Source organism: Proteus sp. G2674 (genome assembly GCF_009915195.1).
GTDB classification, from domain to species: Bacteria; Pseudomonadota; Gammaproteobacteria; order Enterobacterales; family Enterobacteriaceae; genus Proteus; species Proteus mirabilis.
In genome coordinates this window covers 173,014-228,627 of sequence record NZ_JAABLS010000010.1, presented here as the reverse complement: position 1 = coordinate 228,627, position 55,614 = coordinate 173,014, and the positions used below count along the sequence as shown (strand labels likewise).

Sequence of the window (55,614 nt, the reverse complement as noted above, 5' to 3'; positions counted from 1 at the left end):
GCTGAAGCCAGTCGAAGATACCAGCTGGCTGCAACTGTTTATTAAAAACACAGCACTGTGCAAACACGAAAGTGGACGTATACGGTGTGACGCCTGCCCGGTGCTGGAAGGTTAATTGATGGGGTTAGCCGTAAGGCGAAGCTCCTGATCGAAGCCCCAGTAAACGGCGGCCGTAACTATAACGGTCCTAAGGTAGCGAAATTCCTTGTCGGGTAAGTTCCGACCTGCACGAATGGCGTAATGATGGCCAGGCTGTCTCCACCCGAGACTCAGTGAAATTGAACTCGCTGTGAAGATGCAGTGTACCCGCGGCAAGACGGAAAGACCCCGTGAACCTTTACTATAGCTTGACACTGAACATTGAGCCTTGATGTGTAGGATAGGTGGGAGGCTTTGAAGTGTGGACGCCAGTCTGCATGGAGCCAACCTTGAAATACCACCCTTTAACGTTTGATGTTCTAACCTAGGCCCATAAACTGGGTCGGGGACCGTGTCTGGTGGGTAGTTTGACTGGGGCGGTCTCCTCCTAAAGAGTAACGGAGGAGCACGAAGGTTGGCTAAGCATGGTCGGACATCATGCGGTTAGTGCAAAGGCATAAGCCAGCTTGACTGCGAGAGTGACGGCTCGAGCAGGTACGAAAGTAGGTCTTAGTGATCCGGTGGTTCTGAATGGAAGGGCCATCGCTCAACGGATAAAAGGTACTCCGGGGATAACAGGCTGATACCGCCCAAGAGTTCATATCGACGGCGGTGTTTGGCACCTCGATGTCGGCTCATCACATCCTGGGGCTGAAGTAGGTCCCAAGGGTATGGCTGTTCGCCATTTAAAGTGGTACGCGAGCTGGGTTTAGAACGTCGTGAGACAGTTCGGTCCCTATCTGCCGTGGGCGTTGGAAGATTGAGAGGGGTTGCTCCTAGTACGAGAGGACCGGAGTGAACGCACCACTGGTGTTCGGGTTGTCATGCCAATGGCATTGCCCGGTAGCTAAGTGCGGAAGAGATAACCGCTGAAAGCATCTAAGCGGGAAACTTGCCTCGAGATGAGTCTTCCCTGTCGCTTTAAGCGACCTAAAGGAACGTTTAAGACTAAGACGTTGATAGGCTGGGTGTGTAAGCGTAGCGATACGTTGAGCTAACCAGTACTAATGAACCGTGAGGCTTAACCTGACAACACCGAAAGTGTTTTGTCAGAGAGACGAAACGATGAAGTCAGCTTGTTCAAGATTGAATTACTGGTTATAGACTGTGATAACAGAAGATAACGGGTAATTAAAACCGAATTTGCTTGGCGGCCATAGCGCGGTGGTCCCACCTGATCCCATGCCGAACTCAGAAGTGAAACGCCGTAGCGCCGATGGTAGTGTGGGGTCTCCCCATGTGAGAGTAGGGAACTGCCAAGCATTAAATTAAAGCCTTAATGTAAAAAGACATTAAGTGCGTAAAGAATAAGCGGAGCGGTAGTTCAGTTGGTTAGAATACCTGCCTGTCACGCAGGGGGTCGCGGGTTCGAGTCCCGTCCGTTCCGCCAACTATTTAGGGGCGTAGTTCAATTGGTAGAGCACCGGTCTCCAAAACCGGGTGTTGGGAGTTCGAGCCTCTCCGCCCCTGCCAGTTACCAATTAAGTAATAACAAAATTTATACTACTTTGTAGCCCAGTTAATTAACTGGGCTTTTTGTTATATAAAAACCACTATATTTTTCTCCAATCCTTCCAATCCTTCCAATCCTTCCAACTCTTCCAATCCTAAATCGTATTTATAACTCTATGTATCATCCAAATGATTAATCTAACATTATTCACATAATATTTTTCTGGGTATTGAATCTGTTATTAGTAATAACATGTGCTTCAATCATCAATTTTATTACTGATATATCAATTTGACTGAAGCACAATGCTACTGATGGTTGGAGACAGGTTGAGAAAGAAGTTGCTGAATTAACACTTGTTGATCACTGGTATTGAGCCATACAGCAAATAGCGGTTTTTGGATGATCTCTACTGCTGCTGGTGAGAGATCGGGATATAAATCGAGCCAATGAGTAGGTAAAAAAGCAACGGCATTTGTTGTTTTCATTAACTGATAAGCAATCATAGCTGAATTTGTTGTCAAAATAGGTTCTGTTTTTGGTGCAGAGCTATTTTGTGAAAGTGGTGACAAATCAGCACTCCACTCAATTTTGATAAATTGTGCGCTTTGCTGGTTCAGGTGTGATGCTCTTTTCATTAGTTGAAATGTGATATTGCCAATTACTTTACTTTCCAACTCATCCATTTTGGGTGCTTCTGTAGTAAAAAGCAGATCTAGCTCACGAGCATGAAGTTGCTTTACTAGAGATTGCCTTGTAGAGACTCTAGATTCAATTCTAAGCTCATTTCTTTTTAAGTAAGCCTCTTGTAGCCAAGAGGTTAGATAAGCGTCCCAGAGCGATGCTGTCGCACCAATTGAAAGTTCTGAGTGTTGGGAGGCGTGGCTAATTTCTTTTTTTGCCTGTAACCAGGTATTCATTAATGACTCAGCATAAGGGATAAGCCTTTCTCCAGCGAGTGTTAAGCGAATATTGTTACGATGGCGAGTAAACAAATTTGTCCCAAGTTGGGTTTCTAATTGGCGTATTCTAAAACTGACCGCAGACTGTGTTAAATAAAGAGATTCAGCGGCTCGGCCAAAGTGTCTTGTCTTACTGACTTCCAAAAAGGTTTTCAGTAATTCGGTATCCACATCTATCTCCAAAAAAATTTGTCGTTACGATTTAAATATTTTGTTTTACAGAACCGCATGACTCCCTAATACTCCGCGCCATAAGTATGACGATAGAGAATTAGGAGTGTGTCAGATGGCAGAAAGTTTTATCACGACTAATCGTTTTTTTGACAATAAACATTATCCGCGTGGTTTTTCTCGTCATGGCGATTTCACTATCAAGGAAGCCCAGATATTGGAACGTCATGGTCAAGCTTTCAATGAACTTGATTTAGGCAAACGAGAGCCTGCAACTGAAGCGGAAAAATTATTTGTTGCCATGTGTCGTGGCGAACGAGAAGCAGCTACTGTTGAAGAAAAAATTTGGAAGAAATATACCAGTCGTATAAGTCGTCCAAAACGTTTTCATACCTTATCGGGTGGAAAGCCACAGCTCGATCCATCTGATGACTATACCGATTCTGATGATTAATATCATTAGTTTTAATTTAAAAGGGGCGTATTTCGCTCCTTTTTTACTTACCCTTCTAACTGTTTTTGTAAATAGATCATCAGTCTATCCATGGCGCGAAAACTCAACGCTTCAATAAGATGATTTCGTTGTATTTTTTGCTCATTCTCAAGATCGGCAATAGTTCTCGAAACTCTTAAAATTTTATGCCATGCACGAATAGATAAGCCTAATTTATTCAATGTCTCTTCAAGAAAGAGTGCATCTTCGGTATGTAATTGACAAAAATGTTCAATCTCTTTACTTGATAAATAAGTATTAAGCTTGCCACTTCGCTGGAACTGACGTTCCCTGGCTTGTAAAACTCGAGATCGTATGATGCTACTCGATTCATTTGTATGGGTCGATTGTAGTAATGCACCTTGAGGTAATAATGGCATTTCAACGGATAAGTCAAACCTATCTAAAAAAGGTCCCGATACTTTGCTTAAATAACGTAATACTTGTTTTACGGGCGTTCGATTATGAGTACCTTGATAGTGCCCTGTAGGACTTGGATTTAATGCACCGACAAGTAACACATTTGCGGGATAGCTAATTTTGGCTTTAGCACGTGAAATGGTAATTTTGCGCGCATCAAGAGGCTCTCTAAGTGCATCTAACACACGTCTATCAAATTCCGGCAATTCATCTAAAAATAAAATGCCATGGTGTGCAAGTGTAATTTCACCGGGTTTAGGAATAGATCCACCTCCGGTTAAAGCAACGGCAGATGCCGTATGATGAGGTGCTCTAAAAGGACGTAAAGGCCATTTACCATCATGATGTATCGTATTTGATAGGCTACTGATAATTAATACATCAAGGGCTTCTTTAGCTGTAAGTGGAGGTAAGAGAGTATTAATGCGTTGTGCCAACATTGTTTTTCCTGTGCCAGGAGGGCCAAGAAATAAAATGTTGTGATTTCCTGCTGCAGTGATTTCTGCAGCTCTTTTTGCGTTATTTTGTCCAATAATATCACTAATATCTTTATTATTTTGGTTTTCAATTGTTTTGTGATTAATATTGTTTTTAGCTTCAATTAATGGAGTGTTATTTTCTAAATGATGACAAATATCCAAAAGATGGCTCGCTAATAACGCGGATTTATTAGGTAAGAGCGAAACTTCTGATTGATGTTCAATAGAAATGATAGATATTCTATTATCTTTGTTGGCGCTTAAAATTGAGGGAATAACCGCATTCACTTTTTGTAATTTACCGGAAAGTGCAAGCTCACCGATAAATTCATAACTATTTAATTTATCAGAGATTAATTGCTCTGAGGCAATTAAGATAGCTAACGCAATGGGTAAATCATAGCGGGCTCCTTCTTTAGGTAAATCAGCGGGTGAAAGATTAATTGTAATTCTTTTTGCTGGATAACTATATCCACTATTTATTAATGCGCTTCTTACCCTATCTTTCGCTTCTTTTACGACAGTTTCAGGTAAACCAACTAAAGTGAGTCCTGGTAATCCCTGACTAATATGAGCCTCAATAGTAATAAGTGGTGCAGAGATCCCTAATGAGGCTCGCGTATATATTACTGCTAATGCCATTTTTTTATTCTCCATTATTTTCTCTCTTTTTAATTTATTTTTATTGAGGTGTTAAATAAGAAGTTAATTAAATGAGAGATATCTCGTAAATATTTAATTTATTGAAAAATATAGAAAATAAATAAAGTTAAAAAATAATTATTTGATAAAAAATTATTATTTATACGAAACTTTTTATTTTTGAATTTAATTATTTCTATTAACAGAATAAATAGTAAATTAATGGTTTTTCTTTCAGTATTAACCACTGCAATATAATTATTAAGCAGTGTTATATTCTGATGCGTTATGGAGAGATAAAAATAGCTATATGTTTCATGTGGTTAGGATTATTTTAAAAATAATCATTGTCAACATGAAAATATCATGGTAACTCTAAAAGGACAGAGTGAAAGAGAACACAACACAGACTATTTTTTACTACAGAAAAAGAATTTTAATATTATGAATACTATCGTCCTAGTGATTAGCCTAATTATTGTCAGCGTGGTGGTGATTATTAACCCACTGTGCGGGGCTGCACTAGGACGAAGAAAGGCTAACTAAACTAGCCGGATCTCAGAAAAACCCCCGCACCGAAAGGCGCGGGGGTTTTTTTTGAGCCAAGGTTTTTAAAGAGAATAAAAAAGAAAATAAATTAATATTAAACAAGAAGTTAAGACGCAGGGTGAAAGAATGAATGGAGCACAGTGGTTAGTTCAAGCATTACGAAAACAGCGAGTGGAAACGGTCTTTGGTTATCCTGGCGGTGCGATTATGCCTGTGTATGACGCACTCTATGATGGCGGTGTCGAACATGTTTTGTGTCGTCATGAACAGGGAGCCGCTATCGCTGCTATCGGATTTGCTCGTTCTAGCGGTACAACTGGTGTCTGTATCGCGACATCAGGCCCAGGCGCTACTAATGTCATCACAGGTCTTGCTGATGCATTGTTAGATTCTGTGCCTGTTGTTGCTATCACAGGGCAAGTTGCTTCAAATTTAATCGGGACAGATGCTTTTCAAGAGGTGGATGTACTTGGGCTCTCTTTAGCATGCACCAAACATAGTTTTCTGGTTTCTGATGTGAATGAACTGCCAAGAGTCGTATCAGAAGCATTTTCGATCGCTAAGCAAGGGCGTCCAGGCCCTGTGTTAATTGATATTACTAAAGATGTGCAATTAGCAGATGCTTCACATTTAGCTGATTATCCATTGCCACAAGAGCAAGAGTTTCCCTATCCCGAACATGAAATCGCGCAGGCTCTGCAGATGTTAGCACAAGCGGAAAAGCCGATTTTGTATGTTGGGGGCGGTGTAGCAATGAGCCAAGGTGTTGAGGCGCTAAGATCTTTTGTAAAACAGACGCAAATCCCCGTTGTTTCGACATTGAAAGGGTTAGGTTGTGCTAATGCATTTGATGTCAATTATTTAGGTATGTTGGGTATGCATGGTACAAAAGCTGCTAATTATGCCGTTCAACGTAGTGACTTATTAATTGCTGTAGGTGCTCGTTTTGATGATCGCGTAACGGGTCGTTTAAATACTTTTGCACCCAATGCAAAAGTGATCCATATCGATATCGATTACGCAGAGCTTAATAAATTAAAACAAGCCCATATTGCTTTGTTAGGTGATGCCAAAGTGTTATTACCTAAGTTATCTCAACCGTTAGCTATTGAGGCATGGCAAGAAGAGGTACAGCAATTAATCGCTGAATATGCTTGGCGCTATGATCATCCCGGTGAAGCAATTTATGCTCCTTTATTGTTAAAACAGTTATCTGATGCTAAGCCTGAAAATAGCATTGTGACAACAGATGTTGGACAGCACCAAATGTGGTCAGCACAGCATATGACATTTGATGCGCCAGAAAATTTTATTACTTCTAGTGGGTTAGGCACGATGGGATTTGGTATCCCCGCGGCTATTGGTGCGCAAATAGCTAGACCTGATGCGTGTGTTATCTGTGTCTCTGGTGACGGCTCTTTTATGATGAATGTGCAGGAGTTAGGCACCATTAAGCGTAAGCAATTACCTATTAAATTGGTGTTATTGGATAACCAGCGGCTTGGTATGGTGCGCCAATGGCAAGAGCTGTTTTTTGAGCAACGTTATAGTGAAACCATTTTAACGGACAACCCTGATTTTGTTGCTTTGGCAAAAGCTTTTGATATTCCGGGGCAGCGTATTACAGAAAAAGCACAGGTTGCTGAAGCAATTAAATGTTTATTAACCAGTGATGGCCCTTATTTATTACAGGTATCTATCGATGATGCAGAGAATGTCTGGCCTTTAGTCCCGCCGGGCGCAAGCAATGATGAGATGATGGAGAAATCAAAATGAACCAACACAATATCACAATTGAAGCCCGTTTTTGTCCAGAGATCTTAGAACGTATCTTGAGAGTTATCCGCCACCGTGGTTTTCATATATGCTCAATGAATATGAATATCACAGAAAGTAACTATATTAATTTAGCTCTGACTGTGAGCAGTCAACGACCTGTTGATCTTTTATGTAGCCAGTTAACAAAGTTAGCTGATGTTGCAGGTATTCAGGTCTTACATCAACAACAAAAAGAAAAATTACAATTCATAAGTGCACTTAGTGCCATGTAAGGATAGAAGAATGACAAAGCAAGCTGATTATATTTGGTTCAACGGTGAAATGGTTCCATGGGCTGAGGCAAAAGTACATGTCATGTCTCACGCACTACATTATGGAACGTCTGTATTTGAAGGAGTACGTTGCTACGATTCCCATAAAGGGCCTGTCGTTTTTCGCCATCGTGAGCATATGCAACGATTGCATGATTCTGCCAAAATTTATCGTATGCCTGTCGCGCAAAGTGTTGATGAGTTAATGGAAGCTTGTCGCGAAACATTGCGCAAAAACCAGTTAGTCAGCGCTTATATTCGTCCTTTAGTTTTTATTGGTGATGTCGGAATGGGGGTTAATCCACCAGAAGGTTATAAAACCGATATCATTATTGCTGCATTCCCATGGGGGGCATATTTAGGTGAAGAGGCGTTAGATAAAGGGATTGATGCGATGGTCTCTTCTTGGCATCGAGCAGCACCTAATACTATTCCTACGGCTGCCAAAGCAGGAGGTAATTATCTCTCTTCATTGTTAGTGGGCAGTGAAGCTCGTCGCCATGGTTATCAAGAAGGGATTGCATTAGATGTTCATGGTTATCTTTCTGAAGGGGCTGGTGAGAACTTATTTGAAGTAAAAGATGGCGTTATTTTTACTCCTCCATTTACCTCATCTGCGCTACCGGGGATCACTCGCGACGCAATTATTAAATTAGCGAAAGATCTCGGTTATGAAATTCGTGAACAAGTACTGTCTCGAGAATCTCTCTATCTTGCTGATGAAGTGTTTATGTCTGGTACCGCTGCAGAAATTACACCAGTTCGTAGCGTTGATGGTATTCAAGTTGGTATTGGTCGCTGTGGTCCAGTAACAAAAGCTATTCAGAAAGCTTTCTTTGGTTTGTTTACGGGTGAAACCGAAGACAAATACGGCTGGTTAGATCCTGTCAATCCATAATCATAATTAAATACATTTATTGAGCGAGTAGTTCGTTCCCTACTCGCTGTTATTATCGCAGGAGTGTGAAAAATGCCTAAATACCGTTCAGCAACAACGACACATGGTCGCAACATGGCTGGCGCCCGCGCATTATGGCGTGCAACAGGAATGACTGACGCTGATTTTGGTAAACCTATTATCGCAGTTGTAAATTCATTTACTCAATTTGTACCCGGTCATGTGCATTTGCGGGATTTAGGAAAACTGGTTGCAGAGCAAATTGAAGCTGCGGGTGGTGTGGCTAAAGAATTTAATACTATTGCGGTGGATGACGGTATCGCGATGGGACATGGTGGCATGCTTTATTCGTTACCTTCCCGTGAGTTAATTGCTGATTCTGTGGAATATATGGTCAATGCACATTGTGCAGATGCCATGGTATGTATTTCTAACTGCGACAAAATCACACCGGGTATGCTGATGGCGTCTTTGCGCTTAAATATCCCAGTCATTTTTGTTTCTGGTGGACCGATGGAAGCGGGTAAAACCAAGCTTTCTGATCAATTGATCAAGTTAGATCTGGTTGATGCGATGATCCAAGGGGCTAATCCTAATGTCAGTGATGCTGATAGTGAACAAATTGAGCGTTCTGCTTGCCCTACATGTGGATCATGCTCTGGTATGTTTACGGCAAACTCAATGAATTGTTTGACTGAAGCGTTAGGATTATCGCAGCCGGGTAATGGTTCATTATTAGCAACCCATGCTGATCGTAAAACATTATTTATTAATGCGGGTAAGCGTATTGTTGAATTAACGAAACGTTATTACGAACAAGATGATCTATCTGCATTACCACGTAATATCGCTAAAAAAGAAGCATTTGAAAATGCGATGATCTTAGATATCGCCATGGGGGGATCAACAAATACCGTTTTACATCTATTAGCTGCCGCGCAAGAAGGTGATGTTGATTTTAAGATGGAAGATATCGACAGACTTTCTCGCCAAGTTCCTCATTTATGTAAGGTGGCACCAAGTACCCAAAAATATCATATGGAAGATGTGCATCGAGCAGGTGGGGTGATGGGGATTTTAGGTGAATTAGACAGAGCAGGATTACTTAATCGCAATGTTAATAATATCTTAGGCTTAAGTTTGCCTGAAACATTAGCACAATATGATGTGATGCTAAGCCAAGATGAGCAAGTGAAATCAATGTACCAAGCCGGTCCCGCAGGTATTCGTACCACAAAAGCTTTTTCACAAGATTGCCGTTGGCCGACTTTAGATACCGATCGTGAACAGGGGTGTATCCGCAGTAAAGCGCATGCTTATAGCCAAGATGGTGGTTTGGCCGTGTTATCAGGTAATTTAGCGCAAGATGGCTGCATTGTTAAAACCGCGGGTGTGGATGAAGATAATTTAGTGTTTAGTGGCCCTGCTAAAGTATACGAAAGCCAAGATGATGCGGTAGAGGCAATTTTAGGTGGCAAGGTCGTTGCGGGTGATGTGGTCATTATCCGTTATGAAGGCCCTAAAGGGGGGCCCGGCATGCAAGAAATGCTCTATCCAACCTCATATTTAAAATCAATGGGATTAGGCAAAGCGTGCGCATTAATCACGGATGGACGTTTTTCTGGTGGAACCTCGGGGTTATCTATCGGACACGTTTCACCGGAAGCGGCAAATGGTGGGATCATTGGTTTAGTGGAAGAAGGGGATATTGTTGATATCAATATTCCAAATCGCGAAATTAACTTACGGGTAGATGAGAAAACACTAGCAGCCCGTCGTGAAGCACAACTTGCTCGTGGAGATAAAGCGTGGACACCTAAAGATAGGCAGCGCCAAGTCTCTTTTGCTTTACGTGCCTACGCGTCTTTAGCAACCAGTGCAGACAAAGGTGCTGTACGTGACAAATCTAAACTAGGGGGCTAACTCATGGCAGCCTTTAGACCTTTAACTTCAGCACCAAGTAGTGCTGAATATTTAAAAGCCGCATTAAGTGCGCCTGTTTATGAAGCTGCTGTCGTGACACCTTTGCAAGAGATGGCAAAAATTTCTCAGCGTCTAGAAAATACCATTTTAGTTAAACGAGAAGACCGACAACCGGTACATAGCTTTAAACTGCGTGGCGCTTATAACATGATTGCAGGGTTAACGCCGGAGCAAAAGGCAAAAGGGGTGGTTACTGCATCAGCGGGAAATCATGCCCAAGGGGTGGCGTTATCAGCTAATCGAATGGGTGTAAAAGCATTAATTGTAATGCCTATTGCAACGGCGGATATCAAAGTGGATGCCGTACGCCAGTTTGGTGGTGAAGCGTTGTTGTATGGGGCTAACTTTGATGAAGCAAAAGCAAAAGCCATCGCTTTGGCAAAAGAGATGGGATATACCTTTGTGCCTCCTTTTGATCATCCCGCCGTGATTGCCGGGCAAGCAACATTAGCAATGGAGCTGTTACAACAGGACGTCCATCTTGATCGTATTTTTGTACCTGTTGGCGGCGGCGGTTTAATTGCTGGGGTTGCTGTATTAATTAAACAACTGATGCCTGAAATAAAGATCATTGGTGTTGAGGCAGAAGATGCTGCTTGTTTAAAAGCAGCGTTAGAAGCAGGACATCCTGTTGAGTTACCTCGCGTTGGATTATTTGCCGAAGGTGTCGCTGTCAAACGTATTGGCGATGAAACCTTCCGTTTATGCCAAAAGTATGTTGATGATGTGATAACCGTTGATAGTGATGCAATTTGTGCCGCTGTAAAAGATCTGTTTGAGGACGTACGCGCTATTGCAGAGCCTTCTGGTGCTTTAGCATTAGCAGGGCTAAAAAAATATGTTGAGGAGCATCAGATCAAAGGGGAACGTTTAGCCCACGTACTTTCTGGCGCTAATGTCAATTTCCATGGCTTACGTTATGTTTCGGAACGTTGTGAACTAGGTGAAAAACGAGAAGCGCTATTTGCCGTTACAATTCCCGAACAAAAGGGTAGTTTTTTGCGTTTTTGCCAAATTTTAGGGCAACGTGTTGTTACTGAATTTAACTATCGTTATAGCGATGCCGATCCAGAAAATGCACGTATTTTTGTCGGTGTGCGTTTAAGCCAAGGGCTACAAGAGCGTAAGGAAATCGTGCAACAGCTAACGGAGGCGGGTTATCAAGTCTCCGATCTCTCCGATGATGAGATGGCAAAATTGCATGTGCGTTATATGGTCGGTGGTCGCCCTAACCAGCCATTAAAAGAGCGTCTGTTTAGCTTTGAGTTTCCAGAAGCACCGGGTGCATTAATGAAGTTTCTTAAGACATTAGGGACTTACTGGAATATTACGCTATTTCATTACCGAAGCCATGGTACTGATTATGGCCGTGTGCTGGTGGCGTTTGAGTTACCTGAAACGGAAGGGCGTTTTGAACGGCATTTAGATGCGTTAGGTTATGAATATCATGATGAGACAGGAAATCCGTCTTTTCAGTTATTTCTTTCACCACAAACAGCCAGCTTAGTGGTGGAGTAGGCGCCAAAACGCACTGATCACAGGCTCTTGAAGGCGTTTGTGTAAACCACAAACGCCAAGTTCAAAGGGTTCTACCAGTGATATATTATCGAGCAAAGAGATACGGTTTCGTACCGGCTCAGGGCAGTTATCGACGACAACTTGCGGAATAAGTGCGATACCACAACCAAGAGCAACCATTGAAACAATCGCTTCATGCCCTGAAACAGTGGCATAAATAAGAGGATTTTGAATTCGATGGCGTTTAAACCATAAAGCAATGCGCTGTCGTGATGGGCCGTGTTCAGGAATGATAAAGGGAATATTGAGCCAATCCGGTTTTTCTTGTGTAGCAAGGTGTCGAACATTACCCGGTAGAGCAGGGGCAATAAGAACTAAGGGGATCTCGCCTATTTTCTCAAAGCAGATATTTTCAGGCAACTTCTCTGGTTTTCCTGCAATACCTAAATCGGCTTCATCTGAGATAACTTTATCCACAGCATCTGCGGCATCACCGGTAGTCAATTTTATCTCGACTAAGGGATTTTCCGCACGAAAACGGTCAAGGATCGGCGGAAGGTGACTATAAGCTGCAGTGACTGAACAAAATAGACGTAGCTCTCCAGACAAGCTGGGACTGTTCTGGTTTAGCGTATGTTTGAGTTGCTTATATTGCAATAAGGTGTGTTGAGCATAACGTTTAAGTTGCTCCCCTGCATCAGTCAGTGTGACTTGGCGGTTATCACGCAAAAAAAGTGGATGCCCTAGTTGTTCTTCAAGACGCTGGATCTGACGTGAAAGCGTGGATGGACTGACGTGCATGGCTTGCGCAGTCTTGGTGAAATGGCAACTTTCAGCAAGATGTAAGAAGAGTTTGAGATCGCGAATATCCATGGTCAGCCGCCTAGGTAAATAGTAAAAATAACGTTGCATTTATTGCAACATCATCTTGTAAATATATCAATTTAAGCAATGGCTTTCATCCCCTATAGTAAAGTCATGCAATACCTCACCGAGAGTGGGGATAACAATAGCAAACATATACACAACGATTTGGGAGTCGCTCATGGCCAATTATTTTAATACATTGAATCTGCGTCAGCAGTTGTCGCAACTGGGTAAATGTCGCTTTATGTCTCGTGACGAATTTGCCGATGAGGCTAATTATCTAAAAGGTAAAAAAGTCGTTATTGTTGGCTGTGGTGCACAAGGTTTAAACCAAGGTTTAAATATGCGTGATTCAGGACTGGATATCGCCTACGCATTACGTCAAGAGGCTATTGATGAAAAGCGTGCTTCATGGCGTCGTGCCACTGAAAATGGTTTTGAAGTAGGAACCTATGAAGCATTGATCCCGCAAGCCGATTTAGTGGTTAACTTAACGCCGGATAAACAGCACTCCGCCGTTGTTCAAGCCGTTCAACCACTGATGAAGTCAGGCGCCGCTTTGGGGTATTCTCATGGGTTTAATATCGTTGAAGTGGGTGAAAAAATTCGTGACGATATTACCGTTGTGATGGTTGCGCCAAAATGTCCAGGTACTGAGGTGCGCGAAGAGTATAAGCGTGGTTTTGGTGTACCTACCCTAATTGCTGTTCACCCAGAAAATGATGCTAAAGGTGAAGGTATGGCCATTGCGAAAGCATGGGCGGCAGCCACAGGTGGACATCGTGCGGGAGTGTTGGAATCATCTTTTGTTGCGGAAGTAAAATCAGACCTGATGGGCGAACAAACTATCCTGTGTGGTATGTTACAAGCCGGCTCTCTGCTGTGTTATGACAAAATGGTTGCTGAAGGTGTTGAACCGGGCTATGCAGGTAAGCTTATCCAGTTTGGTTGGGAAACGATTACAGAAGCCCTGAAGCAAGGTGGTATTACCTTGATGATGGATAGATTATCTAATCCTGCCAAAATGCGTGCTTATGCTTTATCAGAGCAATTAAAAGAGATTATGGCACCACTGTTTGCTAAACATATGGATGATATTATTTCAGGTAAATTCTCTGAAACCATGATGGCAGATTGGGCAAATGATGATAAAAACTTGCTGACATGGCGTGAAGAAACGGGTGCAAGCGCATTTGAAAATTATCCTGAATATGAAGGTAAAATCAGCGAGCAAGAGTATTTTGATCATGGCGTATTGATGGTTGCGATGGTTAAAACGGGTGTTGAGCTGGCGTTTGATACGATGATTGAAGCGGGCATTATCGCTGAATCTGCCTATTATGAGTCACTGCATGAATTGCCATTAATCGCGAATACGATTGCGCGTAAACGTCTGTATGAAATGAATGTGGTTATTTCAGATACCGCGGAGTACGGTAACTATCTGTTCTCTTTTGCCGCCGTGCCGATGTTAAAAGAGTTTATGACGACGTTGCAAAGTGGCGATTTAGCGAAGCATGTTCCAGATAGTGGGACAGATAATGCTCAATTGCGTGATATCAATGAAGCCATTCGTCAGCACCCTATTGAGATTGTCGGTAAGAAATTAAGAGGGTATATGACGGATATGAAAAAGATTGCTGTTGCCAACTAATTTTTCGTCGCTCTTTACGCGATAAGTGCGTTGGCTGCACTCGGTTACCCAAGTTACATACTAATGTATGCTCCTTGGGATAACCTCCTTTGCCGCCTTCTTCTCACGCAAATAGCTTAGAAAAATAAGTACTAATATATTTTAAAAGATAAAACAGAATATAAGTTTATTATCTTGAAATAGATAGTTTAGAAAAATAAGTGCTAAATATATTTTAAAAAGATAAAACCACATATCTATCAATTTGATATGTGGTTTTTATTTAAATAAATCAGAATGTGAGCCAGTTCTGTCAAAATGAACAGTATCATTGTCTATTTTATAAATAAGTAGCCAATCAGGTTCGATATGAAGATCTCGACGAGGCTTCCAGTTTCCTGTTAATGGATGATCTTTCAATTGAGCAGGTAGTCGTTTTCCTTGCACTAATAGTAATATAATCTCTTTTAGTTTATTAATATCCTTTCCTCGCTTTTCTGCGAGTTTTAAGTCTTTTTTAAATTGTCCTGAATAACTCACTTTTCGCATTTAGATATCCAATTTTTTGAATAAATCATGGGCATCTTCAGCATAAAAAACATCATCACCTTTATCTGTTTTTGCAAAAGTATTTAATGTTTTTTCATTTGGTTGTGTTTGATTACTTTCCACATAAACTCGAATGAGATCTCTTAAGATTTGAGAGGCTGGTCTGTGTTTATTTCGAGCTATTGCAACAAAAGCCTCTTTGAGCTCTATATCAACTTTAGTGGCTATTAATTCGCTTTTTATACTCATAATACACACCTCCATATTTGTTTGAATATTATACAAAGTAAAACTTTATTAAACAAGGTTAAACTTCCTTTAACTAGAGAAATAAAGCTCAAAAAACTGAACCATTTTCCTATGCGCTTTCTGCTACAATGACTCCCCGTGATATTCTTGGTTAATGAAGTTTGGAAAAAGTATGCGATTAAATCCCGGTCAGCAAAAAGCAGTTGAATATGTGTCAGGTCCTTGTCTGGTCTTGGCGGGAGCCGGCTCGGGTAAAACACGGGTGATAACCAATAAAATTGCTTACCTTATTCGTCAATGCCGTTATTCTGCTAAGCAGATTGCTGCGGTGACTTTTACCAATAAAGCGGCGCGTGAAATGAAAGAGCGTGTTGCTCAAACATTGGGAAAACAAGAGGCGAAAGGATTAATGATCTCGACCTTCCATACATTAGGATTGGAGATTATTAAGCGAGAATACAAAGCATTAGGCATAAAATCCAACTTTTCTTTGTTTGATGATCAAGACCAATCCGCATTATTAAAAGAATTAACGGTAGATTTATTAGAAGAAGATAAAGATTTGCTATCACAGTTAAAGAGTCAAATCTCTAACTGGAAAAATGACATGCTTACACCTGAGCAAGTGATTGGTAGAGCACAATCGCAACAAGATCATACTTTTGCCGAGTGCTTTCGACGTTATGAGCAACATTTACTAAGCTGTAATGTATTGGATTTTGATGACTTAATCAGTAAGCCTACCTTGCTATTACGTACTAATGAAGAAGTAAGGGCGCGCTGGCAACAGCGTATTCGTTATCTGCTGGTGGATGAATATCAAGATACCAATACAAGCCAATATGAGTTGGTGAAATGGTTAGTGGGCGAAAGAGCCCGTTTCACTGTGGTGGGGGATGATGATCAGTCTATTTATTCATGGCGTGGTGCGCGTCCCCAAAATCTGGTGCTATTGCAAAAAGATTTCCCACAGCTAAATGTGATCAAACTGGAACAAAACTATCGCTCATCAGGGCGTATTTTAAAATCAGCTAATATTTTAATTGAAAATAATCCCCATGTATTTGAAAAACGGCTGTTTTCAGAATTAGGTTATGGGGATGAGCTACGAGTATTAACCGCTAATAATGAAGAGCATGAAGCTGAGCGTGTAGCGGGGGAACTGATTGCCCATCATTTTATTAATAAAACTAATTATAAAGATTACGCAATACTCTATCGAGGTAATCACCAGTCGCGTATTTTTGAAAAGTATTTGATGCAAAATCGCATTCCTTATCGCATTTCGGGTGAAACCTCGTTTTTTTCCCGTGAAGAGATCAAGGATATTTTGGCTTACTTAAGAGTGATCACTAATCCGGATGATGATGCTGCATTCTTACGTATCGTCAATAAGCCTCGTCGTGAAATAGGCCCGATGACTATCCAAAAGTTGGGGGAGTGGGCTAAAGTCCGTGATAAAAGCTTATTTAATGCCTGTTTTGACTTGGGATTAAGCCAAACGTTAACAGGGCGAGGTTTAAGTGCATTACAGGCTTTTTCACAGTGGATGGCGCGAATTGTACAACAATCAGAGCGTGAGCCTTTGCTCGCTGTACGTGATTTGCTTCATGAAATGGATTATGAAAGTTGGTTATATGAAACCTCTAGTAGCGCGAAAGCGGCTGAAATGAGAATGAAAAATATTAACCAGCTTTTTTCTTGGATGAGTGAAATGCTTGAGGGGGATGAGTTACATGAACCCATGACGCTCTCTCAAGTGGTCAACCGTTTTACTCTGCGCGATATGATGGAGCGTGGCGAAACCGATGAAGAGTTAGATCAAGTGCAATTAATGACACTTCACGCCTCAAAAGGACTGGAATTTCCACATGTTTTTCTGGTTGGCATGGAAGAGGGGATCTTGCCTCATCAAAGTAGTATCGATGAAGATAACGTTGAAGAAGAGCGGCGTTTAGCTTATGTCGGTATTACTCGAGCACAAAAGACATTAACTTTCACATTATGTAAAGAGCGGCGTCAATACGGTGAATTAATTCGTCCAGAGCCCAGTCGTTTTCTATATGAATTGCCTCAAGACGATCTCCATTGGGATACCAATAAAAAGAAAGTGTTAAGTGCTCAAGAAAAGCAAGAAAAAGGGCAAAAAGGGGTCGCTGGGCTTAAAGCGATGCTGGCGAGACATAAACCTTAGCTGTCTGTCAGTAAAAAATAAAATCCCTTACTTGCATGATAAGTAAGGGATTATTTTGAATCTGGTTAGACGTTTTAACCTATGCGTGAGTTATTTTGCTCTTCAAGCATTAATGGCCAATGAACGTAGCTTTGTAACTGTATCTCTTCATGAAGATTTTCTGCACGTAAAGGATGTTCAGCGATCCATTGATGTGGCAAGGTAATGATTAATTTTTCATCTTCAGTACGTAAACGCAGTGCAGGTAAAGTATCATCTCGACGACGACTGGCAAAAATAATTGCTAGGCGAAGTAAACGTACCAAGCGGTATGCTTGATTTATCGGTAGCGCATTTTGCTGATTCAAAGGTGCGAGATCGATAATTCCCTTCTGATTTCTTAAAAATGAGGCGATTAAACGTCGTTGCGCGGGTGTATAACCAGGTAAATCAAGGTGAGAAACTAAATAACTGGCATGTGAAGGCGCTTGGCGAAAGTCAACACTTAAGCCGATTTCATGTAAGGCACAAGCACTGGAAAGTAGCTCACGACAGCGATTATCTAATTGCCAACTTTTACTGACTTGAATGAAAAAATGCTCTGCTAATTGTTGAACACGATGGGCTTGCTCAATATCAATTTGGAAACGGCGCTGAATATTACGCAAAGTACGTTGACGAATATCTTGCTCAATAGGTAAATGCAACATACCGTAGACTAAGCCTTCACGTAGTGCACCACCGGCTAAGATCATATTTTCAATATGCAGGGTTTCAAAAATAGCGATCAGAATGGCTAATCCGCTAGGGAAAACAAGCGCTCTTTCGAAAGTAAGGCCTTCAATTTCTAACTCTTCAAGCTTGCCACACTCAATGGCTTTTTGTTTCAGTCGCTCTAATTTAGGTAAGGTAATTAATTCATCCATTCCTTGAGCAATCATGATCTCTTGTAATGCTTGAACGGTGCCCGATGCCCCCACACAAACTTGCCAACCTTGTTGGATAAGTTTTTCTGCCACAGGTGCAAGGATAGCTTTTGCTGCCTGTTGTGCTTGAGCAAAGTTTTCTTCTGTTAATGAGCGATCGCTAAAATAGCGCTCTAGCCATGTTACACAACCCATGCTCAAACTCATTAGCTGTGTTGTTTTAGCCCCCGTACCGGTGACTAATTCTGTGCTACCGCCACCAATATCTACCACCAAGCGCTGTTCTGCACCACCCGTTGTATGGGCAACACCACGATAGATAAGGCGTGCTTCTTCCTCACCACTGATAACATGAACCGTATTGCCTAATATTTCAGACGCTTTAGCGACGAAAATATCTGCATTTTTAGCAATACGTAAGGTCGCAGTTGCAACGACTCGGATTTGTTCTGCGGGAATATCTCTGAGATATTCAGAAAACAGTCGCAAGCATTGCCAACCACGCTCCATAGCCTGCTCTGACAGCTCGTTTTCTTTATTTAGGCCAGCAGCAAGTCTGACTTTACGTTTAACGCGAGATAATACTTGGATAGATCCCGCGATTTCACGAACGACTAACATATGAAAGCTGTTAGAGCCTAAATCGATAGCAGCATAAAGTGATGAGGATTTCAGCATAATTTATGAGTGACTCGGGCGTTTATTACGGTTATTACGTTGAGTATTATTTCCTCTACGAGGTGCCGAATTATTACGACGAGGCTGACCTTGACGAGGACGATGACGACGTTTGGGCTCAGGTAAATCAGTTAATAATGCATCACTGTTATATTTACTAACAGGAATAGCATGTTGAATATAGGTCTCAATCGCCGGTAAATTCAACGCGTATTCTTCACAGGCTAAGCTAATTGAGTTACCACTTTTACCCGCACGTCCAGTTCTACCTATACGGTGTACATAATCTTCACAGTCATCAGGTAAATCATAGTTAAAGACATGTGTTACAGAAGGTATATGAAGACCACGAGCTGCAACATCGGTTGCCACAAGAATATCAATATTACCTTGGGTAAAATCTTCTAGGATACGCAGACGTTTTTTCTGTGGCACGTCACCTGTTAATAGACCTACGCGGTGTCCATCTGCGGCAAGATGCGCCCAAATATCATCACAACGATGTTTGGTGTTAGCAAAAATAATACAGCGCTCTGGCCACTCTTCTTCAATTAAGGTTTGCAGAAGACGCATTTTTTCTTCATTAGAAGGATAGAACAGCTCTTCTTTTATGCTAAAACCAGTTTTTTGTTCAGGTTCAACTTCTACATATTCAGGGTTATTCATCTGCTCGAAAGCTAACTCTCTAACACGATATGAGAGTGTGGCGGAAAAGAGCATATTCATACGCTCTGCGGCATTTGGCATGCGACGGAATAACCAGCGAATATCTTTAATAAAGCCCAGATCGTACATTCTGTCTGCTTCATCAAGTACGACAACTTGAATAGCGTTAAGATTAATGTGACCTTGTTTTACATAGTCAATTAAACGACCTGTGGTACCGATAACGATATCTACACCGTTATTTAATACTTTAAGTTGTTCGTCATAGCCATCTCCACCATAGGCTAGACCCATTTTAATACCAGTGCTTTGTGCTAAAGGTTGTGCATCTGTATAAATTTGCACAGCTAATTCGCGCGTTGGCGCCATAATCAGTGCACGAGGTTGATTCTTTTCATGCCCTTCTTTTGCAGGGTGAGTTAAAAGATAATGAAACGTCGAGGTTAAAAACGCCAACGTTTTTCCTGTTCCTGTTTGGGCTTGCCCAGCAATGTCATGACCTTTCACAGTGATAGGTAACGTCAATGCCTGAATTTGTGTACAATTAGAGAACCCTTTTTTCTCAAGGGCTTCTATCACTTTTGGATGCAAGGCGAAGTCGGAAAACTTCTTTTCTGTCAAATATGTTTTGCTCATAATGTAATAGAATATCAGTTATAGGTTGCATTACAAAAGGATATCCGCTGAAATGCTGATAGTCTTTTGTTATTTAATGTTACACTGGTACGGTCAATATTATTCTTTGGAGTAGAACAATGAGCGATAAAATCCTTCACTTATCTGACAACACATTCGATGTTGATGTATTACAAGCAACCGGCCCCGTGCTCGTTGATTTCTGGGCTGAATGGTGCGGCCCATGTAAAATGATTGCTCCTATTCTAGATGAAGTTGCAACAGAATACGCGGGTAAATTAACAGTTGCGAAGCTAAATATCGATGAAAACCCTGCGACAGCACCAAAATACGGTATTCGTGGTATCCCTACACTGATTTTATTCAAAAATGGTGCAGTTGCTGCGACTAAAGTTGGTGCATTGTCAAAAACTCAATTAAAAGAGTTCTTAGACGAAAACATCTAATTTGATTTAAAGCACCAAAATAACGAAGGACGTTTAGTTCTTGTTGGTATTTCTGTTACTGACCGCTAGACGTCCGCTTCGAAGCATGATAAGTTAGCGCCACTTACTTACATAATATAACGGATTTTATTGGTCATATGATATGACATGGTTAATAAGTCTGAGATATTAAATATCAGGTTCAGATTGTTAGAGCTTTGATATAAACTATTTGAATATTGTATTTGAATAAACTATAAGTAATCTGAATTCATCTAACCAGTCCGGTTGTCTTAGAATAATCTATAGTATTCAAGGAATATAATTTTTCTATATATGTTCCTAACCCATAACTGAAAGTACAATCATCTTGTTACGGCAATGGATGTCACTTTCTGGGGACAGTGTTGTGACTGGTCTATATAGCATTAACATGCTTTCTAACATTATCACGATGTTTATACTGATGTTATAAAGTAGTAATCTGTAATTTTACACATGACGAAACTGACAGCGATTCGCTGTTATACTATTCACGTTCATAGTTCGAGAGTTACCCCGAGTTATTAAGAACCCACCATTATGAATCTTACCGAATTAAAAAATACGCCGGTATCAGAACTGATAGCACTTGGCGAAAATATGGGGCTAGAAAACCTAGCTCGAATGAGAAAACAAGACATCATTTTCTCTATCTTGAAGCAACATGCCAAAAGTGGAGAAGATATTTTCGGTGATGGAGTGCTGGAAATACTACAGGATGGCTTTGGCTTCCTACGTTCCTCAGACAGTTCCTACCTTGCTGGCCCAGATGATATCTATGTTTCTCCAAGTCAAATCCGTCGTTTTAACCTTCGCACTGGTGATACCATAGCAGGGAAAATTCGCCCACCTAAAGAAGGTGAACGCTATTTTGCCCTCCTTAAAGTGAATGAAGTTAACTTTGACAAACCAGAAAACGCCCGCAGTAAAATCCTCTTTGAAAACTTAACACCATTACATGCTAATAACCGCTTACGTATGGAACGTGGTAATGGTTCTACCGAAGATTTAACTGCCCGCGTACTCGACTTGGCTGCACCTATTGGTCGTGGACAACGTGGTTTAATCGTTGCCCCACCAAAAGCGGGTAAAACAATGTTGCTACAAAATATTGCGGCCAACATTGCTCATAACTATCCTGACTGCGTATTAATGGTACTTCTTATTGATGAACGTCCTGAAGAAGTCACAGAGATGCAACGTTTAGTTAAAGGTGAAGTTATTGCCTCTACCTTTGATGAGCCAGCATCTCGTCATGTGCAAGTAGCGGAAATGGTTATTGAGAAAGCCAAGCGTTTAGTAGAACATAAAAAAGACGTTATCATTTTATTAGACTCTATTACTCGTTTAGCCCGTGCTTATAACACCGTAGTACCTTCTTCAGGAAAAGTATTAACTGGTGGTGTGGATGCGAACGCGCTACATCGTCCAAAACGTTTCTTCGGGGCTGCTCGTAATGTAGAAGAAGGTGGTAGTTTAACCATTATTGCGACTGCATTGGTTGATACTGGCTCTAAGATGGATGAAGTTATCTACGAAGAGTTTAAAGGTACAGGTAATATGGAATTACACCTGTCGCGTAAGATTGCAGAAAAACGAGTATTCCCAGCAATTGATTACAACCGTTCAGGAACACGTAAAGAAGAATTACTGACATCGCAAGATGAGTTACAAAAAATGTGGATCCTGCGTAAAATTATCCACCCAATGGGTGAGATTGATGCAATGGAATTCCTCATTAATAAATTAGCGATGACAAAAACAAATGAAGAATTCTTCGACTTTATGAAACGCTCATAAAGTGTTATTACAAAATTGAGAGAGACAACAAAAAAAGAAAAAATTGTGTTGATGATAGAAAAATAAGTGATATCACACCAATTTAGAGGTTGTTAAACTCATTTACTTTGTGTAATTAACGATATGATAAAAACGCCACAAGTCAGTGGCGTTTTTTTTACATTGGACTTAGGTCTTTTATTATCATCGCAAAATGATAATTTGGTATGTATATTGCATATTTATAGTTTTAATAAAAATAGCGATAACATCAATAAAAATAGTTAAGGAAAATTTATTATTGATAAAGGGTGGTGGGTTACTGAGTAAACTCGTCGTGGTACAAGCTGGAGAAAGAATAAAAAACACATGGATGGGTAAATAACCAGCTATATTTATTATAGAGAACAGTACTGTGGATATACTAAAAATGAGCACAAATGTTTTTTACGTGTTCCTATTTTCTTTCGCTTTCCTATTTGTAGCTCGTAAGGTGGCAAAGAAGATTGGACTCGTAGATAAACCTAACTATCGTAAACGACATCATGGGTTGATCCCCCTTGTAGGTGGGATTTCAGTCTATTTTGGTATTGTTTTCGCTTTTTATGTTTCAGATATCTACATTCCTCACAAAGAGCTGTATTTGATTTGTGCGGGGATACTTGTTTTTATCGGTGCGCTTGATGATCGTTATGATATCAGTGTCAAAATCAGGGCAACTATCCAAGCGTTAGTGGGTATTGCTATGATGGTATTCGGTGGTTTAAAACTTGAATCACTTGGTCATGCTTTTGGGCCTTGGGATATGCATTTAGGGCCTTTCGGTTATATCGTCACGCTATTTGCTGTTTGGGCTGCAATCAATGCCTTTAATATGGTGGATGGTATTGATGGTTTATTAGGCGGTCTTTCTTGCGTTTCGTTTGGTGCGCTGGGTATTTTACTTTACCAAAGTGGAAGCTCTGCACTTGCTTTTTGGTGCTTCTCATTTATTGCCGCGATTTTACCTTATATCATGTTAAACCTTGGTGTTTGTGGTAAAAAATTTAAAGTCTTTATGGGCGATGCGGGAAGTACGCTAATAGGCTTTACTATTATTTGGCTATTAATTTCCTCTACTCAAGTTGATCCTCATCCAATCAATGCGGTTACTGCATTATGGATCATTGCTATTCCTCTTATGGATATGGTGGCAATTATGTACCGCCGTTTACGTAAAGGAATGAGTCCTTTTTCACCAGACCGTCAACATATCCACCATTTAATTATGCGAGCAGGTTTTACCCCTCGCCAAGCTTTTGTTTTGATCACGCTTGCAGCCGCGGTGTTGGCCGCTATTGGTATTATTGGTGAAAACTTATCTTTTGTACCAGAATGGGTAATGTTGGCATTGTTTTTGCTTGCTTTTGTTATGTACGGTTATTGCATTAAACGCGCGTGGCGAGTCGCTCGTTTTATTAAACGATATAAACGTCGCCTACGTAAAGCGACACAACTTAAGCATTAAATAAGCAGAGGTCTTTTAACGTGATGAACTCGGAAAATAACGTCTCCCGACAGGGGTTTTCACCCGATAATGAACTCGATATTCGAGGTCTTTGTTGTGCACTATGGTCAGGAAAACGCTGGATAATAGGGTTCGCGCTGCTTTTTGCGCTGATTGCATTAGGGACATCTTACTTGATGCAACCTAAATGGAGCGCTATTGCGATGACAGAGAGACCTACTGTGAATAATTTAGGTAGTTATTATTCTCAGTCTCAGTTCTTACGTAATCTTGATACGCAAATTAATCCGTCTGTGACTGTTTCTCAGTTAAGTATCCCTGATGAAGCTTATCAAGAGTTTGTAACACAGATTTCAGCTTTTGATACACGACGTGAGTTTTGGTTGCAAACGGATTATTACAAACAACGTAAAGAAAACGATGCGCAAGCAGATGCGGCATTATTAGATGAGCTCATCAATAATATTCAATTTACACCGGCTGATGAGAAGAAATTGGTTAATGATCAATTGAAACTCATTGCTGAAACGGCCAACGATTCGAGTCAACTGCTCAATGAATATATTGCTTTTGCGAATAAACGTGCCGCAGAGCATCTAAATGAAGAAGTGATTGCCGCATGGGCAACTCGAACACAATCGATGAAAGCTTTAGTGAAACGCCAAGAAATGGCTGCTCAAGCTGCTTATCAACGACAAATTAATTTACTCAAACAATCGATTAAAGTTGCTGAGAAACAAGGTATTTCTCAAAAACAGACCTCGATTGCGATAGATGAATTACCGGATTCGAAGCTGTTTCTACTCGGCGTGCCTTTATTGCAATCACAGTTAGAAACATTAATGGCAACAGGGCCAGATTTTGATAGTGATTATGATCAAAATACGGCAATGTTATCCACCCTCGCGGTAGGTGCTAAATTACAAGATAACTTCCAAACTTACCGTTTCTTACGTACACCTGAAGATCCTGTGAAACGAGATAGTCCTCGCCGTGCCTTTATGATGGTGCTTTGGGGTGCTATTGGTGTTTTAGTGGGCGCGGGTGTGGCATTAGTCAGACGTAGTTCATTAAAAAAATAATCATTATTACCTTTTTATCATTTTAATAATAACGAGACATCAGGTGTATTTTCACCTGATGCCCCTGAGAATAAGGGCATATTGCTTTCCCAAAAATAAGCAATATAACAAAGAAAAAAGAGAGCCACTGTGAAAGTGTTGACTGTTTTTGGCACACGCCCTGAAGCGATCAAAATGGCACCTTTAGTGCACGCTTTAGCAAATGATGATTCGTTTGAGGCGAAAGTTTGTGTTACGGCCCAACATCGAGAAATGCTTGATCAGGTATTAAATCTTTTCGAGATCAAACCAGATTATGATCTCAATATTATGAAACCAGGACAAGATTTAACAGATATAACCTGTCGCATTTTAGAAGGTTTAAAACCTGTTCTAGCGTCATTTCAACCTGATGTTGTGTTAGTACATGGTGATACAACCACCACCATGGCGGCAAGCCTTGCTGCTTTTTATCAACAAATCCCCGTCGGTCATGTTGAAGCGGGATTACGTACCGGTAATCTCTATTCTCCTTGGCCAGAAGAAGCGAATCGGACAATTGCCGGCCATTTGGCGATGTACCATTTTGCTCCCACTGAAACTGCAAAGTTAAATCTGGTGCGAGAAGCGGTTGCGGATAAAAATATTTTTGTTACCGGCAATACCGTTATTGATGCGCTATTTTGGGTTAGCGAGCGAGTGATGGGAAATCAAACCCTGCTCGATGAACTTGCTGTGCAATATCCCTTTATTCAGCCAGAAAGAAAGATGATCTTAGTTACGGGACATCGCAGAGAAAGCTTTGGGGGTGGTTTTGAGCGCATTTGCCAAGCATTAGCAGAGATTGCATTGGCTCACCCCGATGTTGAAGTTGTCTATCCTGTTCACTTGAATCCTAATGTAAGTGAACCCGTAAAGCGTATTCTGCATGGAATTAATAATATTAAATTAATTCAACCGCAAGATTACCTGCCTTTTGTTTATTTAATGAACCACGCTTACCTTATTTTAACTGATTCAGGTGGTATTCAAGAAGAGGCGCCTTCATTAGGTAAACCTGTTCTTGTTATGCGCGATACAACAGAGCGCCCTGAAGCAGTTGAAGCCGGTTCTGTGCGTTTAGTGGGTACAGATACTAAACGTATTGTTAGCGAAGTAACCTCTTTATTGACAGACGAAAACGCATATCACCAAATGAGTAAAGCAACAAATCCTTATGGTGATGGTCATGCCTGCCAACGTATTCTTGAAGCATTGAAAAATAATCAGGTGACATTATGAGTTTTGAAACTATTTCTGTTATCGGCCTCGGCTACATTGGATTACCAACAGCGGCAGCTTTTGCCTCTCGTAAAAAAAGTGTTATTGGTGTGGATGTTAACCAACACGCTGTTGATACCATTAATAAAGGTCAAATTCACATCGTTGAACCTGATCTGGATAAAGTGGTAAAACAAGCCGTTGAAGAAGGGCATTTAAAAGCCTATACCACACCACAACCCGCAGACGCTTACCTTATTGCAGTTCCAACCCCCTTTAAAGGCGAACATGAACCTGATCTGGCTTATGTTGAAGCTGCTGCGCGTTCAATAGCACCTGTACTTAAGAAAGGTGATTTGATTATTTTAGAATCAACCTCACCCGTTGGAACCACAGAACAAATGTCACAGTGGCTTGCGCAGGCACGTGAGGATTTAACTTTCCCACATCAACAAGGTGAAAATGCCGATATTGATATCGCTTATTGCCCTGAGCGTGTATTGCCAGGACAAGTGATGGTTGAACTTATCCGCAATGACCGTGTTGTGGGGGGAATGAACCAAAAATCTTCACAGCGGGCGAGTGAGTTATACAAAATTTTCCTTGAAGGTGAATGTGTTATTACTAATGCCCGTACCGCAGAGATGTGTAAGCTAACAGAAAATAGCTTCCGTGACGTGAATATTGCATTTGCTAATGAGTTATCCCTGATTTGTGCCGACCAAGATATTAATGTGTGGGAGCTAATCAGTTTGGCTAATCGTCATCCTCGCGTGAATATTTTACAGCCGGGTCCTGGTGTCGGTGGACACTGTATTGCCGTTGATCCTTGGTTTATCGTGTCTCAAAATCCTAAACAATCACGCTTAATTCATACTGCCCGTTTGGTCAATGATGGCAAACCTGTATGGGTTATCGACCAAGTTAAAGCCGCTGTGGCGGATTGTTTAACTGAAACCGGTAAACGTGCTAACGAGATCAAAATTGCCTGCTTTGGTTTAGCCTTTAAACCTAATATTGACGATTTACGTGAAAGTCCAGCAATGAATATCACCCAACAAGTTGCTAACTGGCATAGTGGGAAAACATTTGCCGTAGAGCCAAATATTCATGAATTACCGACAAAATTAAAAGGTATCACTGAATTAGTCTCTACAGAGCAGGCATTAAAAGAGGCGGATATTGTTTTAATGTTAGTCGACCATCAACAGTTTAAAGCGATACCTGGTAGCCAAGTTACCCAAAAATGGATTGTCGATACAAAAGGAGTATGGCGTTGAGACGTATTTTAGTTACAGGCGGCGCCGGTTTTATCGGCTCCGCGGTTGTTAGACATATTATTGATAACACCAATGACAGTGTCGTCGTGGTAGATAAACTGACTTATGCGGGAAATTTAGAGTCACTTGCCCCTGTGGCGAACAGTGAACGTTACGCGTTTGAACAGGTTGATATTTGCGATCGCGCTGCACTTGATAGTCTATTTGCGCAATATCAACCAGATATCGTGATGCATTTAGCCGCGGAAAGCCATGTTGACCGCTCTATTGATGGGCCGGCAGCGTTTATTGAAACTAATATTGTTGGTACTTACACCTTATTAGAAGCTGCACGTCATTTCTGGTCAGTATTACCTGAAGATAAAAAAGCGGCATTTCGTTTCCACCATATTTCAACTGATGAAGTGTATGGTGATTTAGAAGGAACGGATGATTTCTTTACTGAAACGACACCTTATGCACCAAGTAGCCCTTATTCAGCTTCTAAAGCATCCAGTGACCACCTTGTACGAGCATGGTTGCGTACCTATGGCTTGCCAACATTGATCACCAATTGTTCAAATAACTATGGCCCTTATCATTTTCCTGAGAAATTAATCCCGCTGATTATTTTGAATGCCATTTCAGGAAAACCACTGCCTGTTTATGGCAAAGGTGAACAAATTCGCGATTGGCTCTATGTTGAAGATCATGCCCGTGCATTGTATTTAGTGGCAACAACGGCCCAACCGGGTAAAACATATAATATTGGTGGTCATAATGAACGCCGTAATATTGATGTAGTGACAACTATTTGTGAATTGCTCGAAGAGTTGCATCCTAATAAACCTGCTGGTGTGGCGAAATATGTTGATTTAATTACCCATGTAAAAGACAGACCGGGTCACGATCTACGCTATGCTATTGATGCCGCTAAAATTGCAGCAGAGTTAGGTTGGAAACCACAAGAGACCTTTGAGTCAGGTATTCGTAAGACGGTATTGTGGTATTTAAATAACCAAACTTGGTGGCAACGAGTACTAGATGGCTCTTATGCAGGAGAGCGTTTAGGACTGGGTGATTGATTACGTGAAGGATAAATGATGAAAGGTATTATTTTAGCGGGTGGCTCTGGTACACGCTTACATCCGATAACGAAAGGGGTATCGAAACAGCTGTTACCTATCTATGATAAACCCATGATCTATTATCCGCTCTCAGTACTTATGTTAGCGGGAATTCGTGATATTTTGATTATCACCACTCCTGATGATCTCACTTCATTTCAACGTTTATTGGGTGATGGCTCTGCATTTGGTGTCCATCTGCAATATAAAGTTCAGCCATCTCCTGATGGCTTAGCTCAAGCCTTTATTTTAGGGGATGAGTTTATTGGTGATGAGCACTGTTGTTTAGTCTTAGGCGATAATATCTATTTTGGTCAAGGGTTTAGCCCCAAACTAAAACAAGTTGCTCAACGTCAGCGGGGCGCAACAGTATTTGGTTATCAAGTGATGGATCCGGAGCGCTTCGGTGTTGTTGAATTTGATGATGATTTCAAAGTGCTGTCAATAGAAGAAAAACCTCAACAGCCTAAATCGAATTGGGCGGTCACTGGGCTTTATTTCTATGATAACCGCGTGGTTGATTTTGCGAAAAAGGTGAAACCTTCTGTTCGTGGTGAGCTTGAGATAACCTCGATTAATCAGATGTATCTTGAGTGTGGTGAGCTTAATGTGGAGCTATTGGGACGCGGTTTTGCTTGGTTAGATACGGGGACTCACGATAGTTTAATTGAAGCCAGTACTTTTGTACAAACCGTTGAAAAACGTCAAGGTTTTAAAGTGGCGTGTCTGGAAGAGATCGCTTGGCGTAATGGTTGGTTAACTGACGAACAAGTCAGAGAAAGCGCAAAATCACTCGCCAAAACAGGTTATGGTCGCTATCTATTGGATTTATTACATGTCCGTCCTCGCCAATATTAATTATCTTGAGTGGGAGAGCGATTTTTTCTCCCTCAATACAGGCCGTCTTGAGTTTAGTGCTCAAGCGCCTGTTTTAACACAAGATAGGCTTGAGCAATTTACGGTTGTTCATGCCAAAGTTGCTTCCTATGATCTTCTACTGATTGATAACTTAACGCAATTAGGATTTCAATTCGCTGAAGGTGAAATAGATTTCAAATTGCCAATTGGCACAGAAAATGCTTGTGGAAATATTGCTGAAATACATTTTCGCACAGCCAATGAAACTGATATCCCATTATTAATGACAACGGCTTCTGCGGCTTTTGTACAAAGTCGCTTTCGAGCGCCATGGTATCAAGAAGGTGATAGCAGCCGTTTTTATGCATTATGGGTAAAAAAAGCGGTTTTAGGCACTTTCGATGATAGCTGTTTATTGACGATGGATCGCGAAAATAAGGTTACAGGGTTTGTAACATTACGTCGGATTTCTGAGAGTGAAGCAAGAGTGGGATTACTTGCTGTAATGCCGAATAGAACAGGACAAGGCATTGGTAAGCAACTGATGTCGGTGGCGAAGTATTGGTGTCAACAGCAAGGTCTATCAACCCTCTATGTTGCAACACAAATTAGCAATATTGCAGCTTCGCGTTTATATACACAAAGCGGTGCTTTAATTGATAGCACTACTTATTGGTTATACAGGGGATAATATGATTCCGTTTAATAAACCACCCGTTGTTGGCACAGAATTAGAGTATATGAAACAGGCGATGGAAAGTGGCAAGCTCTGTGGTGATGGCAACTTCACAAAAAAATGTGAAAAGTGGTTAGAAGAACAATTTCATTGTCATAAGACGCTGTTAACACCTTCTTGTACAGCATCGTTAGAAATGGCGGCTATCCTTCTGGATATCAAACCCGGCGATGAAGTGATTATGCCGAGTTTCACTTTTGTTTCGACTTCGAACGCCTTTGTTTTACGTGGTGCAACTATTGTGTTTGTCGATATTCGTCCAGACACCATGAACCTTGATGAAACAAAAATTGAAGCGGCGATTACGGAGAAAACGCGTGCGATAGTGCCCGTTCATTACGCAGGTGTTGCCTGTGAAATGGATACCATTATGGCGATCGCCAAAAAGCATAACCTGTTTGTCGTTGAAGATGCTGCGCAAGGGGTAATGTCGACTTATAAAGGTAAAGCTTTAGGAACTATCGGTCATATTGGTTGCTATAGCTTTCATGAGACGAAAAACTATTCATCAGGTGGTGAAGGTGGGGCAACACTGATTAACGATCCTGCTTTAATTAATCGTGCGGAAGTGATCCGTGAAAAAGGCACCAATCGTAGTCAATTTTTCCGTGGGCAAGTTGATAAATACACTTGGCGTGATATTGGCTCTAGCTATTTGCTGTCTGATTTGCAAGCCGCTTATCTTTGGGCGCAACTCGAACAAGCCGATAAAATTAATGAACGTCGTTTAGCATTCTGGCAAATCTATTACGATGCATTAACGCCGTTAGCCGAACAAGGTTTGTTAACATTGCCTGTTGTACCAGACGGTTTAGAGCATAATGCCCATATGTTCTATATTAAACTTAATGATATAGAGCAGCGTACGGCTTTTAATGAGTATATGAAAGCACAGGGCGTCTTAACGGTATTCCACTATGTATCACTGCATACGAGTCCTGCCGGAATGAAGTTTGGTCGTTTTGATGGTAAAGATATTTTCACTACACAAGAGAGTGAACGCTTGGTGCGCTTACCGATGTTCTACAACATGACTGAAGAAGAGCAGCAAACCGTTATTCATCATATTCGTCATTTCTTTGCTTGATATGTCGTTAGCTAAAGCTTCAATTTGGACAGCAGGGTCAACCTTGATAAAAATCGGGGCTGGCCTGTTGGTCGTAAAGTTATTGGCGGTCTCCTTTGGTCCCTCCGGAGTGGGACTTGCGGGTAACTTCCGCCAATTAATTACCGTTCTTGGTGTGCTGTCAGGGGCGGGTATTTTTAATGGTGTAACAAAATTGATTGCGCAATATCAAGATGATGCATTACAACGCAAAAATGTGTTGGGTACATCATCATCAATGATATTGCTGTTTTCTACACTACTTGCCATTTTATTTCTTATTTTTACCACACCAATTAGTCGCGTTTTATTTGGTGATGACTATCTGCAATATCTAGATATTGTCAGAATGGTTGCCTTTATTCAGATGGGGATTGCCTATGCCAACTATTTTCTGGCGATATTAAAAGGTTATCGAGATGCATCTGGAAACGCTTTAGCGATTATTGCGGGAAGTTTAATTGGTGTTATTGCCTATTATCTCTGTTATCTCATTGCAGGTTATCATGGTGCATTAATTGGCTTAGCTTTAGTACCTGCACTGATTTTATTGCCAGCGATGGTTATCTTAATAAAACGTAAGCGCTTTGCTCTGAGTGAATTAAAACCAAGTTGGGATAAGGCTATCGCCAATCATCTTGGTAAATTTACCATTATGGCACTACTGACTTCTATCACTTTACCCGTCGCTTATATCATGATGCGTAACTTGTTAGCAGAACATTATAGCTGGGATGATGTTGGCATTTGGCAAGGAGTTAGCAGTATATCGGATGCTTATCTACAATTTATTACAGCATCATTTTCTGTTTACTTATTACCCACACTTTCACGATTAACGCAAAAAAATGAGATAGCCAAAGAGATAACCAAGTCACTGAAATTCGTCTTGCCAGCGGTGGCAGTGGCTAGTTTTATGGTTTGGTTATTGCGAGATTTTGCCATTTGGTTGCTATTTTCTGAAAAATTTATCGCTATGCGAGAGTTATTTGCTTGGCAACTGGTTGGTGATGTGTTGAAAGTAGGGGCTTATGTTTTTGGCTATCTGGTGATTGCAAAGGCTGCTTTGCGTTTTTATATTCTGACAGAAGTGAGCCAATTTGCCTTATTAACGCTTTTTTCACGTTGGCTTATTCCTGAACATGGTGCTTTAGGTGCAGCTCAAGCCTATATGGCAACCTATATTATTTACTTCCTTCTCTGTAGTTCTGTTTTCGTGATTTATTGCAGGCGCAAATGACAACTTTGATTTACGTACTAGGTTCAGACATTGTGCATCATAACAACACAATGTTACGCTTTTTTAACGACCACCTCGTGACTGAGGCGGCATTAACGTATAAACCTCGTTTTATCGTTGCCAGTAAAGATAACTCGTTATCATCACTTTATCCTCATTTAGAGATTGAGTGTTTAGCGGATAAAAAACAAGTCGCGCAGAGAGTGGTAGCATTAGCTAAAGCAGATAGAAAACAACGTTTTCTATTTCTGGGGCAATTTAATGCGCCTATTTGGCTTGCTTTATTGATGGGCAAAATTAAACGTCATCAATTCTGGTGGCATATTTGGGGTGCTGATCTTTATCAGGATGCTAAGCAATTAAAATTTAGACTGTTTTATCTATTGCGTAAACTTGCGCAAAAACGGGTTGGACGTGTGTTTGGTACACGGGGTGATCTAAATTATTTTGCTCAATCAAATGTTAATATCCCCGCGAATTTGCTCTATTTCCCAACAAGAATGGATCCGGCGTTGACGCTTACAGAAAAGAAGGCCGTTGATCCTCAGCATATTACCATTGTATTAGGTAACTCAGGCGATAAATCTAACCGCCATATCGATGCTTTAAATGCGATTGCTGAACAATTTGGTCATAAAGCAAAAGTGATCATTCCTATGGGATATCCCGCTAATAACGAGGATTATATTCAGCAAGTATCTGATGCAGCGACAAACTTATTTCCAACAGAACACGTTGAGATATTACGACATAATCTTGCCTTTGATGATTATCTCGCACTCTTAAAAACCTGTGATTTAGGTTATTTTATTTTCCAACGTCAGCAGGGTATTGGTACGTTATGCCTGTTGATCCAATTTGGGATCCCTTTTGTGATTAGCCGTCAAAATCCATTTTGGCAAGACTTAACAGAGCAAAGTGTTCCCGTTTTCTTCTCTGGTGATAAACTTGATGTGGCGTTAATTGAAGAAGCGCAACGTCAATTATTGCTACTGGATAGGAAGAATATTACCTTCTTTGCACCTAACTTTATCCAAGGTTGGAAGCAATTGATTGAGATGAGCACAGGAGACACCCAATGACATTGGCGCAATTGGGGGGATTAACCCTTGTCTACTTTATCTCGTTGGGGTTTATTTTATTACTGACCTACCAAGAGTTTCGTCGGGTACGCTTTAATTTTAATGTCTTCTTCTCCATGCTTTATTTGCTGACATTCTATTTTGGCTTTCCATTAACTTGTTTATTAGTCTTTCAGTTTGATGTGGCAGTTGTTCCTGTCGATGCCTTATTACACGCTCTATTAGCCGCTACTAGCTTTTATGCGATTTATTATGTCACTTATAAGGTAAGACTAAGAAAAGCCACTAGCGAGCCTTCTAGGCCGTTATTTACGATGAATCGGGTAGAGACTAACCTAACTTGGATACTGTTAGCGTTAATTGCTATCGTTACTGTGGGCATATTTTTCTTACAAAATGGCTTCTTACTCTTTAAGTTGAAAACATATAGCCAAATTTTTTCAAGCCAAGTATCAGGTGTGGCGCTAAAACGCTTTTTCTATTTTTTTATTCCTGCAATGCTGGTGGTCTATTTCTTAAAGCCCACACAACAACGTTGGCTTTTTTTCCTTTGTGCGACGGTCGGCTTTGGTATTTTGACCTATGTTATCGTCGGGGGAACACGCGCAAATATCATTATTGCGTTTGCACTATTTTTATTTATTGGCATCGTACGTGGTTGGATAACCTTATGGATGTTAATTGCTGCAGGTGTGATGAGCATTGTCGGTATGTTTTGGTTAGCACTAAAACGTTACGGGCTTGATGTCAGTGGTGCCGAAGCTTTTTATACCTTTTTATATCTGACTCGCGATACCTTCTCTCCTTGGGAAAATCTTGCATTATTGTTGAATAATTACGACAAAATCGAGTTTCAAGGACTCGCACCTATTATTCGCGATTTTTATGTGTTTATCCCTTCATGGGTTTGGCCACAAAGACCAGATGTCGTACTAAATTCAGCAAACTATTTTACTTGGGAAGTGCTTAATTATCATGCAGGACTTGCCATTTCACCAACGTTAATTGGCTCCTTGGTGGTGATGGGGGGCGTTGTATTTATCCCCTTAGGCGCGGTGGTTGTTGGGCTTATTATTAAGTGGTTTGATTGGCTCTATCAGCAGGGGTTAAATGAACACAATCGCTACAAATCTGCCATTCTTCAAGCATTTTGCTTTGGTGCTATTTTTAACATGATTGTTTTAGCGCGTGAGGGCGTTGATTCGTTTGTGTCTCGCGTGGTCTTTTTCTGTTTAGTATTTGGTGCCTGTTTAATTGCAGCCAAACTCCTGTATTGGTTATTTGAAAGTGCAGGATTAGTTCGTCACTATGTTATTAATCAAGTGCGCAATAAACCTCGTTTAGAACAAAAGGAAAAGTAATGGATACAAATTCAATTCCGAAGTATTCCATCCGTGGGCACAATATCTGGGGATTTAAAGATATGGCGCATTTTTTGGATTATCTTTATCAAGGTGCGCAAATTAAAAGTGGCTCTTTAATTGCGATTAATGCAGAAAAAATCTTAACCGCAGAAACAGATAAAGGCTTAAATCAGTTATTAGATGAAGCGGATTATTTGTACGCCGATGGCATTAGTGTTGTTCGCGGCATTCGACGTAAATATCCTGATGCACAAGTATCTCGTATTGCGGGAGCTGATTTGTGGGAAGCTTTAATGGAGCGTGCCGGAAAAGAAGGCACACCGGTCTTTTTAGTTGGTGGCAAACCTCAGGTATTGGCGCAGACGGAAAGTAAATTAAAGGCACAATGGAATGTGAATATTGTCGGTAGCCAAGATGGTTACTTTACGCCACAAGATAGAGATGCACTTTTTGAACGTATCAAAGCTTCTGGGGCAAAGATCGTGACCATTGCCATGGGCTCACCTAAGCAAGAGCTATTTATTCGTGCTTGTCGGCAAGTACACCCAGACGCGTTATATATGGGCGTAGGTGGCACTTACGATGTTTTTACAGGGCATGTTAAGCGTGCGCCAAAAGCATGGCAAAACTTAGGCCTAGAATGGTTATATCGTTTACTGTCACAACCTAGCCGGATCAAGCGCCAATTTAAGTTATTAAAATTTGTTGGTTATTACTATTCCAATAAATTGTAAGTTGCGTGAGTATTTTTTGTCGGCAATAAGTGTTAAATAGCAAAAATCGCAATCTTTACTGGTATCTTGATTGTTTGATTATTATACTAATGGGGCGTTGAGTGGGTAAAAACGCTCCATTTATCGACGAAATGCACAAACTATCGTCAAACAAACTTTTTTTTTCAAAAAGCACTAGACAGACAGTGTGTAAATCCGTACTATCCTCTCCCGCAACGGCGTGAAGCGCCCGTAGCTCAGCTGGATAGAGCGCTGCCCTCCGGAGGCAGAGGTCTCAGGTTCGAATCCTGTCGGGCGCGCCATTAAAGCGTGCTAAGAGTTACGGTGAAGAGCGTTGTTGTAGAAGTAGTAAGATAGCTGTTATGGTGGCTATAGCTCAGTTGGTAGAGCCCTGGATTGTGATTCCAGTTGTCGTGGGTTCGAGTCCCATTAGCCACCCCATCTTATCTTAGTTTTTGTTTATGCGAGGGTGGCGGAATTGGTAGACGCGCTAGCTTCAGGTGTTAGTGTCCTAACGGACGTGGGGGTTCAAGTCCCCCCCTTCGCACCATAAACAAGATAAGAGCAGTCATTCAGACGGCGAGTAGCGCAGCCTGGTAGCGCAACTGGTTTGGGACCAGTGGGTCGGAGGTTCGAATCCTCTCTCGCCGACCAATAAGAAAAAGCCTCGATATATATCGAGGCTTTTTTGCATTTATTATCAAGCTATTGACAGCGATATTGTCTTATTTCATTTATATTGTTGTATCTTCCTTCTGTCCTTTCTCTTTTGTCCTTTTGCTACTGTCCTAAGCACAATAGACCGTTTATCTATGATTCATGATTAAAGCAGGTTGTTGGCTCTTTTAGTTTAAAAAGGGAGATCATTAGGCTATTTGTTTACAGGGCAGTGTAAGTATATTAGTTAAAGATTATTAATAATTTGTATTACCGCCTGATTTTATACTACATAAAAAGAGCATCATGAGAAAGTTAAATGATTTATGTAACCGTATGAATTTAAATGAAATATTTTTTATTGTCGGTAAAAAACAACACATGGTAAATTTGATGTCGCTAAAAGGTGACATATAACTCAATGATTTTTATATATTATATACTGGTGTTAGCTTAACTGTCGTGAAACAGAGACGAGTTAGCAAATTTATTTTTTCTTTTTTATTTAACAATAGCCTGATAAAAATACGCTCTCTGATCTTTTATATTTTAAATACGCCATAAAGGTGAAGGCGCCTAAAAAATTCAATTAGTTAGTTTTATGCTGTTTGGGAATTAATTTTTTATTGGCGGAAAATACAAGTTGGCACGCTAAATGCATTACTTATTCTGTAGATGCTCATTCCACTCCTTATGACAGCATATGTCTTCATAAACCTAGGAATGATGCAGAGCCGATTATCGGTGCCTACGTCCACGTTATCGATGAAACACCATTCATCACCAACAGGACGAAACGTTGAGTGAGGCACCATCCGTCTGTAGACCTGATTGTATATTTTATGCACCTGTATTTTTTAATACGGGTGTTTTTTTGTCTGTTTTTTATCTCATCCCTTTTGAATTGATAACACTATCACGCTATTATCCAGCGCAAGGGTAAATAGAGGGTGGCATCACGATGATAAATAACCAAAAAGCGTATCTTGCGCAAGAAAGGCTCTTTTTGATAGATAAGTTTGGCCCATTGCTGTTTTTTTTGATCCCGCTGATCATGCTGATTATCGGTGGAAAATCATGGGCGAAGTATGTTGCTTTTCTGTGTCAGGGGATCGCACTGATTTATATCGTGGTGTTTTACCAAGCAAGAAAATATTATTTGTCATTTCAACATGAAAATAACAAAGGGATACCTTATCGTTTTTATCGTATCGCTTGGGTCTATTTATTTTTAATTTTGTGTCTTGAAGTAGTACTACTGGTTCAACACGCTTTTTAAAAGTAATAAAAAACCCTCAATTTTGTGTTTGAGGGTTTTGGTCAATAAATGAAATGATGTATTTATTGCAGTGCTTTATTTGTTTTAGGCTCGTCAAAAATAACAGAGTCTTTTTTTAACGTCATTAATAGCGCATCTTTGCGTACTTTGGCTGACTCAACTGATTTATTCTGTTTATCTAGCACATCAGCCAACCACGCAAAATCATGAACATCTGGACGCTGTTTTAATGCATTGCGAAATGCTGTTTCTGCTTGTGCCCATTGCCCTTGTTGCATGGCAATTTGACCGACGGTGCTATTGAGTAATGGTGTCGGACCATGTTGTTTAATTAGTGAGTTAAGCACTTTTAAAATTGAGTCTGGATCGCTGTTTTTTAAGCGCGGTAATAATAAGATCAGGCGTTCATCATAGTGACGTTTGATCCCATCTAAAATGATCGTCTGCGCAGTTTGCGGATCGTTGCACTCAATAAGGTGTTCTGCTAATACAAATCGTAGTCCATTATCATGTTGGATCTTACGAGGCTGTGCCTTCCACCAATTTTTCAGTCCATCACAACCATTTTCGGACATCTTCTGTCCCATCAGCCCAATATAGGCTTGTTGACGTAATTGCTCTAATTCATCATCTGTATGTAGGGCTATTTTCTGCATTGAAGGGATGATATCAAGTAGTGCTTGCCAAGCTTCTGTACGTATATACGCAGTTTCTGCTAAGCGTAATACTTCCGGATGACGAGGCACTTGATTGAGTAATTCATCGACCCCAGTACGAGCAGCATGGTTTTCATTTTGTGCCAGTAAAATGCGCACTCGGGTAATATCAACGGGTAACTGATTGGTATCAGCAAGCTCAGAAGCACGCTCCAGATGTTGCTGTACTCTAAACTCATCACCCCGTTGTTGTGCTGCTTCTGCTGCTAGTAAATAGTTTACTACAGGTTGTTCCGCATAATCGGCATTGCGGCTCATCAGCTTTTCTACTTGTTTAAAATCACCTTCCGCAAGTTTCATTAATGCTAACCGTGTTTGTTTACGTGCTCGGCTGCGTTTGCGCAAAGAGAACCAACTATAGGCTTTAGAGCCTGTACCAATAAAACGACGATAACACCAGCCAAGCAAGAGCAATATCAGTTGCAGTAAGACAAACATGATCACAAGACTGGTAACGCTAGTTTCAATATCCCAATTATCGGTTTGTATAAAGACATAACCTTGATGACCCGCTAATACAGGCCCGAAGATTATCCCGGCAATCAATACCACAAATAGGAGTAAGATCTTGAACATAAATTTATTCTCCTTGTGGTGCTACGGTTGTTGATGTCGTTGTTCCTGATGTTGCACTATCTTGTGCTGCATCAACCGCATAAGGGGCTTGTGTAGCTTCGGCATCTTTGGCTTCAACCGCTTCTGGCTGTGATGTCTCGTTTTGGGTCAGCAAATTACGGATCTGCTTTTCTACTCGTTTTTCTAACAGAGAGAGGCTTTTTAATTCTGTTGGCATTGCGAGAGTAATAGGCTGCTTTTCAAGCTCATTAATACTGTCTAAGAAAGCCGTTGTATTCGGATCGGTGGTATCAAAATAGGCGCGTACCCAAGTAGATACCGCTTCTAATGATTGTTGATAAATCTCTGTTTGATGGCGAGGCACCGCTTGAGATGCAATTAATAAACGAGAGCGGATATTTTCTCGCAGATAAATATCTTGGTTTGGAGCTAATAGTGGAATAGCGGTACTGTCTCGACGACGGATAGTAATAAAGTCATCCATAAAGCTTTTCCAGCTTTTACTGAGGTTTTGCTTCCAGTCAGAAAGCGAGCCTGAAATGGCTTCATCATTTTTATCCATCGGTGAGCCATCACGCTCAAACCCAGATAAGCGTAGGTTATCAACCTGATTAGCTAACTGATTTAATTGTAAAATAGTACCATCATTATCAATTTTGCTCAGCGCGGCTAAGTTGCCAATATCTTCATTAATGGCGCGGCGGATGGCCAATAAGCTTGGGTCATTCATTTCTGCTAAGCTACTATCTGCACCTTTTAATAAACTTACCGCTGTGACGACATCTTGGTCATTCCATAATTTGCGGCCCGCCATTTTTACCATAAAATCAGCTTGCGCTAATAGCCAGCTCTTTACATCTGCACTTGAGATAGCAGCAAATTGCGTTTGTAAATTTTGGATTTGACGCTCAGTAACTTGGCGTTCATTTTGCAGTTTATCAATAGTGAGTTTTTGTGAGTTAAACTGACTGTCAATATTGTCAAAACGTTGTTGATAAGTATCTTGCAATTGTTGTAATTGTGCCAATTGTGATTTTAGCGATTGGTTTTCTGTACTTAGTTTAGTCGCTTGTTGAGTGGTGTAATAATAAAGACCACCACCGATTGCCAGAATAACGAGGATCGCAACGGCACTCCCTATCAAACCTGAACGCTTATTGTTTACAGGTTTTACTTCTTGATAGCGGATATCGTCATCAGCCTTTGATGTACCATTCTGCAAGTCATTTTCATTCGTATTTTTCTGTTCCGTCATATCGGCGTCTCATTTAAGTTCTATATTAATGCATGAAATAAAGCATCATTATTGGCACTTTCAGCAACGGTTATTTTTTTAAAGCCTAATGTGCTAGCTATTGTTGCTAATCGTTTACTGACCACCACTAAATGACTGTCTAACAGCCATGCTTTTTCAGATCCAGCGACTAGATAAAAGAGTTGTTGCAACATTTCGCCACTGGTGACCACAAAGGTATCCACTTGGGCATTTTTCCACTTTAGCGCAAACTCTTCAGATACATAATCAATAAATAGACGCTGATAACATTCACATTCATCAACAATTGCACCGCGTTGACGTAATGTTGTGGCAAGTAGTTCGCGACCACCATTGCCTCTTAGTAGTAGTACTCGCTTGTTTTCTATTTGTTGAAGTGAAGACAAGGCCAGTAGGTCTTCACTGGTTTCTCCAAGTTCTGGATAATGTATAGAATGTCCTGTTAATTGCTGAAACTCTTCAGCGGTGCTTTGACCTATTCCATAATAGAATAGCGTATCTGGCCATGATTGTTGTAATTGATTTAGTTGCCAGTTTGCGTACCACACCGCATTTTTAGAAAGTAAAAAAAGGTAATCACCCGTACTTAGCTTATTTAATTTGCTTTCTAATATGGAAAGCTCTTTACCCGCGGCTATTTCTATTAAAGGTGCATGAAAAGCATGCTTTCCCGCATCAATTAAGCGTTGCGTAAGTTGTTCTCCTGCTGGGCTAGGACGAGTGATTAAAATACTCATATTGCTGTATTACCTTGATATACAGCGGTTAAAATCTCTCTAGCTCCTTTATCTAGTAGCTCTTCGGCAAGAGAAATACCAGCTTGCTCTGCATCTTCAGGTGATACTAAGCGTTCGCCACGTAAAATAGTTTCACCATCAGGGGAGCCAACTAATGCTCGTAGCCAAATTTTGCCGTTTTGCCAAATTGCATAACTACCAATAGGTACTTGGCAACCCCCCTCAAGGCGAGTGTTCATCGCGCGTTCTGCTTTTACACAAGTTGCAGTATCTGCGTGGTTAAGAGCGGCTAATAAGGCTTGAGTATCATGATCATCTAAGCGACACTCAATGCCAACGGCACCTTGTCCTACCGCAGGAAGAGATTGTTCCGCAGACAAAGAAGAACGAATACGCTCAGTTAATTTAAGACGTTTTAAGCCCGCGACAGCAAGAATAATAGCATCATAGTCGCCATTATCGAGTTTACTTAAGCGGGTTCCTACATTACCGCGTAAATCACGAATAATTAAATCGGGGCGCAGTGCTTTTAATTGGCATTGGCGACGTAGGCTTGAGGTACCAACGACACTTCCGGCTGGCAGTTGTTCTAATGAATCATAATGATTAGAGACAAAGGCATCACGGGGATCTTCTCGCTCACAAATCGTCACCAATCCCAGACCTTCAGGAAAATCAATGGGGACATCTTTCATTGAATGTACGGCAATATCAGCACGAGAGCTGAGTAGTGCAAGTTCTAGCTCTTTGACAAATAACCCTTTACCACCCACTTTTGCTAATGGGGTATCTAAGATGATATCGCCTTTCGTGACCATCGGTACTAATTCAACGACTAAGCTCGGATGAGCGATTTGTAGTTGTTCTTTAACATAAAGCGCTTGCCACATAGCAAGAGGGCTTTGGCGTGTAGCAATACGGATGGTACTTTTTGACATAATATTATTATCTCTTCCGAGCGAGTTAGCATAATTTCTGTTTATAAATAAGGCTTTGTTTTAACACTTTAAGGTTCATTTTTCCAGTTAAGGCGTGGTGTGGTAGGGAAACAATGAATCATAAAGAGGTTTTAAATCAATATTAGTGAGATAAAAAATAAAAAAAGGGAATTACAAATAGTAAAAATCGTTATTTTTATATTTTTACTGTTTTATATCTATATAAAAAGTGTGGTTATTTACAATATTTAAACATTAAATTAATTTATTTAACAATACTAAGAGGAGAGAAAGGAATGACTTACAGAATTTTCTGAACACATTGATAAAACAACCATTATTTTAATGTGACCCTTTTCTATCTATTTTTTCTATAATATAAAACTACCCAAAAAATTAACAAAAATATTAATTAATAAAAAAGAAATAAAATAATTAAATAAATAATGAAAATTTAAATTTTATTTAAATAGACAATGATGAAGTTTGAATATGTCTTTAATTAATTTTATTGTTTATATTGTTATTATTTACTTATTTTTATAGATAATTCATAAAAAAAAGCAATACTATATATAGTTATTATATATCAATGGGTTATGTTTATTTTTATTTTTTTACTCTTTTTTAGGTAAAGGTAAGTATTTTTTTCAACTTGTTATCACAAGGTAACTCGTCGATTTTAGCTGTTTTATGGCCGATCAACACTTTTTTCTATATGTTTTCTCTATAAGTAAAATAGACTATCTCTATGATATAAAAGTCATTATTTGCTCTGCTTTATACGATTAAGCGACTAAAAAAGCAATTTAGATCTTGGTGCTATATTTTGAGATCCTCTTTACGCCTTGCTTGCAAGGTGTTAAATTGATCACGTTTCCGAGATTTTGTTAGTAAAGTTTTATCTATTAATAATTGAATAATTAAAGCTCGGTAATTTATAAACTCAGATTCTACTATTTTCTTAGTATTGTTCAGGCGAAACTCTTGTATCTTTATATTGAAACACTGAAGCAACGGCTGGATGCGATTAATCAACTCAGGCTGGAACGTGCATTTGCATCGATGAGTGATGTGTTTAAACAGGTGTATGGTTTAATTCCTGTTTTACTGCATTACCACCACCCTCAGTTGCCAGGCTATATTCAAGGAAATGTCCCTCATGGTACATGTTTCTTTGAACCTGATGACGTGCAACGTCAATGGGTCAATAAGCTGACTAATGCATCATGTGATGAGCCAATGAATGGATACACCAGCGGAGAGTTACCTATTACGGGTATCTATTCGATGGGAAGTACTTCCTCGATTGGGCAAAGTCACTGCTCCGATATTGATATTTGGGTCTGTCACCAATCTTGGCTGGACCAAGATGAGCGTGCGCGTTTACAACGTAAATGTTTACTGATAGAACAATGGGCGGGAGAATTAGGTATTGATGTTACTTTTTTCTTAATTGATGAGAATCGCTTCCGTCATCATGCAAGTGGTAGCTTAGGTGGGGAAGATTGCGGCTCAACTCAGCATATACTGTTACTTGATGAGTTCTACCGTACCGCTGTTCGCCTTGCAGGTAAACGTTTGTTATGGACGATGGTACCAGTAGAAGAAGAGTACCATTACGATGAATATGTTAATTCACTCTATGCCCAAGGTGTATTAACGCCCAATGAATGGCTTGATTTAGGTGGATTAGGTGAGCTTTCTGCCGAAGAGTATTTTGGTGCAAGCCTGTGGCAACTCTATAAGAGTGTTGATTCACCTTATAAAGCCGTATTAAAAAGTATTTTATTGGAAGCCTATTCCGCGGATTACCCTAATGGCAAATTGTTGGCATTAGAAATGAAACAGCATCTTCATCGTGGTGAAATCGTAAATTACGGTTTAGATGCATATTGTATGATGCTTGAGCGTGTAACTCGCTATTTAGTTTCGATTAATGATTTAACCCGCCTTGATTTAATCCGTCGCTGTTTCTACCTGAAAGTTTGTGAAAAACTATCTAATGAAAAAAATGAGAATGAACCTGCAGGTTGGCGACGCCAAGTATTATCTCAGTTAGTCACGCAGTGGCAGTGGGATCACGAACGTTTAGCGATATTAGATAATCGTGATAGCTGGAAAATAGAGCGCGTTCGTAACGCACATAATGAATTATTAGATACGATGATGCAAAGCTATCGTAATCTTATTCGTTTTGCGCGCCGTAATAACTTAAGTGTCAGCGCTAGTCCACAAGATATTGGTGTATTAACACGTAAGCTTTATGCCGCTTTTGAAGCACTACCGGGTAAAGTAACCCTGGTTAATCCACAGATTTCTCCTGATTTATCCGAGCCTCATTTAACCTTTATCTATGTGCCACCAGGACGCGCTAATCGTAGTGGTTGGTATCTTTATAATCGGGCTCCTGATTTTGCACATATTGTTGGTCATCAACCGTTAGAATATAACCGTTACTTAAATAAATTAGTGGCGTGGTCTTATTTTAATGGGTTACTTACTAAAGATTCACAGGTTTATATTCATCAAGGTGACTCCTCTTGTGATGAAATTAAACTTCATGAATTAGTGCGGGATATCTCGAGTCATTTTCCTATTCGTTTACCTGCCCCGACGCCTAAAGCACTGTATAGCCCTTGTGAAATTAGACATTTAGCCATTATTGTCAATTTAGAAGTCGACCCAACAGAGCGTTTTTCTGATCAAGTAGTGCATTTTGATTTTAGAAAGTTGGATGTATTTAGCTTTGGCGAGGAAGAGCAATGCTTAATTGGTAGTATCGATTTACTCTATCGTAACTCTTGGAATGAAGTGAGAACGCTGCATTTTAATGGTACGCAATCGATGTTGGAATCGTTAAAAACTATTTTAGGTAAAATGCACCAAGATGCGGCCCCACCTGCTTCGGTTGAAGTTTTTTGTTATAGCCAGCATCTACGTGGTTTAATTCGCACCCGTGTTCAACAGTTAGTCTCAGAATGTATTGAATTGCGTTTATCAACCAATAGATTAGAGCCTGGGCGTTTTAAAGCATTACGTATTGCAGGGCAAACATGGGGATTGTTCTTTGAACGTCTTAATGTTTCTGTGCAAAAGTTGGAGAATGCCATTGAATTTTATGGTGCTATTTCATACAACAAATTGCATGGATTACCCGTTAAATTAGGCAAAGATGCCCGTTATCTGCCCGCTGTAATTGATGGTTTTGCTTGTGAAGGGATTATTCAGTTCTTCTTTGAAACAACAGAGGATAATAATGTCTTTAATATCTATATCTTAGATGAAGCTAATCGAGTGGAGATTTATTCTCACTGCGAAGGCAGTAAAGAAGAGTTAGTAAAAGATGTCAGCCGTTTTTACTCTTCATCTCATGATCGCTTTACTTATGGCTCAAGCTTTATCAACTTCAATTTGCCACAGTTTTATCAAATCGTGAAAGTGGATGGAGCAACGCAAGTACTGCCTTTTGCTGGGGGATCGTTTGGTAAGCTAAGTGATCTAGGTAAAACAGCGCCAAAAGAAGAGATGAGTACTAAGCCTATTCAAGGATTTAATGACTATCAGGCTGTACATCATCACTGATAATCGACACGGCAAAACCGATAGAGAAGTGATGGGGACTTTCCAGCACCCATCACTTAGTTGTCTGTGTTAAAAAGAAAATGCTTCACCACTTTGTTCGCTGATTGCTTGAGCCAACATGGTTAAAAATTCCCCGCCACTACGATCGCAAATCCACTGTGTACCTTTCCAATCAAAATGATAACCGCCAGAACGCGTTGCTAACCATACTTGATGAAAGGCTTCCTGACGATTAATGATAATTTTACTATGATTTTCAAAGGTTAATGTCATTACGCCACCATTGATTTCACAATCAATATCCGCATCACCTTCATAATTATCAATGGTTTGTTCTATTTCTGACATCAATTCGTCAGCTAATTGGTGAAATTCACTATCGTTCATCTTCATTTTCCTATTTGCTTTTCGAGATCTAACTGCGATTATAGAGGATATTAACCAAATTAATGATAGGCAGATTTCGAATGAAAACGTATTTACGTTGCACCCTTGCTATAATAACACTGATTTCTCTTTCTGGTTGTGGCTTGAAAGGCCCTCTCTATTTCCCGCCTGAAGATACTCAGGCAAATATGACTCAGTCATCCCAGCCAACCCAGCAAGTTGAGACTTCCTCAACACAAAACAATTAGTCAATATTAGAAACGGGACACCCGTTTCAGGCAGGGTTAAGATGCAATTTTCAAAAATGCATGGGTTAGGCAATGACTTTATGGTTGTTGATGCTGTTACCCAAAATGTTTATTTTTCACCAGAATTAATTTGCCGGTTAGCCAATCGACATACTGGTGTTGGGTTTGATCAACTGTTAGTAGTTGAAGCACCTTATGATCCTGAATTGGACTTTCATTACCGCATTTTTAATGCTGATGGGAGTGAAGTCGCACAATGTGGCAATGGTGCTCGCTGTTTTGCTCGATTTGTGAGACTAAAAGGGCTTACAAATAAAAGAGAAATAAAAGTCAGTACCCAGTCTGGCAGAATGACCTTACATGTTATGGATAATGAAGATGTTTGTGTCAATATGGGAGAGCCAGAGTTTGAACCACAAAAAGTACCGTTTCGTGCTCAAAAAGTAGAAAAAACCTATATTATCAGAGCGATGGAACGAACAGTTCTATGTGGTGTGGTGTCAATGGGAAATCCGCACTGCGTGATCCAAGTGGAAGATATCAAAACTGCGGAAGTTGAGTCATTGGGCTCAGTATTGGAACAACACGAACGCTTTCCAGAGCGCGCCAATATTGGTTTTATGCAGGTGGTTGATAGAAATACATTGCATTTACGGGTATTTGAACGTGGTGCTGGAGAAACTCAAGCTTGTGGAAGCGGTGCCTGTGCCGCTGTCGCGGTGGGGATCTCCCAAGGTTTATTAGATAGAAAAGTGAAAGTTAATTTACCGGGTGGATCATTATCAATTGAATGGAAAGGTACAGGAAACCCACTTTATATGACAGGACCTGCTGTGCATATTTATGATGGAACAATCCAGCTATAATATTATTTTTGAGAGGTGCTTGGTATGACGGATAAGAATGAGCAGTTTTGTTACCCTGAGAAAAACGAACTCAACGATCAAACCATCATTGATTATCTCAAGGAGCATCCTGGTTTCTTTATCCGTAATGCCAGCTATATTGAGCAAATGCAAGTTCCTCACCCAGTAAGAGGGAGTATCTCATTAGTGGAGTGGATAATGTCACGTCAGCGAACACGTATCCATTATCTTGAAGAGGATATGCGTTTGTTGATTGAGCAAGCTGCAGAAAATGAATCTCTATTTAGCCAATTACTAAGGCTTATCTCTGGGTTATCCCGCTGTAATTCATTAAAGGAAATGCTGGAACGGTTAAATCTTTGGGCGAAGGAGTTAGGGCTTTACTCAGTGCAACTGCGTCTTTTCACCGATCGTTGGCAATTACAACCTCCTTTAGATGCTCAAACACTCGCACTATCTCGTCAAACATTTGAGCATTTCCGTATTCAGCGTATGGGCGATAATAATCACTATTTGGGGCCATTAAATGGCCAAGAAATCATGTTATTAATGCCTAATGTTCGTCGTTCTGGCTCTGTTGCACTCTCATTATTAGGGCATTATGGCGATTTAGGGGTGATCATTTTTAATAGTCGAGATAGCCAACATTTTCAAGAAGGTATGGGAACGGCAATGTTGGATAAACTCGCGCAGATATTACCTGAGTTATTAACTCGCTGGATCGCAAGACAATGAGCCAAATTATTGACGTCCCTGAAACACTCTCATTAGCCATTGATAGCTTCTTAAGTTATATCGAAGTTGAACGGCGATTAAGTCCGGTAACGGTAGAAAATTACCAGCGACAATTAATGACCATTGCACAAATGATGGTTGCAATAAAAATCAACCAATGGTCGTTACTGGAAAGCCAACATGTGCGCATGTTATTGGCTAAAAGCCATCGCAGTGGATTACAACCTGCAAGTTTAGCATTGCGCTTTTCAGCATTACGTAGCTTCCTTGATTGGCAAGTTTCTCAAGGAATGTTAGCAGTAAACCCCGCCAAAGGGGTTCGAACACCCAAATCAGGTCGTCACTTGCCTAAAAATATGGATGTTGATGAAGTCAGTCAGTTGATGAATATCGACTTAAAAGATCCCCTCTCTGTAAGGGATAGAACGATGCTGGAAGTGATGTATGGCGCTGGATTACGTTTATCTGAACTGACTAACTTAAATATTAATGATATTGATCTCCAAGAAGGCGAAGTCCGAGTATTAGGTAAAGGCAGTAAAGAGCGTAAAGTTCCCTTGGGAAGAAAAGCCGTAGAGTGGTTACAGCATTGGTTTGCCATGCGGGAGCTGTATTCTCCTGAGGACACCGCGGTTTTTATCTCAACGAAAAGCGGTAAACGATTATCTGTTCGCAGTGTGCAAAAACGTTTTGAACTTTGGGGGGTGAAACAAGGACTCAGTAGCCATGTCAATCCTCATAAACTGCGCCACTCTTTTGCCACTCATTTACTTGAATCAAGTGGTGATTTGCGAGCAGTACAAGAGCTATTAGGCCACGCTAATTTATCAACCACACAAGTTTATACTCACTTAGATTTTCAGCATTTAGCGAAAGTCTATGATGCTGCTCATCCAAGAGCTAAGAGAGAAAAATCATAATGCACTTTTATCGCACTCTGATGCCGATTGCAGCGATGACTTTTGATTTAGACGATACGCTGTATGACAATGTTCCTGTGATGGATAAAACAGAAGAAGAGACCTTAGCGTTTATCCGTCAGTATGATGAGCGTTTTCACCATTTTACTGAACATGATGTAGATGCTTACAAACAGCCGCTATTAGAAAATAATCCTGATATTTTTCACGATATCACTCAGTGGCGTTGGTTAGCGGCTAAAAATATGTTGTTAGACTATGGCTATAGTGAAACTAAAGCACAGCAAGGTGCTGATGAAATTATGGCTCATTTTGCTTATTGGCGTAGCCGTATTAATGTCCCTAACGATACCCATCAAGTGTTGACACAACTGGCGGAAAAAATCCCATTAATCGCTATTACTAATGGTAATGCTAATCCATTAAGCTGTGGGTTGGGGCAATACTTTACACATATTTTAAAGGCAGGGCCTGATGGGCGCTCTAAGCCTTATCCTGATATGTTTGATAAGGCGGCTTCGTTACTTAAACTCCCTCATCAGAATATTTTGCATGTAGGCGATCATCTAGTGACGGATGTAGAAGGCGCGGTTAAAAGTGGATTACAGGCGTGTTGGATTAATTTAGATAATCGCAGTTTGTTTACCGAAGGTGAAACGCGTGTTATGCCTCATATTGAGATCACTGAATTAGCTAAACTGGTTGAATTAATTTAATCATAGACGCGCTCTGTGCAGGTCTTTATCCACTTTTCAGTGGGCATAGTTTTGCATCGGGCGTAAAATCCTGTTAGTTTGTTGCTTAATAAACTAACTTCTGTATATATCCACAGTATTTCTCTTCACTCAATGATTGGTAATTATGGACGTCTCATATCTGCTCGAAGGCCTTAACGATAAACAGCGCGAAGCCGTTGCAGCACCGCGTGTAAATATGCTGGTACTTGCAGGTGCTGGTAGTGGTAAAACACGCGTATTAGTACATCGCATTGCTTGGTTATTATCTGTTGAACAAGCCTCTCCTTTTTCCATTATGGCGGTAACATTTACTAATAAAGCTGCAGCAGAAATGCGCCATCGTATTGAGGACTTGATTGGTACTAGTCAAGGGGGAATGTGGATAGGTACTTTCCATAGTCTTGCCCATCGTTTATTACGGGCGCATTATCTTGATGCTGGTTTACCTCAAGACTTCCAAATCATTGATAGTGATGATCAATACCGTTTAATTCGTCGAATTGTAAAATCCATGGCTCTTGATGATAAGCAATGGCCTCCTCGTCAAGGTATGTGGTATATCAATGGAAAGAAAGATGAGGGACTCCGCCCACAACATATTCAGACCTATGGTAACCCCGTGGAAACCACATGGTTAAAAGTCTATCAAGCTTATCAAGAAGCTTGTGATCGTGCAGGCTTAGTGGACTTTGCAGAGTTGTTATTACGTGCCCATGAGTTGTGGCTGAATAAACCACAAATTTTAGAACACTATCAACACCGTTTTACCAATATCTTAGTGGATGAATTCCAAGATACTAACCGTATTCAATATGCTTGGATCAGGATGTTAGCAGGGCAGACTGGTAAGGTGATGATAGTCGGTGATGATGATCAATCTATTTACGGTTGGCGTGGGGCTCAAGTTGAAAATATTCAAAACTTTTTAAATGAATTTCCCGGCGCTGAAACCATCCGCTTAGAGCAAAATTATCGCTCCACCAGTAATATTCTAAAAGCCGCTAATGCCTTAATTGCTAATAATAGCGATCGTTTAGGTAAAAACCTATGGACAGAAGGGGCTGAAGGCGAGCCGATTTCACTCTATTGTGCATTTAACGACCTAGATGAAGCGCGTTATGTAGTAGGGCGTATTAAGCGTTGGCATGAAGAGGGAGGCGCCCTTGCAGATTGTGCCATTCTTTATCGTAGTAATGCCCAATCGCGCATCATGGAAGAAGCGCTATTACAAGCGAATATGCCTTATCGTATTTATGGTGGACAGCGTTTCTTCGAGCGTCAAGAGATCAAAGATGCCCTCTCTTATATGCGTTTAACAGCGAATCGTCACGATGATGCCTCTTTTGAACGTGTTGTGAATACGCCAACGCGTGGAATTGGTGATAGAACCTTAGATGTGGTTCGCCAAGTAGCTAGAGATAACCAAATCACATTATGGGAAAGTGCATTACAGGTTATTGAGCATAAAATGCTAGCAGGCCGGGCTATTGCCGCAATTGCGCGCTTTTTAGAATTAATTGAGACGTTAGCAAATGAAACAGTGGATATGCCGTTGCATGTGCAAACAGACCGTATTATTCGCGATTCTGGCTTAAAAGCGATGTATGAGCAGGAAAAGGGTGAAAAAGCACAAGCGCGGATTGAAAACTTGGAAGAGCTGGTGACGGCGACTCGTCAATTTAGCTATCAAGATGAAGACGAAGATTTAATGCCATTGCAAGCTTTTCTCTCTCATGCGGCATTAGAATCAGGAGAAGGACAGGCTGATGCGTATCAAGATGCTGTTCAATTGATGACACTACACTCGGCGAAAGGGCTAGAGTTCTCACAAGTGTTTATTGTCGGGGTTGAAGAAGGCATGTTCCCAAGCCAGATGTCCTTGGATGAAGGTGGGCGCTTAGAAGAAGAGCGTCGGCTAGCTTATGTTGGCGTGACGCGTGCCATGAAAAAGTTAACACTTACTTACGCTGAAAACCGCCGTTTATATGGTAAAGAAGTGAGCCATCGACCTTCGCGCTTTATTGGCGAGTTACCGAAAGAGTGTGTTGAAGAAGTACGGTTACGGGCGACGGTTTCACGTCCCGTGAATCATCATCGTTTAGGTACACCGATTGTTAGTAATGATACAGGTTACTCCCTTGGTCAACGGGTTAAGCACCCTAAATTTGGTGAAGGTACTATTATTAATATCGAAGGTAGCGGTGAACACTGCCGATTACAAATAGCCTTTAATGGTGAAGGTATTAAGTGGTTGGTTGCTGCTTTTGCACGATTAGAGTGATTGGCTATTTATTGATACTGCTAATTTTTTAAAAGAGAGCAATATAAAAAAACACCCTTACTAATCTAGAAGATAGTTAAGGGTGTTTTTTTTAATGAACATATAATTAACAGAATTAATAATTCCGTTACAGATTATTTTAACGGAGTTAGCTGATGAAAATTACTTCTGTATTATTTGATACTTATTATCCAATTAAGCCTGTGACAAAAATCGCTGAGGATTTCTCTGTTGATAAAATGCCTCCCGTGGAGCCTATTTATGAGCAGCGTTTTGATACTTACCATCCTAGTGCTCCTGCCAACCCGTTTGAAGAAGATCTCTATTGTCGATTATTACGACATCAACGTGATTTTGTGCCGCGCATGAATCTCTATTTAAGTGGGGTGATCGGTGCTATCCGTATTGCAACTAATTCTACATCAACATTCTTTAGACGCTCACAACGCCGTATAGAAGCGATAGCAATGGGTTGTAATACAAAAGAAGAGCACTCAAGCCCTGCCAGAAAGGGGTATCTTTCTGGCGCTTTCATTAGTATTGATAATTTAGCTCAATAGTAAGTATGTGCTAACTTCGTCTTAAACGTTGCTGAGTGTAGAGTGCATCTAAAGTAAATAAGATAAGGGCGACCCAAATAAACCCAAAGGTCACTAAACGCTCCGCATCGATTTGTTCTCCATACACCATAGTGGCGAGAATAAACATCAATGTGGGTCCTATATACTGGAAAAATCCTAGGGTAGATAGACGCAAATGTTGAGCTGCTTCGGTAAAGAGCAGTAAGGGTACGGTGGTGATAACCCCTGCAGCAATCAGTAATGTATTTAGCGACCAGCTATTTTCTAACATATTGCTGGTGGGTGAATGGGTAAAAAAGAGGATATAAACTAAAGCAACAGGAAACAGCCACAGTGTTTCTATTGTCATACCCGTTTGTGCATCTACCCCAAGTTTTTTACGTAATAGTCCATATAGGCCGAATGTGACTGCTAAACTAAGGCCGATAACAGGTACAGAGCCGAATTGCCATAATTGGATAAAGACGCCAGTAAAGGCTAAGCTTACGGCGAACCATTGCATACGGCGAAAGCGCTCGCCTAAAAAAATCATACCGAATAACACATTAACTAATGGATTAATAAAGTAACCAAGGCTGGCTTCTAACATAAATCCGTGGTTAACCGCCCATATATAGATAAGCCAGTTACTGGCAATAATCACCGCAGTAAGTGCTAACATTAGTACTTTTTTTGGCTGACGAACAAGTTGGCGTAAATAGGGCCAATGGCGAGTGATCGACATTAAAAGTAACATAAAGAAGAATGACCATAAAATACGGTGTGTTAAGATCTCTTCTGCGGGCACTTCTTGAATGCTTTTAAAATAGACAGGGGCAATACCCCAGATCAAATAGGCGCCGAGGGCACATAAAACGCCTTTTAAAGTGTTTTTCTGGCTCATGCTATCTCTGGTATTGATGGAAATGAAATATGTGACGGGGTTATCATACCCAATGACATTATCTAATGTGTCATTAGGCATGTTTTTTTACAAGTAATTAATATTAATCTACCCAAGATAATGGATAAGTCGCATCAGCCAACAATATAAGTTGCTGTGCCGCTGGCGATATGAACTTGTTTTTCACTGTGTAATTCAACCCTTGCCACAGAAACTTTATTACCACTACGTAGTATATGACTACTTGCGGTAAAACATTCCCCTCGCCCTGGGCGTAAATAATCAACACGTAGATCGATAGTGCCCATTTTGGCCAGTTTTTGTTCGAGTTGCTCTTGGGATATAGGGGCTAGACGTGTTAGGGCATTACCTACACAGACTAAACCTGCACTTACGTCTAACACAGAGGCTATCATGCCACCATGTAAAATGCGTTGTGCGATATTGCCAACCAGTTTGTCTTGGTAGCGAAATTGGATCTCAGCATAATCTTGTTCGAAGCGAATTAATTCTAAACCTATCAGTTGATTAAAAGGCATTTGATAGACAAAAACATGTCCAATCAACGCTTGTGCTTCTTCCAGTGTTAATATTTTCTCCATTTTAAAGTTCCTCGACATTTTATTATTAGGTTAATGTTTTGTTAATAATAGATGACAAAAAGGTAATTTCCCATTCATCAGATTAATAGAGTGTCGAGAAAATATATGAGATTTAATGGAAATAACGTGTAAAATATGGACGCCTAACGCGAATAAAGCTGATTTATAAGCGCTCACGACAAATATTAAGTGCTATCTTTTATATTGTTCACTAATAATACAGGATAATTAACTATGCGTTACATCCGTTCTTTACTCACGGTGATTTTAACCTACCCTGTATGGGGAGTGGCGGCGGAGATATCACCTGTATCATCTCCAACACCGTTGGTTCAGGGCAGTATTATTTCCGGTCTATTACAAGAGTATGATTCACCCTTTGTACTTTACCCTTATGAATCTAATTATATTATTTACACAAAAACCTCCGATATGAATAAAGAGGCGATTGCTAGTTATGATTGGGGTCATAAGGCTAAAAAAGATGAAGTTAAATTTCAGATAAGTCTTGCATTCCCGCTGTGGCGTGGCATTGCCGGGGAAAATTCTGTATTAGCGGCTTCCTATACGCAACGCTCTTGGTGGCAGCTAAGTAATAAAAAAGAGTCTGCGCCGTTTCGTGAAACCAACTATGAACCACAACTATTTTTAGGTTGGGCGACGGATTATCAATTTGCCGGTTGGACATTAAGAGAAATTGAAACGGGATTTAACCATGAATCGAATGGCCGCGCAGAGCCTACTTCACGAAGTTGGAATCGTGTTTATGCACGTTTTATGGCGCAAAAAGGTAATTTCCAACTCGATCTGAAACCTTGGTACCGTTTTAATGAAAGTGCTAAAAATGATGATAATCCCGATATTAATCGCTATATGGGATATTACCGCTTAAAAGCGGGTTATCGTTTAGGCGAAAGTACGTTTACTTTAACAGGGCGTTATAACTGGAGTAGCGGATACGGTGCTGCTGAGCTAGGCTGGAGCTATCCTATTACCAAGCATGTACGCTTTTATACCCAACTATTTAGTGGGTATGGGGAGTCGATGATTGATTATAATTTCCGTCAAACTCGTATCGGTGTCGGCGTTATGCTCAATGATATGCTGTAATTTTCTTCATTCTAGGGTAGCATAACACGACAAGTGGTGATGGCACCTTTATACTGGTGCCTTTTCTTTTACTCCTCATTATCGTTCTTACCAGCTTTTCAGAGGAATGGCGTGTCCACAGCAGAAGTTCTTAATTCAATGCCATCAGCTCAGGTTATTTTGCGCGAAACCTTTGGTTATCAGCAATTTCGACCAGGCCAGCAAGAGATTATTGATACCATTATCACCGGGCGCGACTGTTTAGTCGTCATGCCGACGGGAGGGGGAAAATCGCTTTTCTATCAAATACCTGCGCTTTTGCTTGATGGCTTAACCGTAGTTGTTTCTCCGTTGATTTCCCTAATGAAAGATCAAGTTGATCAACTCTGCTTACACGGTATTGACGCGGCATTTCTTAACTCAACTCAAAGCCGAGATGAACAACTGCAAGTACAAATGCGTTGTCAACGGGGTGAAATAAAACTGTTATATATTGCACCTGAACGCCTAATGATGGAGAGTTTTCTTCACCATTTAGTGCAATGGCAGCCTGCTTTATTAGCGGTGGATGAAGCACACTGTATTTCTCAATGGGGTCATGATTTTCGCCCTGAATACCGAGGAATTGGCTTATTAAGACAGTATCTTCCTGATGTCCCTATTATTGCGTTAACGGCGACAGCTGATAATACAACACGTCATGACATTATTAATCAGCTCGCGTTACGCACTCCTTTAGTTCATATTAGCAGTTTTGACCGCCCAAATA

The 55,614-nt window shown here is 40.6% G+C and carries 48 protein-coding genes, 6 tRNA genes and 2 rRNA genes (1 of these 56 only partly in view); 42 read left to right on the top strand and 14 right to left on the bottom strand.

The features are described from left to right. From GWI58_RS03540 to GWI58_RS03525, 4 genes are all read left to right on the top strand, one after another. Positions 1-1,167 (top strand): 23S ribosomal RNA (locus GWI58_RS03540); the annotation flags it as partial. Positions 1,168-1,284: 117 nt separating this feature from the next. Then, positions 1,285-1,400, top strand: a 5S ribosomal RNA gene (gene rrf, locus GWI58_RS03535). 51 nt (positions 1,401-1,451) lie between these two features. Further along, a tRNA-Asp gene (locus GWI58_RS03530) sits at positions 1,452-1,528 on the top strand. A gap of 7 nt (positions 1,529-1,535) precedes the next feature. After that, positions 1,536-1,611: transfer RNA gene (locus GWI58_RS03525), tRNA-Trp, on the top strand. A gap of 288 nt (positions 1,612-1,899) precedes the next feature. Here GWI58_RS03525 and hdfR read toward each other — a convergent pair. Continuing rightward, positions 1,900-2,724 carry an HTH-type transcriptional regulator HdfR gene (gene hdfR, locus GWI58_RS03520; protein WP_036919565.1) on the bottom strand — a complete coding sequence of 275 codons (825 nt, stop codon included), beginning with the start codon at positions 2,722-2,724 and terminating at the stop codon, positions 1,900-1,902. A gap of 115 nt (positions 2,725-2,839) precedes the next feature. Here hdfR and GWI58_RS03515 point away from each other — a divergent pair, with 115 nt between their 5' ends. Further along, complete coding sequence (locus GWI58_RS03515; RefSeq protein WP_004246370.1) at positions 2,840-3,178, top strand: DUF413 domain-containing protein; 339 nt, start codon at positions 2,840-2,842, stop codon at positions 3,176-3,178. A 47-nt stretch (positions 3,179-3,225) separates the two neighbouring features. On the opposite strand, the gene GWI58_RS03510 is transcribed toward GWI58_RS03515, so the two are convergent. Beyond that, positions 3,226-4,758, bottom strand: coding sequence for a YifB family Mg chelatase-like AAA ATPase (locus tag GWI58_RS03510; RefSeq protein WP_017627863.1), 1,533 nt, complete (start codon positions 4,756-4,758; stop codon positions 3,226-3,228). A 444-nt stretch (positions 4,759-5,202) separates the two neighbouring features. Between GWI58_RS03510 and ilvL the strand changes: the two genes are divergently transcribed. From ilvL to ilvA, 6 genes are all read left to right on the top strand, one after another. After that, positions 5,203-5,304: an ilv operon leader peptide gene (ilvL, locus tag GWI58_RS03505; RefSeq protein ID WP_017827031.1), complete on the top strand. Its 102-nt coding sequence runs from the start codon at positions 5,203-5,205 to the stop codon at positions 5,302-5,304. 129 nt (positions 5,305-5,433) lie between these two features. Continuing rightward, positions 5,434-7,083: an acetolactate synthase 2 catalytic subunit gene (gene ilvG / locus GWI58_RS03500; protein WP_161768899.1), complete on the top strand. Its 1,650-nt coding sequence runs from the start codon at positions 5,434-5,436 to the stop codon at positions 7,081-7,083. Continuing rightward, positions 7,080-7,358 carry an acetolactate synthase 2 small subunit gene (gene ilvM / locus GWI58_RS03495; RefSeq protein ID WP_004246366.1) on the top strand — a complete coding sequence of 93 codons (279 nt, stop codon included), beginning with the start codon at positions 7,080-7,082 and terminating at the stop codon, positions 7,356-7,358. Before ilvG ends, ilvM begins: the two co-directional genes overlap by 4 nt. 10 nt (positions 7,359-7,368) lie before the next feature. Continuing rightward, positions 7,369-8,295 (top strand): branched-chain amino acid transaminase, encoded by a 927-nt coding sequence (locus tag GWI58_RS03490; RefSeq protein WP_004246365.1) that lies wholly within the window; start codon positions 7,369-7,371, stop codon positions 8,293-8,295. A 72-nt stretch (positions 8,296-8,367) separates the two neighbouring features. Continuing rightward, complete coding sequence (gene ilvD / locus GWI58_RS03485) at positions 8,368-10,218, top strand: dihydroxy-acid dehydratase (RefSeq protein ID WP_004249676.1); 1,851 nt, start codon at positions 8,368-8,370, stop codon at positions 10,216-10,218. A gap of 3 nt (positions 10,219-10,221) precedes the next feature. Further along, complete coding sequence (gene ilvA, locus GWI58_RS03480; protein ID WP_004246363.1) at positions 10,222-11,796, top strand: threonine ammonia-lyase, biosynthetic; 1,575 nt, start codon at positions 10,222-10,224, stop codon at positions 11,794-11,796. On the opposite strand, the gene ilvY is transcribed toward ilvA, so the two are convergent. Continuing rightward, entirely contained in the window at positions 11,782-12,669 is an 888-nt protein-coding gene (gene ilvY / locus GWI58_RS03475; protein WP_004246362.1) for an HTH-type transcriptional activator IlvY, read from the bottom strand. The genes ilvA and ilvY overlap by 15 nt on opposite strands. Before the next feature lie 172 nt (positions 12,670-12,841). Between ilvY and ilvC the strand changes: the two genes are divergently transcribed. After that, positions 12,842-14,317 (top strand): ketol-acid reductoisomerase, encoded by a 1,476-nt coding sequence (gene ilvC / locus GWI58_RS03470; protein ID WP_004246361.1) that lies wholly within the window; start codon positions 12,842-12,844, stop codon positions 14,315-14,317. A gap of 258 nt (positions 14,318-14,575) precedes the next feature. On the opposite strand, the gene GWI58_RS03465 is transcribed toward ilvC, so the two are convergent. After that, a complete protein-coding gene (locus tag GWI58_RS03465; RefSeq protein WP_004246360.1) occupies positions 14,576-14,845 on the bottom strand; it encodes a type II toxin-antitoxin system YafQ family toxin in 270 nt (89 codons plus the stop codon). After that, positions 14,846-15,094, bottom strand: a complete 249-nt coding sequence (locus GWI58_RS03460; RefSeq protein ID WP_004253075.1) for a hypothetical protein — start codon at positions 15,092-15,094, stop codon at positions 14,846-14,848. 172 nt (positions 15,095-15,266) lie between these two features. On the opposite strand from GWI58_RS03460, the gene rep reads away from it, so the two are divergent. Next, positions 15,267-17,288 (top strand): DNA helicase Rep, encoded by a 2,022-nt coding sequence (rep, locus tag GWI58_RS03455; protein WP_004249673.1) that lies wholly within the window; start codon positions 15,267-15,269, stop codon positions 17,286-17,288. 74 nt (positions 17,289-17,362) lie between these two features. Here the strand turns inward: rep and gppA are convergent, their stop codons facing one another. Together gppA and rhlB are read right to left on the bottom strand one after the other, a co-directional pair. Next, the gene (gene gppA / locus GWI58_RS03450; RefSeq protein WP_004246357.1) at positions 17,363-18,871 is read right to left on the bottom strand and encodes a guanosine-5'-triphosphate,3'-diphosphate diphosphatase; all 1,509 of its coding nucleotides are present in this window, start codon (positions 18,869-18,871) and stop codon (positions 17,363-17,365) included. 3 nt (positions 18,872-18,874) lie between these two features. After that, a complete protein-coding gene (rhlB, locus tag GWI58_RS03445; protein ID WP_004249672.1) occupies positions 18,875-20,173 on the bottom strand; it encodes an ATP-dependent RNA helicase RhlB in 1,299 nt (432 codons plus the stop codon). Positions 20,174-20,292: 119 nt separating this feature from the next. Between rhlB and trxA the strand changes: the two genes are divergently transcribed. From trxA to GWI58_RS03350, 19 genes are all read left to right on the top strand, one after another. Next, the gene (gene trxA, locus GWI58_RS03440; RefSeq protein WP_004246355.1) at positions 20,293-20,619 is read left to right on the top strand and encodes a thioredoxin TrxA; all 327 of its coding nucleotides are present in this window, start codon (positions 20,293-20,295) and stop codon (positions 20,617-20,619) included. Positions 20,620-21,180: 561 nt separating this feature from the next. Beyond that, the gene (gene rho, locus GWI58_RS03435) at positions 21,181-22,440 is read left to right on the top strand and encodes a transcription termination factor Rho (RefSeq protein ID WP_004246354.1); all 1,260 of its coding nucleotides are present in this window, start codon (positions 21,181-21,183) and stop codon (positions 22,438-22,440) included. 394 nt (positions 22,441-22,834) lie between these two features. Then, the gene (gene wecA / locus GWI58_RS03430) at positions 22,835-23,926 is read left to right on the top strand and encodes a UDP-N-acetylglucosamine--undecaprenyl-phosphate N-acetylglucosaminephosphotransferase (protein ID WP_004246352.1); all 1,092 of its coding nucleotides are present in this window, start codon (positions 22,835-22,837) and stop codon (positions 23,924-23,926) included. A 23-nt stretch (positions 23,927-23,949) separates the two neighbouring features. Further along, a complete protein-coding gene (gene wzzE / locus GWI58_RS03425; RefSeq protein ID WP_110229681.1) occupies positions 23,950-25,008 on the top strand; it encodes an ECA polysaccharide chain length modulation protein in 1,059 nt (352 codons plus the stop codon). A 129-nt stretch (positions 25,009-25,137) separates the two neighbouring features. Next, positions 25,138-26,268: a non-hydrolyzing UDP-N-acetylglucosamine 2-epimerase gene (gene wecB, locus GWI58_RS03420; RefSeq protein ID WP_004246349.1), complete on the top strand. Its 1,131-nt coding sequence runs from the start codon at positions 25,138-25,140 to the stop codon at positions 26,266-26,268. Next, entirely contained in the window at positions 26,265-27,527 is a 1,263-nt protein-coding gene (gene wecC / locus GWI58_RS03415) for a UDP-N-acetyl-D-mannosamine dehydrogenase (protein ID WP_094959926.1), read from the top strand. Before wecB ends, wecC begins: the two co-directional genes overlap by 4 nt. After that, positions 27,518-28,591 (top strand): dTDP-glucose 4,6-dehydratase, encoded by a 1,074-nt coding sequence (gene rffG / locus GWI58_RS03410; RefSeq protein ID WP_012368702.1) that lies wholly within the window; start codon positions 27,518-27,520, stop codon positions 28,589-28,591. The genes wecC and rffG overlap by 10 nt, the downstream gene beginning before the upstream one ends. A gap of 18 nt (positions 28,592-28,609) precedes the next feature. Continuing rightward, complete coding sequence (gene rfbA / locus GWI58_RS03405; protein WP_004249667.1) at positions 28,610-29,491, top strand: glucose-1-phosphate thymidylyltransferase RfbA; 882 nt, start codon at positions 28,610-28,612, stop codon at positions 29,489-29,491. Continuing rightward, positions 29,469-30,182, top strand: a complete 714-nt coding sequence (gene rffC, locus GWI58_RS03400; protein WP_004246344.1) for a dTDP-4-amino-4,6-dideoxy-D-galactose acyltransferase — start codon at positions 29,469-29,471, stop codon at positions 30,180-30,182. The genes rfbA and rffC overlap by 23 nt, the downstream gene beginning before the upstream one ends. A gap of 1 nt (position 30,183) precedes the next feature. Further along, positions 30,184-31,314: a dTDP-4-amino-4,6-dideoxygalactose transaminase gene (gene rffA, locus GWI58_RS03395; protein WP_004246343.1), complete on the top strand. Its 1,131-nt coding sequence runs from the start codon at positions 30,184-30,186 to the stop codon at positions 31,312-31,314. Position 31,315: 1 nt separating this feature from the next. Next, positions 31,316-32,572 (top strand): lipid III flippase WzxE, encoded by a 1,257-nt coding sequence (gene wzxE / locus GWI58_RS03390; protein ID WP_161768898.1) that lies wholly within the window; start codon positions 31,316-31,318, stop codon positions 32,570-32,572. Beyond that, positions 32,569-33,654: a TDP-N-acetylfucosamine:lipid II N-acetylfucosaminyltransferase gene (locus GWI58_RS03385; RefSeq protein WP_004249664.1), complete on the top strand. Its 1,086-nt coding sequence runs from the start codon at positions 32,569-32,571 to the stop codon at positions 33,652-33,654. The genes wzxE and GWI58_RS03385 overlap by 4 nt, the downstream gene beginning before the upstream one ends. After that, complete coding sequence (gene wzyE, locus GWI58_RS03380; protein WP_020946594.1) at positions 33,651-35,015, top strand: ECA oligosaccharide polymerase; 1,365 nt, start codon at positions 33,651-33,653, stop codon at positions 35,013-35,015. Before GWI58_RS03385 ends, wzyE begins: the two co-directional genes overlap by 4 nt. Beyond that, positions 35,015-35,752, top strand: a complete 738-nt coding sequence (gene wecG, locus GWI58_RS03375) for a lipopolysaccharide N-acetylmannosaminouronosyltransferase (RefSeq protein ID WP_004246339.1) — start codon at positions 35,015-35,017, stop codon at positions 35,750-35,752. Before wzyE ends, wecG begins: the two co-directional genes overlap by 1 nt. 225 nt (positions 35,753-35,977) lie before the next feature. Then, a tRNA-Arg gene (locus GWI58_RS03370) sits at positions 35,978-36,054 on the top strand. Between the two features lie 63 nt (positions 36,055-36,117). Further along, positions 36,118-36,193 (top strand) — tRNA-His (locus tag GWI58_RS03365). A 22-nt stretch (positions 36,194-36,215) separates the two neighbouring features. Continuing rightward, positions 36,216-36,302, top strand: a tRNA-Leu gene (locus GWI58_RS03360). Positions 36,303-36,329: 27 nt separating this feature from the next. Continuing rightward, positions 36,330-36,406, top strand: a tRNA-Pro gene (locus GWI58_RS03355). Positions 36,407-37,370: 964 nt separating this feature from the next. Then, positions 37,371-37,688, top strand: coding sequence for a hypothetical protein (locus GWI58_RS03350; protein WP_012368704.1), 318 nt, complete (start codon positions 37,371-37,373; stop codon positions 37,686-37,688). A 62-nt stretch (positions 37,689-37,750) separates the two neighbouring features. On the opposite strand, the gene hemY is transcribed toward GWI58_RS03350, so the two are convergent. From hemY to hemC, 4 genes are read right to left on the bottom strand one after another with little or no spacing between them, the layout of a single operon-like run. Next, the gene (gene hemY, locus GWI58_RS03345; protein WP_004246334.1) at positions 37,751-38,980 is read right to left on the bottom strand and encodes a protoheme IX biogenesis protein HemY; all 1,230 of its coding nucleotides are present in this window, start codon (positions 38,978-38,980) and stop codon (positions 37,751-37,753) included. Positions 38,981-38,984: 4 nt separating this feature from the next. Then, entirely contained in the window at positions 38,985-40,235 is a 1,251-nt protein-coding gene (gene hemX, locus GWI58_RS03340) for a uroporphyrinogen-III C-methyltransferase (protein WP_004246333.1), read from the bottom strand. 20 nt (positions 40,236-40,255) lie between these two features. After that, the gene (gene hemD, locus GWI58_RS03335) at positions 40,256-40,993 is read right to left on the bottom strand and encodes a uroporphyrinogen-III synthase (protein ID WP_094959930.1); all 738 of its coding nucleotides are present in this window, start codon (positions 40,991-40,993) and stop codon (positions 40,256-40,258) included. After that, positions 40,990-41,931, bottom strand: a complete 942-nt coding sequence (hemC, locus tag GWI58_RS03330; RefSeq protein WP_012368705.1) for a hydroxymethylbilane synthase — start codon at positions 41,929-41,931, stop codon at positions 40,990-40,992. The genes hemD and hemC overlap by 4 nt, the downstream gene beginning before the upstream one ends. Before the next feature lie 987 nt (positions 41,932-42,918). Here hemC and GWI58_RS03325 point away from each other — a divergent pair. Next, the gene (locus GWI58_RS03325) at positions 42,919-45,516 is read left to right on the top strand and encodes a class I adenylate cyclase (RefSeq protein WP_004246330.1); all 2,598 of its coding nucleotides are present in this window, start codon (positions 42,919-42,921) and stop codon (positions 45,514-45,516) included. A 69-nt stretch (positions 45,517-45,585) separates the two neighbouring features. Here the strand turns inward: GWI58_RS03325 and cyaY are convergent, their stop codons facing one another. Then, complete coding sequence (gene cyaY / locus GWI58_RS03320) at positions 45,586-45,903, bottom strand: iron donor protein CyaY (RefSeq protein WP_049211589.1); 318 nt, start codon at positions 45,901-45,903, stop codon at positions 45,586-45,588. An 80-nt stretch (positions 45,904-45,983) separates the two neighbouring features. Between cyaY and lptM the strand changes: the two genes are divergently transcribed. From lptM to GWI58_RS03285, 7 genes are all read left to right on the top strand, one after another. Further along, positions 45,984-46,151, top strand: a complete 168-nt coding sequence (gene lptM, locus GWI58_RS03315; RefSeq protein ID WP_004246328.1) for an LPS translocon maturation chaperone LptM — start codon at positions 45,984-45,986, stop codon at positions 46,149-46,151. Between the two features lie 41 nt (positions 46,152-46,192). After that, on the top strand, positions 46,193-47,017 hold the full coding sequence (dapF, locus tag GWI58_RS03310; RefSeq protein WP_004246327.1) for a diaminopimelate epimerase: 825 nt from the start codon (positions 46,193-46,195) through the stop codon (positions 47,015-47,017). Between the two features lie 24 nt (positions 47,018-47,041). Further along, positions 47,042-47,752 carry a DUF484 domain-containing protein gene (locus GWI58_RS03305; RefSeq protein WP_060554995.1) on the top strand — a complete coding sequence of 237 codons (711 nt, stop codon included), beginning with the start codon at positions 47,042-47,044 and terminating at the stop codon, positions 47,750-47,752. Next, entirely contained in the window at positions 47,749-48,672 is a 924-nt protein-coding gene (gene xerC, locus GWI58_RS03300; protein ID WP_004246325.1) for a tyrosine recombinase XerC, read from the top strand. The genes GWI58_RS03305 and xerC overlap by 4 nt, the downstream gene beginning before the upstream one ends. Next, entirely contained in the window at positions 48,672-49,388 is a 717-nt protein-coding gene (gene yigB, locus GWI58_RS03295; RefSeq protein WP_049197473.1) for a 5-amino-6-(5-phospho-D-ribitylamino)uracil phosphatase YigB, read from the top strand. The genes xerC and yigB overlap by 1 nt, the downstream gene beginning before the upstream one ends. A gap of 145 nt (positions 49,389-49,533) precedes the next feature. Beyond that, positions 49,534-51,690 carry a DNA helicase II gene (gene uvrD, locus GWI58_RS03290; RefSeq protein WP_049201231.1) on the top strand — a complete coding sequence of 719 codons (2,157 nt, stop codon included), beginning with the start codon at positions 49,534-49,536 and terminating at the stop codon, positions 51,688-51,690. Positions 51,691-51,845: 155 nt separating this feature from the next. Next, entirely contained in the window at positions 51,846-52,250 is a 405-nt protein-coding gene (locus GWI58_RS03285; protein ID WP_012368710.1) for a hypothetical protein, read from the top strand. 10 nt (positions 52,251-52,260) lie between these two features. Here GWI58_RS03285 and rarD read toward each other — a convergent pair whose 3' ends face one another. Then, positions 52,261-53,154, bottom strand: a complete 894-nt coding sequence (gene rarD / locus GWI58_RS03280) for an EamA family transporter RarD (protein WP_004249653.1) — start codon at positions 53,152-53,154, stop codon at positions 52,261-52,263. Between the two features lie 134 nt (positions 53,155-53,288). Next, a complete protein-coding gene (locus GWI58_RS03275; protein WP_161768897.1) occupies positions 53,289-53,756 on the bottom strand; it encodes a thioesterase family protein in 468 nt (155 codons plus the stop codon). Between the two features lie 234 nt (positions 53,757-53,990). Here GWI58_RS03275 and pldA point away from each other — a divergent pair, with 234 nt between their 5' ends. Next, the gene (gene pldA / locus GWI58_RS03270) at positions 53,991-54,866 is read left to right on the top strand and encodes a phospholipase A (RefSeq protein ID WP_004246319.1); all 876 of its coding nucleotides are present in this window, start codon (positions 53,991-53,993) and stop codon (positions 54,864-54,866) included. 111 nt (positions 54,867-54,977) lie between these two features. Further along, positions 54,978-55,614, top strand: partial view of an ATP-dependent DNA helicase RecQ gene (gene recQ, locus GWI58_RS03265; RefSeq protein WP_161768896.1) — the beginning only. 1,193 nt of this gene lie beyond the right edge of the window; 637 of the gene's 1,830 nt are visible here — the first part of the coding sequence; it begins with the start codon at positions 54,978-54,980; its stop codon lies off the right edge, out of view.

Coding starts and splice junctions, on each gene's coding strand:
- ilvM (WP_004246366.1), top strand. CDS start 7,080: ATGAACCAACACAATATCACAATTGAAGCCCGTTTTTGTCCAGAGATC.
- rfbA (WP_004249667.1), top strand. CDS start 28,610: ATGAAAGGTATTATTTTAGCGGGTGGCTCTGGTACACGCTTACATCCG.
- rarD (WP_004249653.1), bottom strand. CDS start 53,154: ATGAGCCAGAAAAACACTTTAAAAGGCGTTTTATGTGCCCTCGGCGCC.
- wzxE (WP_161768898.1), top strand. CDS start 31,316: ATGTCGTTAGCTAAAGCTTCAATTTGGACAGCAGGGTCAACCTTGATA.
- cyaY (WP_049211589.1), bottom strand. CDS start 45,903: ATGAACGATAGTGAATTTCACCAATTAGCTGACGAATTGATGTCAGAA.
- ilvL (WP_017827031.1), top strand. CDS start 5,203: ATGAATACTATCGTCCTAGTGATTAGCCTAATTATTGTCAGCGTGGTG.
- GWI58_RS03350 (WP_012368704.1), top strand. CDS start 37,371: ATGATAAATAACCAAAAAGCGTATCTTGCGCAAGAAAGGCTCTTTTTG.
- lptM (WP_004246328.1), top strand. CDS start 45,984: ATGAAAACGTATTTACGTTGCACCCTTGCTATAATAACACTGATTTCT.
- xerC (WP_004246325.1), top strand. CDS start 47,749: ATGAGCCAAATTATTGACGTCCCTGAAACACTCTCATTAGCCATTGAT.
- wzyE (WP_020946594.1), top strand. CDS start 33,651: ATGACATTGGCGCAATTGGGGGGATTAACCCTTGTCTACTTTATCTCG.
- trxA (WP_004246355.1), top strand. CDS start 20,293: ATGAGCGATAAAATCCTTCACTTATCTGACAACACATTCGATGTTGAT.
- rep (WP_004249673.1), top strand. CDS start 15,267: ATGCGATTAAATCCCGGTCAGCAAAAAGCAGTTGAATATGTGTCAGGT.
- dapF (WP_004246327.1), top strand. CDS start 46,193: ATGCAATTTTCAAAAATGCATGGGTTAGGCAATGACTTTATGGTTGTT.
- rhlB (WP_004249672.1), bottom strand. CDS start 20,173: ATGAGCAAAACATATTTGACAGAAAAGAAGTTTTCCGACTTCGCCTTG.
- yigB (WP_049197473.1), top strand. CDS start 48,672: ATGCACTTTTATCGCACTCTGATGCCGATTGCAGCGATGACTTTTGAT.
- hemD (WP_094959930.1), bottom strand. CDS start 40,993: ATGAGTATTTTAATCACTCGTCCTAGCCCAGCAGGAGAACAACTTACG.
- GWI58_RS03385 (WP_004249664.1), top strand. CDS start 32,569: ATGACAACTTTGATTTACGTACTAGGTTCAGACATTGTGCATCATAAC.
- rffC (WP_004246344.1), top strand. CDS start 29,469: ATGTCCGTCCTCGCCAATATTAATTATCTTGAGTGGGAGAGCGATTTT.
- GWI58_RS03460 (WP_004253075.1), bottom strand. CDS start 15,094: ATGAGTATAAAAAGCGAATTAATAGCCACTAAAGTTGATATAGAGCTC.
- hemY (WP_004246334.1), bottom strand. CDS start 38,980: ATGTTCAAGATCTTACTCCTATTTGTGGTATTGATTGCCGGGATAATC.
- GWI58_RS03285 (WP_012368710.1), top strand. CDS start 51,846: ATGAAAATTACTTCTGTATTATTTGATACTTATTATCCAATTAAGCCT.
- ilvC (WP_004246361.1), top strand. CDS start 12,842: ATGGCCAATTATTTTAATACATTGAATCTGCGTCAGCAGTTGTCGCAA.
- hemX (WP_004246333.1), bottom strand. CDS start 40,235: ATGACGGAACAGAAAAATACGAATGAAAATGACTTGCAGAATGGTACA.
- pldA (WP_004246319.1), top strand. CDS start 53,991: ATGCGTTACATCCGTTCTTTACTCACGGTGATTTTAACCTACCCTGTA.
- rffG (WP_012368702.1), top strand. CDS start 27,518: ATGGCGTTGAGACGTATTTTAGTTACAGGCGGCGCCGGTTTTATCGGC.
- GWI58_RS03275 (WP_161768897.1), bottom strand. CDS start 53,756: ATGGAGAAAATATTAACACTGGAAGAAGCACAAGCGTTGATTGGACAT.
- gppA (WP_004246357.1), bottom strand. CDS start 18,871: ATGCTGAAATCCTCATCACTTTATGCTGCTATCGATTTAGGCTCTAAC.
- rffA (WP_004246343.1), top strand. CDS start 30,184: ATGATTCCGTTTAATAAACCACCCGTTGTTGGCACAGAATTAGAGTAT.
- wzzE (WP_110229681.1), top strand. CDS start 23,950: ATGAACTCGGAAAATAACGTCTCCCGACAGGGGTTTTCACCCGATAAT.
- GWI58_RS03510 (WP_017627863.1), bottom strand. CDS start 4,758: ATGGCATTAGCAGTAATATATACGCGAGCCTCATTAGGGATCTCTGCA.
- wecG (WP_004246339.1), top strand. CDS start 35,015: ATGGATACAAATTCAATTCCGAAGTATTCCATCCGTGGGCACAATATC.
- GWI58_RS03465 (WP_004246360.1), bottom strand. CDS start 14,845: ATGCGAAAAGTGAGTTATTCAGGACAATTTAAAAAAGACTTAAAACTC.
- GWI58_RS03515 (WP_004246370.1), top strand. CDS start 2,840: ATGGCAGAAAGTTTTATCACGACTAATCGTTTTTTTGACAATAAACAT.
- GWI58_RS03490 (WP_004246365.1), top strand. CDS start 7,369: ATGACAAAGCAAGCTGATTATATTTGGTTCAACGGTGAAATGGTTCCA.
- ilvA (WP_004246363.1), top strand. CDS start 10,222: ATGGCAGCCTTTAGACCTTTAACTTCAGCACCAAGTAGTGCTGAATAT.
- ilvY (WP_004246362.1), bottom strand. CDS start 12,669: ATGGATATTCGCGATCTCAAACTCTTCTTACATCTTGCTGAAAGTTGC.
- rho (WP_004246354.1), top strand. CDS start 21,181: ATGAATCTTACCGAATTAAAAAATACGCCGGTATCAGAACTGATAGCA.
- uvrD (WP_049201231.1), top strand. CDS start 49,534: ATGGACGTCTCATATCTGCTCGAAGGCCTTAACGATAAACAGCGCGAA.
- ilvG (WP_161768899.1), top strand. CDS start 5,434: ATGAATGGAGCACAGTGGTTAGTTCAAGCATTACGAAAACAGCGAGTG.
- ilvD (WP_004249676.1), top strand. CDS start 8,368: ATGCCTAAATACCGTTCAGCAACAACGACACATGGTCGCAACATGGCT.
- hemC (WP_012368705.1), bottom strand. CDS start 41,931: ATGTCAAAAAGTACCATCCGTATTGCTACACGCCAAAGCCCTCTTGCT.
- GWI58_RS03305 (WP_060554995.1), top strand. CDS start 47,042: ATGACGGATAAGAATGAGCAGTTTTGTTACCCTGAGAAAAACGAACTC.
- wecC (WP_094959926.1), top strand. CDS start 26,265: ATGAGTTTTGAAACTATTTCTGTTATCGGCCTCGGCTACATTGGATTA.